The 57671-nt window shown below is 37.0% G+C and carries 55 protein-coding genes, 1 tRNA gene and 1 riboswitch (1 of these 57 cut by a window edge); of the genes, 50 read left to right on the top strand and 6 right to left on the bottom strand.

Annotated elements, in window-relative coordinates; genetic code table 11:
- The 9 genes from HN643_06230 to HN643_06190 all read left to right on the top strand — a co-directional run.
- On the top strand, positions 1 to 310 hold the 3' portion of the coding sequence (locus HN643_06230; GenBank protein MBT7501231.1) for an O-acetyl-ADP-ribose deacetylase. It extends 200 nt beyond the left edge of the window; 310 of the gene's 510 nt are visible here — the last part of the coding sequence; its start codon lies beyond the left edge, outside the window; it ends in the stop codon at positions 308 to 310.
- Between the two features lie 107 nt (positions 311 to 417).
- Positions 418 to 888, top strand: a complete 471-nt coding sequence (locus HN643_06225; protein MBT7501230.1) for an NUDIX hydrolase — start codon at positions 418 to 420, stop codon at positions 886 to 888.
- A 73-nt stretch (positions 889 to 961) separates the two neighbouring features.
- Positions 962 to 1339, top strand: coding sequence for a hypothetical protein (locus HN643_06220; GenBank protein MBT7501229.1), 378 nt, complete (start codon positions 962 to 964; stop codon positions 1337 to 1339).
- A gap of 391 nt (positions 1340 to 1730) precedes the next feature.
- On the top strand, positions 1731 to 2846 hold the full coding sequence (locus HN643_06215) for a radical SAM protein (GenBank protein ID MBT7501228.1): 1116 nt from the start codon (positions 1731 to 1733) through the stop codon (positions 2844 to 2846).
- Positions 2839 to 3414 (top strand): class I SAM-dependent methyltransferase, encoded by a 576-nt coding sequence (locus tag HN643_06210; protein MBT7501227.1) that lies wholly within the window; start codon positions 2839 to 2841, stop codon positions 3412 to 3414. Before HN643_06215 ends, HN643_06210 begins: the two co-directional genes overlap by 8 nt.
- 359 nt (positions 3415 to 3773) lie before the next feature.
- On the top strand, positions 3774 to 4895 hold the full coding sequence (locus tag HN643_06205) for a hypothetical protein (protein ID MBT7501226.1): 1122 nt from the start codon (positions 3774 to 3776) through the stop codon (positions 4893 to 4895).
- A 141-nt stretch (positions 4896 to 5036) separates the two neighbouring features.
- Positions 5037 to 6662 carry a PQQ-like beta-propeller repeat protein gene (locus tag HN643_06200; GenBank protein MBT7501225.1) on the top strand — a complete coding sequence of 542 codons (1626 nt, stop codon included), beginning with the start codon at positions 5037 to 5039 and terminating at the stop codon, positions 6660 to 6662.
- Positions 6663 to 6780: 118 nt separating this feature from the next.
- Complete coding sequence (locus HN643_06195; GenBank protein ID MBT7501224.1) at positions 6781 to 7593, top strand: prohibitin family protein; 813 nt, start codon at positions 6781 to 6783, stop codon at positions 7591 to 7593.
- Positions 7594 to 7608: 15 nt separating this feature from the next.
- Positions 7609 to 7974 (top strand): hypothetical protein, encoded by a 366-nt coding sequence (locus HN643_06190; GenBank protein ID MBT7501223.1) that lies wholly within the window; start codon positions 7609 to 7611, stop codon positions 7972 to 7974.
- A 1251-nt stretch (positions 7975 to 9225) separates the two neighbouring features.
- Here HN643_06190 and HN643_06185 read toward each other — a convergent pair.
- Together HN643_06185 and HN643_06180 are read right to left on the bottom strand one after the other, a co-directional pair.
- On the bottom strand, positions 9226 to 9759 hold the full coding sequence (locus HN643_06185; protein MBT7501222.1) for a hypothetical protein: 534 nt from the start codon (positions 9757 to 9759) through the stop codon (positions 9226 to 9228).
- Complete coding sequence (locus tag HN643_06180) at positions 9719 to 10651, bottom strand: hypothetical protein (protein ID MBT7501221.1); 933 nt, start codon at positions 10649 to 10651, stop codon at positions 9719 to 9721. Before HN643_06180 ends, HN643_06185 begins: the two co-directional genes overlap by 41 nt.
- Before the next feature lie 152 nt (positions 10652 to 10803).
- On the opposite strand from HN643_06180, the gene HN643_06175 reads away from it, so the two are divergent.
- From HN643_06175 to HN643_06125, 11 genes are all read left to right on the top strand, one after another.
- On the top strand, positions 10804 to 12207 hold the full coding sequence (locus HN643_06175) for a transglutaminase family protein (protein ID MBT7501220.1): 1404 nt from the start codon (positions 10804 to 10806) through the stop codon (positions 12205 to 12207).
- A gap of 165 nt (positions 12208 to 12372) precedes the next feature.
- A complete protein-coding gene (locus HN643_06170) occupies positions 12373 to 16914 on the top strand; it encodes a PKD domain-containing protein (protein ID MBT7501219.1) in 4542 nt (1513 codons plus the stop codon).
- A 189-nt stretch (positions 16915 to 17103) separates the two neighbouring features.
- Positions 17104 to 17607 carry a hypothetical protein gene (locus HN643_06165; GenBank protein ID MBT7501218.1) on the top strand — a complete coding sequence of 168 codons (504 nt, stop codon included), beginning with the start codon at positions 17104 to 17106 and terminating at the stop codon, positions 17605 to 17607.
- A gap of 66 nt (positions 17608 to 17673) precedes the next feature.
- Complete coding sequence (locus HN643_06160) at positions 17674 to 19386, top strand: hypothetical protein (GenBank protein ID MBT7501217.1); 1713 nt, start codon at positions 17674 to 17676, stop codon at positions 19384 to 19386.
- A 5-nt stretch (positions 19387 to 19391) separates the two neighbouring features.
- Positions 19392 to 21377: an adenylate/guanylate cyclase domain-containing protein gene (locus HN643_06155; protein ID MBT7501216.1), complete on the top strand. Its 1986-nt coding sequence runs from the start codon at positions 19392 to 19394 to the stop codon at positions 21375 to 21377.
- Between the two features lie 27 nt (positions 21378 to 21404).
- Positions 21405 to 23126: a hypothetical protein gene (locus tag HN643_06150; GenBank protein ID MBT7501215.1), complete on the top strand. Its 1722-nt coding sequence runs from the start codon at positions 21405 to 21407 to the stop codon at positions 23124 to 23126.
- 579 nt (positions 23127 to 23705) lie between these two features.
- A complete protein-coding gene (locus HN643_06145) occupies positions 23706 to 23978 on the top strand; it encodes a hypothetical protein (protein ID MBT7501214.1) in 273 nt (90 codons plus the stop codon).
- Positions 23979 to 24095: 117 nt separating this feature from the next.
- Positions 24096 to 24668, top strand: coding sequence for a LemA family protein (locus HN643_06140; GenBank protein MBT7501213.1), 573 nt, complete (start codon positions 24096 to 24098; stop codon positions 24666 to 24668).
- A 10-nt stretch (positions 24669 to 24678) separates the two neighbouring features.
- On the top strand, positions 24679 to 25605 hold the full coding sequence (locus tag HN643_06135) for a hypothetical protein (GenBank protein ID MBT7501212.1): 927 nt from the start codon (positions 24679 to 24681) through the stop codon (positions 25603 to 25605).
- A gap of 5 nt (positions 25606 to 25610) precedes the next feature.
- Positions 25611 to 26504, top strand: a complete 894-nt coding sequence (locus tag HN643_06130; protein MBT7501211.1) for a M48 family metallopeptidase — start codon at positions 25611 to 25613, stop codon at positions 26502 to 26504.
- 3 nt (positions 26505 to 26507) lie between these two features.
- A complete protein-coding gene (locus HN643_06125; GenBank protein ID MBT7501210.1) occupies positions 26508 to 26948 on the top strand; it encodes a thioredoxin family protein in 441 nt (146 codons plus the stop codon).
- A 34-nt stretch (positions 26949 to 26982) separates the two neighbouring features.
- On the opposite strand, the gene HN643_06120 is transcribed toward HN643_06125, so the two are convergent.
- Positions 26983 to 27570 (bottom strand): hypothetical protein, encoded by a 588-nt coding sequence (locus HN643_06120; GenBank protein ID MBT7501209.1) that lies wholly within the window; start codon positions 27568 to 27570, stop codon positions 26983 to 26985.
- A gap of 35 nt (positions 27571 to 27605) precedes the next feature.
- On the opposite strand from HN643_06120, the gene HN643_06115 reads away from it, so the two are divergent.
- From HN643_06115 to HN643_06105, 3 genes are all read left to right on the top strand, one after another.
- Positions 27606 to 28364: an RNA methyltransferase gene (locus HN643_06115; protein ID MBT7501208.1), complete on the top strand. Its 759-nt coding sequence runs from the start codon at positions 27606 to 27608 to the stop codon at positions 28362 to 28364.
- A 42-nt stretch (positions 28365 to 28406) separates the two neighbouring features.
- Positions 28407 to 28512: riboswitch (SAM riboswitch) on the top strand.
- Between the two features lie 108 nt (positions 28513 to 28620).
- Positions 28621 to 29577 (top strand): methionine adenosyltransferase domain-containing protein, encoded by a 957-nt coding sequence (locus tag HN643_06110; protein MBT7501207.1) that lies wholly within the window; start codon positions 28621 to 28623, stop codon positions 29575 to 29577.
- 109 nt (positions 29578 to 29686) lie between these two features.
- Positions 29687 to 30247 (top strand): hypothetical protein, encoded by a 561-nt coding sequence (locus HN643_06105; GenBank protein MBT7501206.1) that lies wholly within the window; start codon positions 29687 to 29689, stop codon positions 30245 to 30247.
- 42 nt (positions 30248 to 30289) lie between these two features.
- Here HN643_06105 and HN643_06100 read toward each other — a convergent pair whose 3' ends face one another.
- On the bottom strand, positions 30290 to 31252 hold the full coding sequence (locus HN643_06100; protein MBT7501205.1) for a hypothetical protein: 963 nt from the start codon (positions 31250 to 31252) through the stop codon (positions 30290 to 30292).
- Positions 31253 to 32448: 1196 nt separating this feature from the next.
- Between HN643_06100 and HN643_06095 the strand changes: the two genes are divergently transcribed.
- The 12 genes from HN643_06095 to HN643_06040 all read left to right on the top strand — a co-directional run bounded on the left by HN643_06095 (position 32449) and on the right by HN643_06040 (position 42554).
- Positions 32449 to 32817: a J domain-containing protein gene (locus tag HN643_06095; protein MBT7501204.1), complete on the top strand. Its 369-nt coding sequence runs from the start codon at positions 32449 to 32451 to the stop codon at positions 32815 to 32817.
- Between the two features lie 11 nt (positions 32818 to 32828).
- Complete coding sequence (locus HN643_06090) at positions 32829 to 33689, top strand: VWA domain-containing protein (protein MBT7501203.1); 861 nt, start codon at positions 32829 to 32831, stop codon at positions 33687 to 33689.
- Positions 33676 to 33954, top strand: coding sequence for a hypothetical protein (locus tag HN643_06085; protein ID MBT7501202.1), 279 nt, complete (start codon positions 33676 to 33678; stop codon positions 33952 to 33954). Before HN643_06090 ends, HN643_06085 begins: the two co-directional genes overlap by 14 nt.
- Positions 33955 to 33993: 39 nt before the next feature.
- Positions 33994 to 34239, top strand: coding sequence for a hypothetical protein (locus tag HN643_06080; GenBank protein ID MBT7501201.1), 246 nt, complete (start codon positions 33994 to 33996; stop codon positions 34237 to 34239).
- Positions 34240 to 34350: 111 nt separating this feature from the next.
- Positions 34351 to 35466: a hypothetical protein gene (locus HN643_06075; GenBank protein ID MBT7501200.1), complete on the top strand. Its 1116-nt coding sequence runs from the start codon at positions 34351 to 34353 to the stop codon at positions 35464 to 35466.
- Between the two features lie 530 nt (positions 35467 to 35996).
- The gene (locus HN643_06070) at positions 35997 to 36575 is read left to right on the top strand and encodes a protein DA1 (protein ID MBT7501199.1); all 579 of its coding nucleotides are present in this window, start codon (positions 35997 to 35999) and stop codon (positions 36573 to 36575) included.
- 130 nt (positions 36576 to 36705) lie between these two features.
- Positions 36706 to 38163, top strand: coding sequence for a hypothetical protein (locus HN643_06065; GenBank protein ID MBT7501198.1), 1458 nt, complete (start codon positions 36706 to 36708; stop codon positions 38161 to 38163).
- A gap of 27 nt (positions 38164 to 38190) precedes the next feature.
- Positions 38191 to 38445, top strand: coding sequence for a hypothetical protein (locus tag HN643_06060; protein MBT7501197.1), 255 nt, complete (start codon positions 38191 to 38193; stop codon positions 38443 to 38445).
- A 107-nt stretch (positions 38446 to 38552) separates the two neighbouring features.
- Positions 38553 to 39659 (top strand): hypothetical protein, encoded by a 1107-nt coding sequence (locus HN643_06055; GenBank protein ID MBT7501196.1) that lies wholly within the window; start codon positions 38553 to 38555, stop codon positions 39657 to 39659.
- A 128-nt stretch (positions 39660 to 39787) separates the two neighbouring features.
- The gene (locus tag HN643_06050; protein ID MBT7501195.1) at positions 39788 to 40903 is read left to right on the top strand and encodes a hypothetical protein; all 1116 of its coding nucleotides are present in this window, start codon (positions 39788 to 39790) and stop codon (positions 40901 to 40903) included.
- 127 nt (positions 40904 to 41030) lie between these two features.
- Positions 41031 to 42059: a hypothetical protein gene (locus HN643_06045; protein MBT7501194.1), complete on the top strand. Its 1029-nt coding sequence runs from the start codon at positions 41031 to 41033 to the stop codon at positions 42057 to 42059.
- Positions 42060 to 42071: 12 nt separating this feature from the next.
- Positions 42072 to 42554, top strand: coding sequence for a hypothetical protein (locus HN643_06040; protein MBT7501193.1), 483 nt, complete (start codon positions 42072 to 42074; stop codon positions 42552 to 42554).
- Positions 42555 to 42593: 39 nt separating this feature from the next.
- Here the strand turns inward: HN643_06040 and HN643_06035 are convergent, their stop codons facing one another.
- A complete protein-coding gene (locus HN643_06035; GenBank protein MBT7501192.1) occupies positions 42594 to 44255 on the bottom strand; it encodes a hypothetical protein in 1662 nt (553 codons plus the stop codon).
- Positions 44256 to 44711: 456 nt separating this feature from the next.
- Between HN643_06035 and HN643_06030 the strand changes: the two genes are divergently transcribed.
- The 10 genes from HN643_06030 (at position 44712) to HN643_05985 (ending at position 52050) form a co-directional block, all read left to right on the top strand.
- Positions 44712 to 45230 carry a hypothetical protein gene (locus HN643_06030; GenBank protein ID MBT7501191.1) on the top strand — a complete coding sequence of 173 codons (519 nt, stop codon included), beginning with the start codon at positions 44712 to 44714 and terminating at the stop codon, positions 45228 to 45230.
- A 244-nt stretch (positions 45231 to 45474) separates the two neighbouring features.
- Complete coding sequence (locus HN643_06025; GenBank protein ID MBT7501190.1) at positions 45475 to 47325, top strand: hypothetical protein; 1851 nt, start codon at positions 45475 to 45477, stop codon at positions 47323 to 47325.
- 146 nt (positions 47326 to 47471) lie between these two features.
- On the top strand, positions 47472 to 47675 hold the full coding sequence (locus tag HN643_06020) for a hypothetical protein (protein ID MBT7501189.1): 204 nt from the start codon (positions 47472 to 47474) through the stop codon (positions 47673 to 47675).
- Positions 47676 to 47789: 114 nt separating this feature from the next.
- A complete protein-coding gene (locus tag HN643_06015) occupies positions 47790 to 47993 on the top strand; it encodes a hypothetical protein (protein ID MBT7501188.1) in 204 nt (67 codons plus the stop codon).
- A gap of 20 nt (positions 47994 to 48013) precedes the next feature.
- On the top strand, positions 48014 to 48196 hold the full coding sequence (locus HN643_06010; GenBank protein ID MBT7501187.1) for a hypothetical protein: 183 nt from the start codon (positions 48014 to 48016) through the stop codon (positions 48194 to 48196).
- A 411-nt stretch (positions 48197 to 48607) separates the two neighbouring features.
- Positions 48608 to 48868 carry a hypothetical protein gene (locus tag HN643_06005; protein ID MBT7501186.1) on the top strand — a complete coding sequence of 87 codons (261 nt, stop codon included), beginning with the start codon at positions 48608 to 48610 and terminating at the stop codon, positions 48866 to 48868.
- Between the two features lie 343 nt (positions 48869 to 49211).
- A complete protein-coding gene (locus HN643_06000) occupies positions 49212 to 50087 on the top strand; it encodes a protein DA1 (protein MBT7501185.1) in 876 nt (291 codons plus the stop codon).
- A 93-nt stretch (positions 50088 to 50180) separates the two neighbouring features.
- Positions 50181 to 50561 carry a hypothetical protein gene (locus tag HN643_05995; protein MBT7501184.1) on the top strand — a complete coding sequence of 127 codons (381 nt, stop codon included), beginning with the start codon at positions 50181 to 50183 and terminating at the stop codon, positions 50559 to 50561.
- Between the two features lie 131 nt (positions 50562 to 50692).
- On the top strand, positions 50693 to 51097 hold the full coding sequence (locus HN643_05990; protein MBT7501183.1) for a hypothetical protein: 405 nt from the start codon (positions 50693 to 50695) through the stop codon (positions 51095 to 51097).
- A 59-nt stretch (positions 51098 to 51156) separates the two neighbouring features.
- Positions 51157 to 52050 carry a hypothetical protein gene (locus tag HN643_05985; protein ID MBT7501182.1) on the top strand — a complete coding sequence of 298 codons (894 nt, stop codon included), beginning with the start codon at positions 51157 to 51159 and terminating at the stop codon, positions 52048 to 52050.
- Between the two features lie 42 nt (positions 52051 to 52092).
- Here HN643_05985 and HN643_05980 read toward each other — a convergent pair whose 3' ends face one another.
- Positions 52093 to 52794: a rhomboid family intramembrane serine protease gene (locus HN643_05980; protein ID MBT7501181.1), complete on the bottom strand. Its 702-nt coding sequence runs from the start codon at positions 52792 to 52794 to the stop codon at positions 52093 to 52095.
- Between the two features lie 420 nt (positions 52795 to 53214).
- On the opposite strand from HN643_05980, the gene HN643_05975 reads away from it, so the two are divergent.
- From HN643_05975 to HN643_05955, 5 genes are all read left to right on the top strand, one after another.
- Complete coding sequence (locus tag HN643_05975) at positions 53215 to 54510, top strand: TIGR00341 family protein (protein ID MBT7501180.1); 1296 nt, start codon at positions 53215 to 53217, stop codon at positions 54508 to 54510.
- 28 nt (positions 54511 to 54538) lie between these two features.
- Complete coding sequence (locus HN643_05970; GenBank protein MBT7501179.1) at positions 54539 to 55207, top strand: hypothetical protein; 669 nt, start codon at positions 54539 to 54541, stop codon at positions 55205 to 55207.
- Positions 55208 to 55271: 64 nt separating this feature from the next.
- Positions 55272 to 55520: a hypothetical protein gene (locus tag HN643_05965; protein ID MBT7501178.1), complete on the top strand. Its 249-nt coding sequence runs from the start codon at positions 55272 to 55274 to the stop codon at positions 55518 to 55520.
- A 114-nt stretch (positions 55521 to 55634) separates the two neighbouring features.
- The gene (locus HN643_05960) at positions 55635 to 57239 is read left to right on the top strand and encodes a hypothetical protein (GenBank protein ID MBT7501177.1); all 1605 of its coding nucleotides are present in this window, start codon (positions 55635 to 55637) and stop codon (positions 57237 to 57239) included.
- 221 nt (positions 57240 to 57460) lie between these two features.
- Positions 57461 to 57535 (top strand) — tRNA-Asn (locus HN643_05955).
- The last annotated feature ends 136 nt before the right edge of the window (positions 57536 to 57671 follow it).

The following is a 57671-nucleotide window of genomic DNA, read 5'->3' as shown; positions in this document are numbered from 1 at the left end:
TGAGTTACCAGCAAAATATGTTATTCATGCCGTTGGTCCAAGATACGGTCAGCATGGTGGGGAAGAACCGAACCTGCTTCGGGATTGTTATTTGAATAGTTTAAAATTGGCCAAAGAAAATAATTGTCAATCAATCGCTTTTCCGTGTATCTCAACCGGTGTATTCGGTTATCCTAAACGAAAGGCCGCCAAAATCGCCGTTGATACAGTCCAGGATTTTATAAAAGAGGATGATTGTTTTGAAAAGGTTGTTTTTGTTTGCTATGCGCAGGCGGATTATGATGTTTATGAAATGGCGCTGAAGAAATAAATTTCGGGTTGTAATTTTAGCTGAAAGGTTGTAATATAGATATAGAAGAATTATAATTTTCAACTTTATAAACTTTTTAGCTTTCAACTTTTAACTGATATTTACCTATGCTAAAAGCCCGCTCAATAAACGGTAACTACGTAATGCTACCAAAAGAAAAATTTACCAACCGGGTCTCTGCCTACGGGATTATTAAACATGAAGGAAAAATATTGTTAGTTAATACCAAGAGTCCCGGTAAATGGTTTTTGCCGGGCGGGGAAGTGGAAATTGGTGAAGAGATGGAAGATGCTGTTAAGCGGGAGACACACGAAGAATGCGGAATAGATGTTGAAGTTGGAGAATTGCTTGCCCGCAAAAAAACAATGTTCTATTACGATCCGACGGACAACGCTTGGCAGAATTATTGCTTCTTTTTTGAATGTAAACCACTTGGTTTTGAATTGGCGGAAGACTATCAAGTTGAGGATGATGAATCCGAAAAACCGGAATGGGTTGATGTAAGTAAGCTAAAGAAAAAGGATTTGCAATTTCCAGTGGATGAGTTGTTTGAAATGATAAGAGATAACAAAATATAAAGTAGGTCCCTCATCGACATTTTACTAAAAATAAGTTAAATTGATTTGATATTCAATTGCAACGGAGGAAGTCATGGGCATTAGACAATGGCTTTTGAAAAAAAGGATTAGAACGGTTCTAGATGCTGTACCTGTTGGGGAGCTACATGGAATATTAAAAGAGGTTAGAAACTCGGTTGGCGCCCGTCGTTGTTGGGTTCGGATATTTGAAATAAAGTGTCCTGTGTGTGGCAAAGAAGAACTGGTTTGTATGTTGAGCCACGTCGATACATACGGAATGGGAATAAGTTACAGATGTTATCATTTTTGTTTGGCCTGTTTAAGTTACCGGGGAACTTCAAGTCAGTTGTCGGTAATTAAAACTCCTGATACCTGTACATTTTGTAGATATAACTGGAAGAAACAACGATATGCTACACCACGTAATAAGCCTCGGTTGTGGCCAAGATAAGTGTATGTTGAATCCTGCTGTTCATGAATGGTGGGATTTTTAATTAAAATTAGTAAATAATATCAAATATATTTAAACATAAAGCACTAAATTTAGTGCTTTTTTGTTTTCTTGAAAATTTCAGTAGTTTTCATAATTGAAAATCAATATAATCTAAGCAAGATAGTTAACTGTTAGTAACCAAGGCTATTTATATAATTAATTAATTAAATAATCAAAAGTATGAAAAGCTTAAAGAACATGAGCCTTTTGGCAAAAGCTCTGAAAAGAGTAGAAGCAAAAAACGTTTCCGGTGAATTAAAGTCAATGCACGCGCAATGGCTTAGATAGTCAGAATTGAGAGAGTGGGTTTTTTACCTGCTCTCAACTATTTTGATTATTAAGAACACCTATGAAAATAAATGAAAGAGCTTACGACAAAATAATTAGTACAGTTGTTTTCAAAGTTACTGAAGTTTGTAACATGGCTTGCCCGCACTGTTTTATGTTTAGCGGGCCGGACAATAGTTTTAATAAAAAACCACCAATTATTTCTTCTGCCATGATTGAAAAAGTGTGTCAGCGTCTGACGGAGTATGTAAAGGAAAATAAGGTTGAGCAGTTAGAAGTTGTTTTGCACGGTGGTGAACCATTAATTTTGGGACTTGAAAAGTTAGATTATATTTTGACTAACCTGAACAAGATTCCAGGTGTGGGTGTTTCAATGCAAACCAATGGAACCTTGATAAATGATGAATTCATTGAATTATTTAACAAACATAAATTAAAAGTCGGTATAAGTCTGGATGGCGGTCCTGATGTACAAAACAAATCAAAAATGAAGTCCGGTGAAGATTCATATAATAACATTGTCCGCGGTTTGAAACAGTTGCAAGCCAAGGCTGATCCAGCCTGTTTTCGTGGATTACTGTGCGTGATAGATAGCAAGAGTGATCCTTTGGAATTGTATGATCATTTCCTGCAATTGGGTGTGAAAAAAGTTGACTTTTTGTTACCACTTAGAAATCCGCATAACCCTTTTGGTTATAATGAAAATAAAAGTGAATATTTCGATTGGTTAAAACCGATTTTTGAAAAATATTTAGCTATGGACGATCCTGAAGTGTCGATTAGAATTTTTGATAGTATAATTGATTTATTAATTGGTTCTAATGAGCCGATGTGTTCGATTCGACATTCAGGTTTAGATATGTTGACAATTGACACCGATGGAAGTATCCAGCTAGTTGATGATCTGAGAATTTGTGGAGATGGTTTTGTGGAACTTGGTCTGAATGTACAGAAAAATAAATTGGTTGATTTCTTTGATCATTCCAAAGTAAAAGCTCTACACCAATCGGAAGTTAACTTGCCGGAGCAATGTGTGAGTTGTGATTATTTGAATATTTGCGGTTCTGGTGGCCACGCTTTCCGACATACAGGCAAAGATACTTATGACGCACCGTCAATTTATTGTCGGGAAACAATACAGCTAATTGAACACATAAAAGCTAGTATTTATGAGTAATTTTTACGAGACAAGACAAAAACAGTTTTATGAAAAATATTGGCTGGAACAAACGCCTGGATTGATTAATGTAAACGGTTTCAAAGATTATCCAATGGATATTTATAATAGTTTTTTGCAATACCTAGAGGAAGATGGCAATGTTTTGGATCTAGGTTGTGGTAATGGTTTATTGTTGCGCCATTTAACATACTTTTCTAATCTGAATGTTGTTCCGTATGGCGTTGATTTTTTGGAGCAGTCGATCGAGCAGGCCAAAGAAGAGATTTTACCGCAGTTCAATGAAAACTTTTATTGCTGTTCAATCGATTTATTTTCTACGGAAATAAAATTTAAGTATATTATTTTGGAACCATATTTATTATATGAAAAGGACAGAAAAAGCGTAGTTGAAAAGTTGAAAAACTTTTTAGCGCCAGGTGGGTCAATTATTATTTATAACTATCATGATGCATTGAAAAATGAGAAGATCGAAGACCTTTTTCATTATCCTGGCTTAGAGGGTTTTAACTTTGAAAAGTATAATAGATTTGATATAGGATTAGATATTGCATATTTGGTTGTTTAGACGATGTGTGGACAGTATTTCTTTCTAAGACATTGTTTTGATATTAATTTGGGATTTCGTGTCCTTTTATCGCAATGACCAAAAATAGCAGGGCGGGGTCTGGGGCAGAACATTGAGCCGTAATAAGAAAGATATACTAAAAGAGTAAGAAGCGAATTGTGGAGCCCCAGCCTTTTTGCTACTTTTTGGGGTCAAAAAGTAGAGTCTGTCGGTGTGTAAACTGTAGGTTTCAAGTTAATCAATCTAAATAATTTGTTTGAATTGTGTTCTAACACTTGACAAATCATGTCAATAGTGTATAATTTTCAGTCAACAATTACGTTGAATATAATTGTATTTTAACAAAGTGGAGGTATGTCATGAGTTTAGGAATTATGATTTGTAATGAGCACGGTGTGGCACTTGGAGCTGACAGTTTGGTTTCTACGTCACGCACATTCTTTGAGGTCAACTTGTGGTCAGAAATCAAAGAGTTGTTTGATGAAGCACAAAAGGAGGGTGCTGACGAAGTCGACCTTGCTGCTCTGAAAGCAGAAGCTATGAAAAAAATGGTTCAGGCAAAAGACGACGCAGTCATCAAAAGTTTTCGTGCTAAAAAGTTGTTTCCAACTTTCTACAAGGATGGGAAGCCTTTTGGCGGTGTGATGACCGTAGGGGATGCTTTGATTGATAACATGGTGGTCAGTGTAGCTCAGGAAATGCAAAAAGAAGGAGCATCTGAGGATCTGGCTTTTGAGGATTACATGAATTCCATGAAAGTCAGGATGACGGTCGCCATGGAAGAATTGAACGGCTCTTCGCGTTTCGGATCCTTTATTTTTGCTGGATATTGCCCAGTCCAAAAGGATTACATTTGCTATTTTGCGAGAGTCATTTACAAGTCAAAGGTTCATGACAATGAGAAGAAGATAAACTTTGACTTTGTCAAGCTTGGTAGCGGCAAGTTGTTTTATCCGCTTGGCGATACTGGCGTTGTGGACAGAATGATCCTGGGGAGAGATACGCGCTTGCCAGACCTTTTGAAAGACAAAGTCACGGAAATGCTCACGTATCTTTTGGGTTTGTGTGCAGAAGGTGGTACTTTGCCAACCGAGAAGCTTCCAGCGTCCGACCTTAAGAAGATGTTGGAAGATGGCTTGAAAGATATCGATGCGCTTTTTGAAGAAGCGAAGAAGAGAGCTCCGGACGGATCTTTTGACGAGGCTACCGATGAATTTGACTTTGCTGGTGTCAGTATGTCGCTCGGGATGGCAATGTGTGAAGATCTTATGCAAAATATTCGTGAAGGGGCTAGCATTGACCACATGAGTGATATGACCCTGCGGGAGTGTCTGAAGGTTATTAAGTGGTTGATTGATTCAACCTCGGAATTTCATTCGTACATCAAGAATCAAATTCCTACGGTTGGTGGAGATGTGTACATTGCTACTATCACCGCCAGTGAGGGTTTTGTCTACCGTACGTTGAATGACAATTTCTAGAAAACACAATCCCCAGGTCCAATGGACTTGGGGATTTTTTGTCTCAATAATTGACATATTTATTCAAAAATGTTAGAGTGTTTTGTTTGATTGATGGTAGTCAGTCAATAGTTTATTGAAAATTAAACCAAGGAGAAATCAATGAAAAAAATCATCATTTTACTTGTATTGTTTCTTTGCTCATGTGGCGCTTCAACAACAGGGATTCTCTCAGACATAGTAGTTGGGGAGTTGCCTAGCGATTCAAATATTGAGCTTGAACAGGATATCGATTTCCAAGAGTTTATTGTGAATGAAGATTTGAATGTTCACAAAAAAGACAGTGGTCAAATCGATTCGGAAGAGCAATCGGAAATTGAAGTTGAAGATTTGAGTATAGATAACTCTGAAGTTTCTTGTGAATCCAATTGTTCGCCTGATGAACGAAAATGTGTTTCAGGTCAAGAATACCAATATTGCTTCGAGGTGGCGTCGGACTGTTGGCAATGGACTGAGATTCAAGAATGTCATCCGGATAAATATTGCGAAGATGGCATTTGCAAGCTTCATTGTAATATTGAATGTTTGGATGATTTTTGTGATGAAAACTGTGATCTTTGGCAGTTTTGTGATGAGAGTGGTATTTGTCAAGATAAGTCTTGTGACTTGTGGCAAACGGATTTTATCACAATGGAAGCTGATTATTTCAGCGATTTAACACTGACAGCAGATGGTGGTTGTGTTGCTGTAGGCTTTGTTGGACCGGGCGCTACTTTGGAACATGACTTCTTTGTGGCTAAGCTAGATGAATTAGGTGAAGTTCTATGGACCGTGATTACTGGTGATGAAGGTAGTATGGAATGGGCTGAGTCTGTCAAAGAAGTTTTTGGTGGTGGTTATGTTGTTGCAGGCTATGCACAACAACCCGATTCAGTTCTGTTTGATGCTTGGATCCTTCAGCTTGATCCTGACAATGGTTCAATAGTTTGGAGCGAGAAATTTGGTGGCGCCGGTAATGATCGAGTGTATGATGTAGTGCAGACGGATGATGGAAAGTTTACGGCAGTTGGCTATTCCACAACGGATAGCGCAGGCGGAAAAGATTTTTGGGTTTTGCGATTGAGTCAGTTTGGCGAGCTCGAGTGGGAGAAAAAATACGGTGGATCAGCTGAAGATTGGGGTACCTCAATTGATCAGGTCTTTGGTCCCGGACTTGTTTCCGATGGATTTATTTTGTCCGGCTACACTCAGGATATAATTGAAAATATACAAACTGCCAAAGTGTTAAAGTTGGATAATTCTGGCGAATTAGTCTGGGAAAAATCATTTTCCGGGGGAACTAAGAACGAAGTGCACAAGGTTATTCAGTCTTTTGATGGGGGCTTAGTGTTTACTGGAATAATTCAGCTCGACCCTGCTGAGCAGTGGCAAGGCTGGATTTTTAAGCTAAGCTATGAAGGTGATCTGCTTTGGGAACAAGTCCTTGGTGGCAGTGAAATTGATTTGTTTCATTCAATTCAGCAAACTGAAGATACTGGCTATATTGCTGTGGGTGATACTTGGTCCATGGGCGCCGGGATGTCCGACGTCTGGCTGGTAAAACTTTTTAATGATGGTGAAGTTGAATGGCAAAAGACATTTGGCGGAACTGATATGGAAAACGGCATGGCCGTAGCGCAAACTGAGACTCTTGGTTTTGTAGTGGCTGGCAATGTTTATCCTAATAACGGTTTTGCTGACGCGTTTGTTGTTAAACTTGATCACAATGGTGAAGTTTGTGATGAGTAGGTGAGTTAATAAACACTCTTGATCTTATTCAAGGGTGTTTTTTATTTGAAATTTCCCTCAAATGGTGCTAGGATAAAAGTATAATTAACTAATTACTTAATATTTAATCTCTAATTCTATGGAAATCATTGAACCAAAGAAAGTAAAAGAATTAAAACAAGCAGGAAAGTTTGCAGTATATGTATTAATAGGCTTCATTGTCCTGGTCGGAATTTTTGGAAGCTTTGGTACAATTGGTGCTGGACAGAGGGGCGTAGTTTTGCAGTTTGGCGCAGTTCAGGATAAGATTTTTGACGAAGGCCTTTACATCAAGATCCCATTGATCCAACAAGTAGAGGTTATGGATGTTAAAATCCAAAAAGATGAAGTTCCAGCTAGCGCATCTTCCAAAGATTTGCAGGTTGTTACTTCTAAGATTGCTTTGAATTATCATTTAGATCCTGCGGCTGTAAATAAGATTTGGCAGGAAGTCGGAAAAAATTATAATTCTCGTATTATTGCACCTTCAATTCAGGAAGCAGTAAAGGCAGTAACTGCCAAGTTCACAGCGGAAGAACTCATTACTAAACGTGAAACTGTTAAAGATCAGATTAAAGTGAATCTAGCAGAGAGAGTTGTAGCTCGGTCAATTATTATTGATGAATTTAATATTATTGATTTTAGTTTTTCACCAGCTTTTAATGAGGCTATTGAAGCTAAGGTTACTGCTGAGCAGTTGAAATTAAAAGCAGATCGAGATTTGGAAAGAATTGTGATTGAAGCTGAGCAACAAGTGGCCCAAGCAAAAGGAAAGGCTGCAGCTATTGATGTTGAAGCTCAGGCGCTGAGATCTAATCCAAAAGTTGTGGAATTACGTTGGATTGAAAAATGGAATGGTGAAGTTCCAACTTATTGGGGACAGGCCAGCCCGTTCATTGGACTTGAAAAATAAATAGAAATAAAATCTATGGAAAAGAGAAAGCTCCATCTAATTATCATTGGAATAATAATTTCTGTTTTAATTATTTTATATTTCCCGCTTTATAATGAACTTGGTGGCGGAGATATTGTTTCTGGATCGCCGACTTTGCAGTTTGTAACTCTCGGAAAAAATTATTTAGAGCCCTTGTGTGTGCTTGGTGGTGGAGTGATGGATAGACAAGTGAAAGGATGGTCCGATGGTTATGACTATACCTGTATTGTAAAAAGCAAAGCGATCTGCAAAATATTATTTGGTAAATATTATAAAGGAACAGAAGAAGAAAAAAAGGAATTCTTCACTCCGGAGGGTTTGTTCTTTGGTCCGAACTGTACGGACTGTTGTTACCGGTAGCGAATATTTGTTGATATTTGGCTCTTGTATATTTTGAAATAATATGATAGTATTTTACTACAGAATTATTCTGCGATAGCTCCCGCCTACGCTAAAGCTTCGGCGGACACGCAGTTGGTAAAAACATTATTCTGCGATAGCTCAGTTGGTAGAGCAACTGGCTGTGTACACAAAAATATAACGCAGCCCCCTTTGGAAACATTGGGGTGAATAACGAGGTGAATTGTCGGGAAGGCTAAGTCAATTGTGATATGCTAATCCGCAGCCAAGCCCTAACATTAGTTGGGGAAGGTTCAGAGACTATCCTTTTTAGGAGTACACTTTGATTTTTACATCAAGGTGGAAGCGCCTCGCGCCTAAAGCATTTGCTATGGTGATGATATAGTCCACGCCCTGGAGAAATCCTTGGATAAGTGTAACCAGTAGGTCGTCGGTTCGAGTCCGACTCGCAGAGCCATGAACCACTCATCTTTTTACAAGGTGGGTGGTTTTTATTTAGATGATTCTTCGGGTTCATGGCAAGCCAATAAAAACTCTTGTGCGAAGTAGGAGGACTCGAACCAGGGATGGTAAGGGAAGGATTCCCTTACTTTCTGGGGGAGCTGGAGGGGCGGCCGCCTTGACCGACGTCAGTCGAGGCAGGTTATAAAAGTAACTCTCCGAAGGATAAGTTTAGACTCTTAATTAATGTTTTAATCAAAATAAAAAAGACCACCAGTAGATTCACTAGTAGTCTTTATGTTGTTCTAATGGACCGCTCAATTCGACGGATCCCTTTCACTCGAATTCGTTTGTCTTCTTTAGTTTTAAAAACCCTTGTCATATTGCTAGGTGGTGTATCAGAAATCGTCCACCGTTGGGATTTGTCCAGCGTCTAAGACTTCTTTCACTGAAGAAACCTTTACTGGCTGTTTTGGCTTGATTTTTCTAATCCCTCTTGCTCTCAACGCCGTGTTGTTATAGCGTTCGTAACCAAGGGCCCAAAGAATTTCTTCAGGAATATCGTTGTTGCTGGATATCTCGTATTTCCATCTCAGTTCACCAGCGATTTCGATATTCAGTGTCGGTAGATGTTTTGTAAATCTTGCGACAGTGCCAATCTGAATATGTTATTTTATTTCTTTTGGTAGGTCGTTGACGTTTTTTTTATTTGCAATACACCAACACGCGGCGTAAATATTCAGAGTTTCAATTTTAGCTAAGTGCCAGAGAACTTTCGCTCTTCTTACCTTGAATTTGAAATGACGGCTTTCAAAGGCTAAGACGGTAGTTTCTTTGGGAAAAATTTTGTGTATTAATTTTCTTCTTTCTAATACCCCAACAAGTGCTTCGTTTTTTTTTCTTGAGTTGCTCTCGGTAAACAATCGCAAAGTGCGCGCAATATGCTTTGGCATAATTTTCGAGTTTTTTATTGTCGAATTTTTCCCAATTTACATCACCGGTAGTGAGGATTGGAAGTGTAAATTCCTGTTCCTGCCATTTTTCTGGTCTTTCGCTTTCAAGATTAAATAAATCATGCATGAGTTCACATCGAATCAGGCACTTGTACAATTCAGAGAATCTATGATTTCCGTATCCCAAGTCTCCTGAGTCCGCAATGTTGTGTTCTATGATATAAGCTTTGGCAAACGTAAGTAGTTCTTGGTTTGTCCAAAGTTTCCAGGCGATCCGGCTGCCAATCATAGGCAGACGAAATGTTTCTTGGCCAATAGGGAAAGGTCTGAATTTTTGTGGCAAAACCAGATCAAGCACTTTGGCGTCTCTTTTGGTTGCACAGTCCCGCATTTTTGTTTTTCAATTGAGTGCGAGTTTTTATCCCGTATTCGATGCAGTAATCTCGACCAAATTTTTCTAATCTCTTTTTAGTTACCAATTTCCAGTCAATTTGTCGGTTTTTGCGAATTTGGAAAGTATATGTTGTTCCGTTGACTGGATAGGATTTTGTTTTTGGTCGGCTGAAAACTCGATCTAGCAAGGTTCTGTCCATGAGTGCTTTGTACATGCCTGTGTTGCGCTTAGTTTTGTGATTTGACAATGCCCCAGAGCCTTTGATCTTGTGATGTTTGCAATAAGCTTTTGCATATTCAATGATCTCGTCTTCGGACATTTTTTCCCAAGCAACTTTGTCAATTGCACATAGAGGAATAAGAAAGGGTTCTCCACACAACGTTTCAAGCCTTTCTCGGTCGAAGATGTCAGTCATCAGTTTATCGTCAAGTAACCTACTGTGCATTCCGGGGTTCTTGTTAGGACCTTTTTGGAGTTGTGTGGAGTTGGTAATATTAAACTCCTTGCAGTAGGCAATTATATAATCAATTTTTTCCTGACGCGACATGCTTTTCCAGCTGACCCTGCCGCCACCATCCAAAGGTATAATAAAATCATCCTCACCCAGTCTTACAGGTTTAGTTTCATCGACGATGAAAACTTGCCTCATCCATTTGGATTTATAAAGGATGTTGTAAAGCCCGTCGTGTTTGTTCTTTCCATTGGCAAGGTGCCTCTGTCTTTTGATTTCATGATGCTGACAATAAGCTTTTGCATACAAGATGATTTCAGCTTCACTCATTGCTGCCCAATGAATTTGGTTTTTTCTCTTCATTGGTAGGAAAAATTCCTTCGTGCATAATACTTCGTGTCTGAACAACTTTCCATCTATTTTAATGATCTCGAACATTGGGGGCTCCTCATATGTCTCGAGCTTGTCGAGAGGTAAATTAAATTATTAATGATCAATTCAATTCTATTTTAGTTAAAATTGAAGGAGTTGTCAATTGTAAATATTTTAATATTGAGTTATGATTAGTATGAAAATAACAATATTATTTTATGCAAGCAAAACCTAGGACAGCGGAAAAAACTCAGTTAAAAACCTACCAAAAAGTAGCAGTTATAATTATAGTATTGGGGATGTGGGGCATTGCAGCAGCTGGAATTGCTACGAACATGAGAAAACAAAAAGCTGAAAAAAAAGAATTATCAACCAGAGAATCAGTAGTGGACGTGAAAGTTGTAACTAAACCAGAATCTTCATTAATCAATATTTTGGGAGGGGTAAAAAGCTTATCGTCATCTATTGGAAAGAATAAAGGAAAATCGCCAGTTGGTATTTCTTGTGTTAGTAAATTTGATTGTTTAAGTGGAGTATGCGGTTCTTCGGAAGAAATTTTTGAAGAGGTTAATGGTAAAGTCTGTTTACCACCAACTTGTTTTGATAATGTAAAAAATCAGAACGAAACCGGAGCTGATGTGGGTGGTGAATGTGGTAAAGCCAACGGTTCTGTTTGTCAAAAAGGTAAGGACTGCAAATCCGGCTCATGTTATGAAAGTTTATGTGTTGAGATGATAGAACTTTGTAATAATGGTCAGAAAGAAGTTTTTGAAACTGATATAGATTGCGGTGGAAAATGTTTAGAAAAATTCGGTAAAAAATGCGGTATAAATAAAAATTGTCAGGGGGATAATGATTGCAGTTCAGCGTTATGTTTGCCGGCAGAAAAAAGATGTGCTCCACCGGAAATAGAAGAATGGCTTCATAATGATATGCAAACCGATGACGGGAATTCAATAGAGCAGGCAGTGAATCAAATAAAAAATAATGTCCAACTGAATAAACCGATTGCAGTTTTGAAAAAAATTACAAGCTATCTTGAAAAGGAGATTTATGATATTTCTCCAAAAGTATTTGAAATTGACAAAGGAGTGAAAACTGCCGAAAATATGATTTCTAATAGTGATTATATGCAGGGTTGTACGGATTTTGGAATTGGATTTGTGGCCTTAGCTAGAGAACTTGGCTATCCTGCTATTTATGTGGACACCATAGAATTAGATTTATATAATCAATTAGAAAATGGTTGCTCTGCTGTTCCTGCCAACGGGCATGTTTTTGCTAACGTCTATTTTGATGGCGCCTGGCATGTATTTAATCCGACTGATGGCACGCTCATTGAGCCAGACTATGGCTTAATAACTTATTGCCCAGATCATAATCAAGGTGTTTCAGGATGCTTTTCTTATACTTGTGTGGAAAATCCTTCAATTATTGGATTAGAGGGGTGTTATCATTACAATAGACCAGACATAGGTGAAGTAAAAACAGTGGTTATTACTAAAGGTGCAGTGAGAAAAGCTTTGTCTTTGTGGGATATGAATTTAGATAATCGTGATCATGCAAATATTAAATTACATCAAAGCTATGGATTGCCTTATACTCAAGGCTATTGTAAATGATAAGATTATTAGTTGAAAAGGTTTAATTTTAGCCAAAAGTCAAAAGTTGAGAGTATTAATCTCAACTTTTTGTTTAGCTTGATTTTTTTGTTGTAGTGTGATAGTGTACAATGTTAATGAAAGTTCGTTGACAACACAAATTGAAACCTAAAAAAGAGGTGAATCATGAGAAATGCAATTTTTGCTATTGTTTTGTTGTTTTGTTTGGGCTTTGCTAATCAAGCTGAGGCTTGCACAGGTAACGGTGGCTGGTGTGCTACTGGTGGTTCTTGCTGTTCTGGGTATTGTAGTTATTTTAAATGTTTTCATACTTGTGTTGATCGACAATGCAAGAATGGAGATATTTGGTGTATTAATTCTGATAACGAATGGGATCATGTCGATGAAGAGTGTACAGCCTTTGGTGGCTATGACTCTCAGGCCTATTGCGATGGTAATTGGCTTCAGTATGATTCCTATGATTATGAACCGTATTGTAGTAATACTACTTGCAAACAAGAGGCAGTTTATTCAGGTATGCAGGTAATTGATTATTGCGATAATGGTTGCAGTAACGGTGAATGTATTGAATGTGATGATGAATGTTCGTCAGGCAGTGATGGTTGTAATAATTCTGGTAGCAAAGTGTGGGACTGTGATTATAATTCCAATACTGGTTGCTATGAAAAAGACTGGGCTAATTGTGAACTAGGCACAGAATGTGACGATGGTGAGTGTGTGTTGCTCTGTGATGATGAGTGTGATGATTATGGCGACAAGGAATGTATGAGCAGTAATATGCTCAAAACTTGTGGCAATTTTGACAGCGATACTTGTTTGGAATGGCATTATGAATCATGTAATTGTTACAATGATAAATGCCAGTCCTGTCAGAGTAATTGCTCTTCCGCTCAAGTAGGCTGTAACGCTAATAATACTCAAAAGTGGACCTGTGATTTTAACAATACAAACGGTTGTTACGAAAAAGATTATGTTAATTGTGGGGTTGGTAAGGTTTGTAACGCGGGTAATTGTGTTTCAGACTGCTTGCCAGTACAAGCAAATAAATTTTGTGTGGCTGGTAAATTAGTTTGGAAAAATTCTTGCAATGTCCAAACTAGCATAATTGAAGACTGTGATGAACAACCTGATGTTTGTAATGCTGCCGGGAATGTTTTAAGCAACGGTTTTTGCTCTCCGCAAGACAAGGATTGCTATTACGCTGTTGAAACTGATTGTGATTGTGGCTGTCTAAACGGTAGTTGCAAAACTAATTGTTACAACAGTTGTGCAAGTGAAAAATGTCATTTGGGTGGAATCTGGTGCTATGATTCGAATAATTCGCCACACCATCAAATTGATCCTTGTGACGGAACACAGAATGGTTCAAGTTATTCAATCTGCAAATCAGGCGATGAGCATGTTATTCAAAATCAGATGCAGGAGATTTGCCAGAATGGTGCATGTCAGGATGACTGGTCACCTGTGACACTTGAAGTTATAGAGTGTGACTGTGGTTGTCAGAATGATTCCTGTCTTGAGCCTTGTTGCGATGAAATCTGCGAGCTGAATGAGGTTGGTTGTAATAGCCCGTCCCAAAAGTGGACTTGTCTACTCAAGGACGGATGCTTACAAAAGCAAACTTATCAGTGTGGATCAAACAAGGTCTGTAGTGACGGTTATTGTGTTAACGACTGTTTGCCCACCAAGGATTATCAGACTTGCGAAAATGATAATCTAGTTTGGAAAAATGGTTGTGATGTAACGACTGAAATTATTGATGATTGCACTGAATTACCAAATGTATGTTCATCAAATTACAGTTCGGTGTTGAGTAATGGAAAGTGCTCCTCAAATGATTTGGATTGTTACTATTTGGACGCTGATCCTTGCTCATGTGGTTGCCAGGCAGGGGAATGTATTTCTCCTTGTTGTGAAAGCAATTGCGAACCAAACGAAAAAGAGTGTTTTGGTTTTGGTTATCGCGAATGTGAGTGCGATGGACAGTGTTGTGACTGGGGTGATGTGAATCTGTGTCCGGAATTTTACTCTTGTGTGTTTGGTGATTGTGTTTATAATCCATCTCCGTGTGAAATTATAAGCGCGCAGTGGAAACATGAAGACGGCTCTGTCGCTACTGCAGTTTTTGAGGGTGACATTGCCTTACTTGAAATTACATTTTCTGCATTTTGTGCAGAAAATGTTCCGAATTACATTGAGGTTGAAATATTACTCGTAGACGCAGAAGAGGAGTTAAGTCAGGACTTTGTCCTCTTTGAGGGGGATGAATTCGAGTTCAGTTGGCAAGCAATTCATGGTGGAGATTCACTGGAGTTGTTGGTCAAAACGAATATTTTCCTCAATGATAATGATGCTTATGTGATAGACTTGAACGTAATCCCGCAAGAAAAAATCATTGAAATGATGGGGATGATTGATTCTATCGTTAATCTGACGGAATCACCGTGTCTCAGTCCAGAAACGGATACATCAGCTACGTGTTTTGAATGGTGGGACGAGAATGGGCTGTATGTGATGGACGATGTGCTTGATATCGGTCTCTTTGGTCTTGACTGGATGATGGACAACTTTGATGAGATTTTATTGTATGGTTCGTGTTATGGAGCTTCAGTCTTCTTGATTGTTGCAGGAATATTTGAGGTAGCCACTGCTCCAATTGGGATTGCTCTTCTGGGTGTTTGTGGTGAGACCGCAGGTTTTATTCTGCTAGAAGATACGTATCCAAAACTAGCTTATGTTGTGGCAATCTTGGCATTTGTTGACCTTGGTTACAATGCCATCAAGGGACTTGTCTTTCTTGGAAAACATGGATTGCGATACATCAAGTATTTAACAAGTGGAAAAACTGAAAAGTTTGTGGTCTTTGCTAGAAGTGGAAAAATTCACGTAAAGAAAATCAAAGACCCACTTGTTCTGGAAAGTGTTAGAGGTGATGCTGTTGCTCTAGTTAAAAAATATCCATTCTATAATTACAAATCTCTTTTTTCCATGAAATTTTCAGAAGTTGATAGATTGGTGATGCGTGAAGTGATTAGTAGTGGAAATCTTAAAAAGGCACTAGAGGCAATTGATGGTCAAGCCCCAAGCGTTAAAGGGTTTGAAGCTCTTGCAGTTACTGCTGATCCCTTGGCTAGTCTAGGTGAGTATAATTGGTTCAAAAAAAGCGAGGAGCTTTTCAATGGAATAGATGAAGCTATTCCAGCTGCTTATAATGTAGACGAGTTCCATGAAATGATTATTTTCACAGTACATGAAGGACGATTGAAGGAGTTGTTATACGGCTCTGCAGATTCAGCAGTTCCTATAGCTACTTATCTGGCTGATGTGAAAGCAGTTTTAACTTCTATTGTTATGCATGAGTATATGCATGCAAAGTCTAAAGCTATTTTAGTTTATGAGCTGGGCATTCCTATTGCCAAAGAGGGTGCACAAGCTGCAATCTTGGAGGTGCTAGCAGATCTTTGGGGTGGCGGTCATCCAACTCAAAATATGTTTGGAGTTCAGGGCTGGAAAACAAAATATCGAGATTCAGTGAAATTAGTAGTCAGAGACTCTTTTGATGATTTAGCTGATATTAATACACAGGGTCTTGCTCAGGCCATGATTTCCAAGGATACAGCATTACTTAATGAGATCAAAAGTTCTTTGGGAACGTCTGCCTTCAATGCAAAAACGGCAGAAGCAAACTTGTTGATCAAAGATGCAAAATTAGTTCTTCAAAAAATGCTCGACAAGGTAAAAGACGAAGACTTAATGAAGATGTTGGGTAAACATGGGCTTTTGCCGGCAGGATTAATTGAGTACTGCCTGGAAATGGACTGCTCCGTTGTGTTCGAACTTGGTTGTTTTGAGAATGATGTTTGGTGGATAAGTGAAGATGGGGAAAAGGTGGCCATCAAACAACCCTGTGCTCAGAATGAGTTTTGTCAAGACGGAGAATGCGTTGAAGGTGAAGTTCCGACAGGTGACCCCGTTGTCAAGGGACAGAATTACTATGTGGTGAATATGGGATTCTGTGATGTTAAGTCGGAATGGCTTATCTACAATGCGGTTCCAAGTCAGGTTGTCAGTTGCTATGTGAACTTTGGACTTGAGGGTTTTGAACAAGTTGCTTGTTCAGCTGGTCTTATAGGTAATGGGGCTTTGCAATTGAAAGCAACTCATATTTATGATCAGCCGGGAACTTATCAAGTGACAATGAATATAAACATCGACAATATTACTACTAGCACGACAAAACAAGTTATAATCACTTCTTGTGGTAATAAGCCTAAAGCAGAGGGTGATTTAGCCATAGAAAATTTGTCGATTAATAACGCTCAAGAAGCTACTCATATGGTCATAAGCTTTGATCTGTATGGGTCTGATAATGTTCCAGAGAGTGAACAGTTCTCCTATATCTTTGGTTCTTTATCTGTCGATACAGATATCAACAGTAATTTTATGTGGGTGGATGATCATTATCACGTTGAAGCTTATGTTTTCCTTGAGTGTGGTAGCACTGGGAAACATGAAGTTAAAATTACGGTGAAAAATAATGACCAGACAGTTACTGCCAAGAAAGAGTTTTCTGTCAGTAGCGATAGAAACTGGTGTTCAAGTTCAGACGGATGTTCTACATCTCAGAACGGACAAGCAACAGGAATTGTCCTGTTTCTACTTTTAGGAGGTATCTTGCTTGGTCTGAGGAATAGACAGCGCGTTTAAGAAAGACAGGACCCTTGTCGATACAAGGGTCCTTTTTTATTTTAAAAAATTGTTATCTTAATATTGACGACTTTCATCGTCAAAAAAACACCGCTGTATAGAAGAGAAGTTTTTGTTTTAATAGGATTTGACGAGTGGGGATAACATTTTGCTATAGGTTTCTTAAATTAATTGTCACAATGTTAATATATGTACAATGGTCCAGAACGAAAATTAAACCGTTGTCGGGCGTTTGATTATTCATTGCCCGGTTTTTATTATTTAACGATTTGTACGAAGAATAGAATAAATTGGTTTGGTGATGTTGTTGATGAAAAAATGATTTTGAATGTTTGTGGTGATGTGGTAAATGAATTTTGGAAATTAATTCCACGGTATTATGAAAATGTTTCATTGGATAAATATATTGTAATGCCGAATCATATGCACGGTATAATATATATAAAAAACGTAGGGAACGGGCATTGCCCGATCCCTACACGAAATAATTATGGATTAATTTCCAAAATCATAAATTCCTTCAAAAATGTTTGTACCAAACAAATTCGATATGGTCTAAATTGTTTTGATTTTAATTGGCAAAAATCATTTTACGACCGCGTGTTACGAGACCAATCCGAACTGGAACATGCTCGTTGTTATATTTGTAACAACCCAAAAGCTTGGTTTTGTGATCGAAATAATGAAGTTTAGGTTGAATTCACGGCCAAAATTTGCTAAGCTGTTACTAGGAGGTTTAAAAATTAATGATCTAAATTTATGAAAAAAATAAAAACTTTTGGTTTAATTGTTTTAGCGGTTGTCATTGTAATAGTAATATTTTGGTTTAACGGTGCAATGGGGAGAACAGACTTGGTAGAACCAGAAATCGCTTTAATTGTAGAAAAGGGAGATGTTTGGCACAATGGAAGTACTGATAATGATTTTCAGAAAGTTGAAAAATTTAAAATTGTTTCCGAAGGTGACATTATAAAAACCAATGGTAATTCAGTAGCGCGAATTAGTTTTTTTGATACTCAGGAAGTTATGGTCGCTGAAGATTCACAAGTTGTTATTACCAAGGGATATATTAATTCCAACTCACCTTTGTTGACCAAGGTCAGAGTTAAATTGCAAAAAGGACAGGTTTGGTCAAGATTAATGAATCTATTGCATCCTTCTGCTGCTTTTGAAGTTGAAGCGGGTACAGTTGTGGCAACAGTTCGTGGTACTGCCTTTAATGTAACTTTAACGGATATTACAGTTGAAGTTTTTGTTTATGAAAATGATGTTGACGTAAGTCTTGTTGGAGAGGCAGCAATTCTAGCAAATATGTCAGCCGGTGATAAATTGACTTATGATTTGGTAAAGAAAACTTATGAGCAGGAAACAGTTGGTACAGATGAATTAAAGTTACAACAAAAAGAAGAGCCATGGATTTACAATAATATAATGATGAATAGAAATTTTGAAAATTATTTAGAGACAAAAAGGCAAGCAATTATTAGCGACGTTGGGCTACTACCTGACCATCCTTTGTATGGGATTAAAACCGGGTTTGAAAAGATCCGTTTGCTTTTGTCTGGAACAGAGTCTAGTTATAAACAAAAGCTAGAAACCAAAAGAGGAATTGAAATTCAGGGCTTAATTGATAGTACAAAAGTAACCAAGGCAATTGAACAGTTGAAAATAGCAGAATTTAATAAACAGACTTTAGCAACATTACAGAGACTGCAGTCTTTTGATAAAGAATTTACAAATAAGTTGTCACGATATGATGGTTTACGAAAAGTATTTTTAGGCAAGATTTTTGACCAATCAGTTGCTGCATTTATCGCTAATAAAATTCAAGGTTTAGATTCAGAGGAAGTACAAAGTGTTGACTCAGGTGAATTAAAGCTAGAAGTTGAACAAGATTTAGCTAAGCCTAAAATTGAACCAGTCGTTATTGAAGTACAGGAATCAGAGCCAACCTATGGAACCGCAGATGACCAGGTGCCGAGTTCTGAATCGACAGAACAAGAAACAACCGTTGAATCTATTGCGACTGATGAACCAGCTACTACTGGTGAATCCGCAACATTAGAAGATCCCGTCACAACTGATACACCAGCTGTTACCGAAGAACAGCCTGCAATCACTGACAGTGGTTCAACTGATCAGCCTGAGGAGCTGGTGGTGCCTGTGGCTCAAAGTTTAGTAGTCACTGCTAATCCAGCAAGCTTAATTCCTGATGCGAGTTCAAAGCTTAGCGCCAATTTGATTTATAGTGATGGTAGTAAATTAGATGTCACTGAACAAATAAATTGGTCAGCCAGTGGAGATTCAATCAGTGGTAATGACGTCGGTAGTTTGAAGGGAAATATTTTTACAGCCAATCGCAATGGTGGTGCTACTACAATTTCTGGTACGTATCGACCAGATGATAATAGTTCGTTTACAGGCCAAACAACAATTACAGTTCTATTGGTTTCAACTAAACTGAGAAATTAACTGCTATGTTAAAAAAACAAACTAAAATTCTGAGCGCAATTTTAACAGCTGTAGTTTGTGTTGGCTTGATGTACGGTCTATTGCATTTTAAGGTTTTTAATTTATTTGATGAACAGTTAAAAGATAAATTATTTGTTCAAGAGGAAATTTCTAATCAAATTGTTCTGATCGGAATTGATGATAAATCAATTCAGTCTTTTGGTGAGTGGCCTTGGTCAAGAAGTTTGCATACTCAAATGATTGATAAATTGAGTAAGTCTGGAGTGAAAGCTATTGGTTATGATATGACTTTTAGTGAGTCGAGCGGTGGAGATAATGAATTGTTGTCAGTTTTGCAGGAGGGGAACAAAGTAGTTTTTCCAATGGAGGGTGAGTTAAAATTGACTTTAGGTGCTGATCCTCAGTTCACTGAAACTTTGTGGCCAATATCAGAGATTCAAGAACGGTCCTCTGTTGGGCATGTCTCTTTGATAACAGATCAGGATGGGCAGATTCGACGTACACCTAATTTTGTTAAATATCAAGATGAAATGGTGACGCCGTTTTTTGTTGGTGTTCTACAAAAAGCTGGCTTGTGGAATGAAGTTGATAGTTTATATCCTGAAAAATTTGATTTTGATCAGTTCGGATTATTTCGCATTAAATTCTTTGGTCCGGAAAATACTTTTCAAAAATATTCTTTCATAGATGTTTACAATCAGGATTTTGATAGTCAAGTTTTGCAAGGCAAGATTGTTTTAGTCGGTGCTACTGCAGACAATTTACATGATCAATATTTCACGGCTTCGACTAAGTTTGAGGCTATGTCTGGGGTGGAAATTCAGGCTAACTTGATTGAGTCATATTTACAGTCGGCATATGTTCAGCAAGTTGATAATCAAATTTTGTATTTAGGTCTATTTATACTTTTAGGAATAATTAGTGCTTTTGTAGCTTTTGCTTGGCGTTGGTATTACTCATTGTTGGGCATGGTATTGTTAATCGTTTTATATTTACTGGGTGTAGTTGTAGCCTTTGTCTTCAGTTGGTTATTTTCGATTTTATATCCTTGTTTGTTAATAATTTTAATTTTTGCTACTGCTTTTGTGATTCGATATTTATTAGAATCGCAAGAAAAACAAAAAATTCGTGCTGGTTTTTCCCAATATGTAGCTAAGGAAGTTGTTGACGAGCTAATTGCTAAACCAGAAAAATTGAATCTCGGCGGAGAAAGGCGAGAATTAACTATTTTGTTTTCTGATATTCGTGGGTTTACTTCATTGTCAGAAAAAATGAAGCCCGAGGAGCTTGTACATTACTTAAACGATTATTTAACCGAAATGACAACTGTGATTATGGATAATAACGGGGTTGTGGATAAGTTTATTGGTGATGCGGTTATGGCTTTTTGGAATTCACCTTTGCATAATGAAAATCATCGCCAAGATGGGTTAACTTCAGCATTATTAATGCAAAGTGAATTAGTAAAATTTAATAAAAAAATGAAAATCCGAGGGATGCCTGAGATAAAGATTGGAATTGGGTTAAATACGGGCGAAGTGGTGGTTGGAAATTTGGGATCACATCAGCGTTTTGATTACACGGCCATTGGTGATGATGTGAACTTAGCATCTCGCCTGGAAAGTTTAACTAAATATTATGGAGTTGGTATTTTGGCCAGTGAAAAAACAAAAGCTGAATTGAATAACAAATTTGTGTTTAGATATTTAGATACCGTTGCTGTAAAAGGGAAGCAAACAGGCATTAAAATTTATCAAGTTTTGGGTGAATTAGCGGACAAAAAAAAGTACGCTGAATTATTAGAAAAATTTGGACTAGCAACACAGCAATATTTAAATCAAGAATGGCCGGAAGCTTTGAAGTTATTTTCGTCGTTGGCAGAAGCCTACCCAGAAGATCGGCCAATCGAAATTTATGTTGAACGCTTAAAAGAATATCTTGTTAATCCGCCGGAAAATTTTGATGGAGTGTTTCGAGCCAATTTTAAATAATTTTCGAAGTTTTGTGTTTGCAAATTTATGAGAAAAGAATCACCAGTAAATAATCAAAAGCTTAGAAATTTTGTTCAGGAAAAAAATCCCGAGGAAAAATTAGAAGTGGAGGCGCAACAAGCTGCGCTGGAAGCTCAGTTTTCTGAACGCCAAGCAGATATCAATGAAAAAACAGTACGATTACAGGAGAAAATTAAACAAAAACAATTGGAGTTTAAGGAAGTAATCGATAGGTTGAAAGAATTGGAGAGTGAATTAGAGTCAAAACAGCAAAGAACACTTGCTAAATTATTTAATTTATTTGAGATTAGGGCTTTGCAGAATGAGATCCAAGGGGATAGGAGAAAAGTTGAAGATTTACAAAGAGAGTTTGAGGGGTTGTGGCAAATGTATAAAGATTTGCAAAAAGAGGCTGACAGTAAAGTCGAACTTGAAAAAGCTGAAAGTTTGATAAGTGAATTTTATAAAGATCAAGCTGAGGCTCTGGAGACTTGGGAAGGTGAGAAAAAGTCCAAGGATGTTATGGAGGTATGTAAAGAACATAATGCTGTATTAAATCACAGTTTTTTGAGCATGACTACTCCGGGACAGGTTTCTGTTATGAAGCGTGGGGTTAGATGGCAGGATATGTTTCATGCAACATTGGCAATGGAGCCTAATTTGTCAACTGCAAGTGTACGGCTTGATAAGCAAAAGAATGAAGTCAAGGATCAATCCTTTTTTTCTTTTGGTGTTTTATTGAAAGGGGGTGAGATTGGGGCAGCAATGGCGAGAGATAGTGTTTCACAAGTATCTGAAGGTGAACGAAGTAATGTATTTAATACTGAAAATCCTAAAGAAGAAATCTCTCAAGCTATTAATAAATCGGAGTCTGGACATAATGAAATTTTAGTAAAAAAACCACAAATTGCAGCTTTGTTTTTTGATTCAGATATTGATGTTAAAATAGCGGAGAATTCAGCCTTAACTGAGCATGGTAATAAAAATTTGATGGATGAAATATTGAAAGAAGGCAAAACCCTGGGCATGCCAGTATATATAAGAGATGCTCAGACAGGTGAATATTTTTTGGTTGAGGAAGTTGTGACTGAAAAAATTGTGAATGAAGAACTTGAAGAAGTTGATAGGAAAAGAGTAAAGTACAATAAGAAACCAATGAAAATAGAGGATATTGTCAATAATGATTTTGAATTAAGTGAAAGTCAGAAAAATGAATTAATAAAAGATGTGTTAGAAGGTGATATATATAATCTGGATTTACCTGAACGAAATAATTTTGATTCTTGGTCATATGCTCAGCAAATATATCAATCTTTATCTTCAAAAGATAAAAAACACACTTTTCGTTTAGCCTCTGATGAGGGTCATTGGGAATCACAAATGGGATATAGTGATGCAAATTCATACATTGTTGCGTTAGAAGAAATAATAGCATTGAAACAAAATGAAATTGAGGTCATTCAAGCAAAAATTGACCGTGGTGAGGTGAAAAATGAATGGGGTGTGGATCTTGCTGGATTGCAAGATAATTTCCAAAAAACACTGAATAAAATAGGTTGGCATCTATGGGGAGTTACCGAGGCTGCTAATAATGAAAATGATGCAGAAATAGGAGAAAAGGCCAAGACGATTGCTCAGTCGTTAGTTAATGAGGATCAGAAAGATGAAATACTAGCAAAGAGGCTAGCTAAAGATGGTAAATTTATGATTAAGAAGGAAGACTTAAAATATATGAAAAGTGTTGGTTAGAATTTGAACTGTATAAAAGAAACAACTTTAATAGTTGTTTTTTTTTGTTTGCAAAAAAAATAGCGCGCCCCGTAATGATGCACAAGGCGCGCTTTTAGGTTAAGAAATGCTTGACGCACCCCCCGGAATAAGGGACTAGACCTGGATATTTCTCAAATATGAATTTTCTCGCCAGTTTCATATTTGTCCAATATCCATTCGGAACCAAATTGTGCGCATTCAATTTGGCGGAGGTATTTCCTAGTCTGTAGACGGTCGCGGTTGGTAGCAGGGCTAGTCGTAGAATGGACTTGACTGCTATTCATTTACCAACACCGCTGTCAAGGGCCATGATGAGGGCGAGCTAACCCACTCCGGTATTACCAGCAATCTAAATCGGTTTGTCGGGAACCAATTTAGGTTACCCCTCCGCGTGGCGGAGGTTTCACTTCTTAACCTAGGTTAAAGTATAGCTTATTGGTTGTATATTGTCAATAGAACAGTAGTTATAATATTTGCTTAAAATCATTGAACTTGATAAACTAGTGCATATACGCTTTAGTGCTCGTTCTTTGAATCTTTGTCATAAGGGAGGTTATTATGACTAATCCATATGATTTACCAAATTTACCTACAAAAGTCTTGTTGAATTATTTAGAAAAAGCTAGGTCAAAACGACACAAGGGCCATACGCCGATACCAGGTGGTCGAATGTTGTCAGTTGTAGAGATTAAGACTGAATTAACCAAACGTGAGCATGTGCCAAACAAGGTTGAAGCTAGAGCTCTTCGACAGGAAAAAGCTAAGGAATCCTATCGAGAGCAAGCTAGAAAAAATCGACGCAAGAAATTAAAGAAAAGAAGGGGTTGGTAGTCAATCAAAGCAAGCCATCACTGGCTTGCTCTTTTTTTATAATAAAAACAAAATAAAGTTGATTTTTCTGCTATAATAGACTATAATTTAGTTGATTTTATAAATAATAAACAATTTATGTCAGCAACAATTATTTATGTAATTTTGGCAGTTGTAGCAGTAATTATCGTTTGGTTAATCGCAGTCTACAACGGACTAATTCGTTTACGTAATCGTGTGGACGAGGCTTCTTCAGATATTGATGTTCAGTTAAAACGACGTTATGATTTGATTCCAAATCTAATGGAGACCGTTAAAGGTTACATGACGCACGAACAAGAAACTTTACAAAAAGTAACTGAAGCTCGAACAGCTGCCATGGGATCACATGATAACAAGGATGCTAGTCCAGAAGACCAAGCTAAGGCCGAAAACATGCTGTCAGGAGCGTTAAAAACCTTGTTCGCAGTAGCTGAGAGTTATCCTGACCTGAAGGCTTCTGCTAATTTTGCGAAGTTGCAAGATGAGTTGAGTGATATTGAAAATAAGATCCAAGCTGCTCGAAGATTTTACAATGGTAATGTTCGTGACTTCAATACCAAAATTCAAGTTTTCCCAACAAATATGATTGCTAATGCTATTGGATTTAAAAAGTATGATTTTTTTGAAGCCGATGAGAAAGAAAAAGAAAACGTAAAAGTTAAATTTTAGTAGTTTAAGTATGAAATTCGAAAACCAAAATTTACCAGTCTCCGTAGCTGAACATGTTGCAGACGAATTATATTCCCAGAAAAATAGGGCGAGAGTTTTTAATACTTATCTCAATAAACTTTGGGAAAGTTTAGGGGAATTGAATAGGGAACGGCAGAAGGAGCTTTTTGTTGATTTTTCACCAGAAAGAGCTCAAGAAATTCAGCAGATGCTTAAGTCTGGGAAATTTAATGTTCACAACGTAACACCCAGTGAAAACTGTATTCTTTTAGATTTTATGGTACCTGAACTTAAGCAAGAGGTGTATAGTGATACTTCTCTCCCCCAAAAAACAGAAGAATTTTATAAAAGAAAAAAACGAGAAATGATTGGTTTTTCGAAAATAATTGATACTATTTCTGGTGATGAGATTATTGACATTGCTGGTGGCGCTGGTGATATGGCTCGTGTTTTATCTGAAAAGACCGGTAAACCAGCTAAGGTTTTGGACATTAATCCACATCAGCTTCGTTATGTAGAAGAGTTAAATAAAATTTTGGATCAAAGTGTTGAACCTGTTCAATTTGATATTAGAAAAGATAAAATTCCTGATGGCACCTGGGTAGCCAAACATCCTTGTGGTGATTTAGCTGATCATATTATTGATAGTTGGTCGAAATCTGAAGGCAGTCCGGAATTGTATTTAATGACCTGTTGTCAGGGAATGGCCAAGAATCATGCCAATCCATATGGTATTGACAAAGAAGAGTGGAAACAACTTTGTCGTCAGTCAGATTTAACTAATAGTAATGACTTGGAAAAACGAAAAAAAGGACAAGAGGCAATGGAAAAGCTGGATTCAGCCAGGATAAAATATTTGCAGGACAAGGGATTCAAAGCGGAATTGCGTAAGGTTCCTGATACAATTAAGGGAAATGTTATTGTTGTTAAAAAATAAAATATATGTACAACCAGATAGACTCCAACAAAAGAAATTCAATGTTCTTGATTGTGATTTTTTTCGCAGTTCTGCTTGGTGTTGGCTATGCTTATGATTATATATATGGTGGCCAAGGCCAAGTTCCGTACCTTGGAATGATTATAGCTGTTGGGTTTTCATTATTAATGACCAGTGTTTCATATTTCAAAGGAGACAAGATAGCCTTGTCAGCTTCTGGCGCAAAAGAAATTCAAAAAACGGACAATCCATATGTTTATCGAATGGTAGAAAATCTTTGTATTACAGCTGGCCTGCCAGCACCAAAAGTTTATTTGATCGATGATCCGTCAATTAATGCTTTTGCTACGGGACGAAAACCAGAATTAGCTTCAATCGCAGTTACCAAGGGAGCAATTGAAAAGTTGGAAAATGAAGAGTTAGAAGGGGTAATTGCTCATGAGTTATCTCACGTTGGTAATTATGATATTCGTTTTATGATGTTAGTAACGGTTTTGGTTGGTGCAATCGCAATCTTGGCAGATTGGTTTATGCGGATAAGTATTTGGGGTGGTCGTGGTCGTTCACGTAGCAATAAGGGTGGTCATCCGGCTTTAATAATCATTGGCTTAGTTTTTATAGTCCTTTCTCCAATAATTGCCCAGCTTATAAAGTTTGCTATTTCTCGGAAAAGAGAATATTTAGCTGACGCTTCAGCCTCACTTTTGACTAGGTATCCAGAAGGGTTAGCTAGCGCGTTAGAAAAGATTGCTTATGAAAATAAGCCTTTAGCTCGAGCTTCGAAAGCAACTGCACATCTCTACATTGCAAATCCTTTTTCCGGAACAAAAGTTAAAAAACTATTTTCAACCCATCCACCAATTGAAGAAAGAATAAAAAAACTGAGAAAGATGGCTTAATCTATGAAAAAAAATTTCTTACTTACAATATTAATTTTGATCATGTTGTTTTCTATAACCGGTTGTGGTCAAAAAACCGTTAAACTCAAAACCAACTCTGGTGAAACCAAAGAATTAGTTATTACAGATAAAACAGTTAAGTATCTGGATTATTCTCCAACAGTTTTAGGGAGAGAGGTAGATTTAGGCAAAAAAGTAGTTTTGTTTTTTTATGCTCCTTGGGATCCGTATTCAGTGACTGCTGATACCAAGTTTGATTTACAACAATCAGACATCCCAGACAAGGCTGTGGTCTTAAAAGTGGATTATGCAAAGGAAGAAAATCTAAAACAAAAATACTCAGTTGAACATACTTCAACATTTATTCAAATAGACAAAGATCAAAATGAAATAAACCGTTGGGTGGTTGGCGATGTTGAAACTTTGAATGAAAAGCTTAAATAAAAAAAGGCCCTAAAGCCTTTTTGAAATATATTGCTTATAATTTTATTTGTATTCGATCATTTCTAATAATAATCTGTAAATCCTTCAAACTAGAATCTGAGTACAGCAAGTTTAATGAAGGTTCGAGCTGTTTTGATAATAAACGGTTGGCCAATCTTTTTGGAAAGTACAATTTTTTGAAACGAACTTTAGTGACTTCTGGTGATAATTTACCCAAGCTATAGACGGGCTTAACAATAGCACTTATGCTCCCTCTAAATGGAGACAGTAAATATCCAGATATTTCTACTTCACCCTCCAATAAGTCTATTTTTAGATCCTGAATCGGTGGATTTTTTAAAGTAGCTAAACTTTTCTTGACCATGTAATTTAGTTCAGACTCGGAGAGAGTTAGGTTTTGTGGATTAGTGGTAACTAGATTAAGATTGGTTTTATTGAACGCTTTTTCCCAGTTTGAATATTTTTCATTGGCATTTAATATTTCTACTGGATTTAATTCTGCAATTGGTTCGACGATAACTGGCTTTTGCCAGAAAAGCATGCTTTTCCAGGAAAAAGCAAAAGTGACAAAGGGAATTGCTAGAATTATTAATAATACTGGAATTAATTTTTTACTTTTCATAATGTTTATATTTATTATATTATAACACTATTTATATGGCTATTACCAGCAAGGACAATGAAAAAATTAAACTATTACGTAAACTTAAGCTCAAGAAATATAGAGAACAGTTGGCGTTGTTCAAGGTAGAAAACTTAAAAATAATTAGTGAAGCTATTGCAGGAAAAATAAAACCGGAGCAAGTTATAGTCACCCAAGACTTTTTAGATAAATACAATAAAGAATTTACTGAGCTCAAGTTGGACTATTATTTAGTTGACAAAAAGGTTTACAAAAGTTTTTCAGAACTTGAAACCCCACAGGGCATTTGCGCAGTTTTTGCTAAAGTTGAAACTAAAACTAATCTTAAAGACCCGGTGATTTATTTAAATGCAATTAATGATCCTGGTAACCTGGGAGCAATCCTTCGTAGTGCTGTTGCCTTTGGTTACAAGAATATTATTGTGGATGAACTTTGCGCTGATATTTACAATAGTAAAACCATTCAGGCTAGCAAAGGTGCTATATTTAAATTAAATATCGAGCAAGATGAAGGATCAAAACTCCTTGATTTACTCAAAATGAAAAAGCTCAAAGTATTAGCGTCTTTATTGAATCAAAAAGCTCATAATCTTGAAGAAATAAAGGTGAAAAATAATTACTGCTTAGTCTTGGGAAATGAATCACGTGGCATTGATGATGAAATAAAGAGTCGCACAGACGAATTTATTAAAATAAAAATCAGCTCAAATATGGAATCGCTTAATGTTGCCAGTGCCGCAGCGATTATTATGCATCATTTAAAAAATTTGTAATAAAATTAATTTTAGTGTAATATTATATATATACAATTTAACCATTTATCAAGAGTACAGTGAGGGATATAGCCCGATGACCTGTCGACAACCCTTGAAGGTAATTCAAGAAGGTGTCAATTCTAGCCCAGCACGGGAAAGATAAATAATTATTCAATTATTATACTTTTTCGTGATGAAAGAGTATTTTTTATTTAAGTATTAAGCTGCAACAAAACCAAAAACTATTTCTGGTTACATCGCGGCCAAAGAATTTATGTTACGTACAGCAGAGTCAGTTTCACCAATGCACCCAGACAAAATTTGTGATCGTGTTTCCGATGCTATTTTAGATATTTGTTTATCGCAAGACCCACATTCACGGGTTGCAGTAGAGACAATGGGGGGGCATGGAGTTATTACAATTACCGGAGAGATTACTTCCGGTGCGGTTTTTGATGCGGAAAAAATTGCTAAACGAATTGCTGGAGATCAATATCAAGTTAGTGTCAATTTAGTTCAGCAATCTCCAGATATTGCCCGAGGAGTTGATCCGGGTGGTGCTGGTGACCAGGGAATCATGGTTGGATATGCTTGCAGTGAAACTCCGGAATTAATTCCTTTGGAGGTAAAGCTTTCACGTGATTTGTGTCGAGTATTATTTTCTAAATACAAAACTGATGGCAAAACTCAAATTACATTAGAAAACAATTTAATTTCAACTGTCGTGGCCAGCTTTCAGCATGCTCGAGCAGAAGAAATGAAGGGGCTGGTTGAAGAATGGTTAAAAGACAAAAATGTAAGTGAAAACCTTAAAATTTATGTTAATCCAGCTGGTGATTGGTCACAAGGAGGATTTGAGGCAGATGCTGGTGTAACTGGTCGGAAATTGATTGTGGATAACTATGGTCCACGAATTCCTATCGGAGGTGGTGCATTTTCAGGCAAGGATCCGTCCAAAGTCGATCGTTCCGCTGCTTACATGGCCAGAAAAATTGCTGTTGATTATTTACAAAAAAATAATGCCAAAGAAGTTATTTGCCATTTAGCTTATTCAATTGGAGTAGCTGAACCGGTAATGGCGACTGTGGAAATTGATGGTCGCAAAGAGAATGTACAAGGTTATGATTTAACTCCTAAAGGGATTATTACTTTATTAGAGTTGAAAAAGCCTCAATTTGAACAAACTGCTGAGTTTGGCCATTTCGGGAATAATTTTTGTTGGGATAAGTAGTTAGAAGAGTAAAGTTTTAAGATTAAAGAAAACTCCTATTGACACTGGGGTTTTCTTTTGTTAAGTTTAAATATTCGTGAAAATCGCGAATCCAAACGAGGAGGATGTCATGGGAAACGATTTTGTTGGAGTTCTTGTTCAGATGAACCGAGCAGATTCTGATCGAGCCACCGAGTTGGCTTTGTCAATTGATAAAAGAAAGTACAATTTTAAGCATTTAATGGAATTGCTATTATCTTTTGAACCAGCCTATGAAAAGGATGAATCTGAAGGGCTTGAAGACAGAGCAATTATAAGAGAAATTCTTGCAGATAAGTTTGGTGTTGAACTATCAGCAGAAGTTCTTATTAGTTATTTAGATGCGTTCAAAACATCTGATAATATAGGTTGGGCTCTGCAGATTTTAAGAAGTGTATACTCAAGTATGCTTGATATTGATCAGGCTGCATCATTAATTAGGATGGGACCTTCTGAGGTACGGGAATTTGGAAAAGAAGTGATTCTAGGCATAATTGAAGCAAATGCGATAACTTGTGAGAACGTTTTTTCATTTTATCCAAATATTGTGGATCCAAGCGATAAAGCTGCCATTCATATTTTTACAGCGTTAATGGAACGGGATGATGAATCCGCTTTGGAAAAATCTTTTCGCAAGAAGTTTTCTGTGTAATAAAAAATCCCACTATTCGTGAATAGTGGGATTTGTGTTTGTCTACGTCTCTTCGCCGTTGCTAGACACCAGCTTGAGATGTGGTGGCTTGCCAACGACTGGATTCAGTCTGGCGTGTTCACCAGCTTCGATACGTGTGCGCATGAATTCCGTAGGGGACTGCTGGTTGAATTCATCCAACGCTGTTTGTGCATCTTCCATAGTAACAGCATTACCAGCTGGGTCGTGGTACAGTAGATCGTTTGGATCAATTCCTAGAATTAGATGATCAAGCGATAGGAACCAGAACAAATACTCGAACGGGTCAATGCCGTCCAGAATATATGGTGGTGATGTCCCAAGTGTTTGGTAAACCGGTGGTGCGTAACACTCGAAGTTCGCTTGATTGGAAAAGTCCCTTTCGTAAAAAGACTTTGCCTTGACCTTTAGATTGGGAACAATCCCAACGGTCTGATATCCAGCCTCAATTCTTGTTCCGTAGAGCTGATTGAAGTTGGAAACCAGAGCGACTTGGCAGTCGCCAAACCTGAGAAGCCCAGCGTGCGCGTATTCGGGTAGGCACAGTTTGATTTTCTGTACAAACTGTTCATGGCCGTCAAGCGTTGGCAATTGCATCTGACCGTGCGTATGAATACTGATTCGGCAAGCACCGTCATCAATGCAAATATGCACATTGTATGTGATGCTCAGAGGCGCATTGAACTGCGTGAGGATGACTCGAAGTTGTAGAGGGTTATCATTTTGATCTTCTGCCTGGCCAATCAGGTTGAACAATTGTGACAACTGAACACCTTCGCTGTTTTTTGGAAATGGTATATCTGCACCATTAACCCTAAACAGAATAACCTTGTTCACGCTCAAAAGAGGAAAGATTCCTAGTACGTGACGCATTGCGGAATAGAGCTGATAACCCAGCTTACTATTTCCAGAAAGATTTCTGAACCATTGTCCGGCAGTTTTCTTGGGCCAGGGGATCAACTGAGAAAATTCAGCCTGAAAAAACATGTTTCCTCCTTGGGTTATAGTTTTCAAAATTCAATTAATCATTGCTGATTAGACCAACAACCTTAACATAAATTTAATTTAATGTCAATAGAAATGAGTATTATTGATTATATGTTTGGATGATTTTGCTAAATTTACGCATTGTTCTCTTTCGTAAGTTTTTCAGTATATTTCATAGTTATTTAGACGTATAATTTGAATAGATGGAGATAATTGATAATTTTAACAAAGGAGAAAACATGGGATATTTACTATTGTGTAAGAATTGTCACTATCTGAAAACTCTTTGCACGTGTTTGGGTGTTAAGGAGAAAAAAGAGAGTTCAAAGAGGTTTTGTCACCGGTGTAAGCGTGAAATGACCCCGTTCCTCTATCCTGAAGGTAGAAACGGTGAATGCAAGCATTGCAACAGTATTGATGATGGTTTCTTTATGGGATTTCGGTAAGAAACTACGAGGACAGTTTCAAATGCTGTCCTCCCTTTTCTAACGAATCAAAAAATTTGGTTTGTTTTGAGGGTTGACAAATTAGTCAGAAGTAGTATGGTTAAATTGAATATACTGTCAATTGTTCATTTAAAATATATGCTCGTGGAGGCCTAAATGTTATATAAAATTTTGCTATTTTTAGGCGTTATTTTACTAGTTTGGATAGGGATCAGAATTATTGTTCGTAGCCATCCTACTGTTTTTGACAAGAGTGGCATTCGGGCGATGAAGAATGGAAGTGGTGCGAGACCAATTATACATGGTCGAGATGGCTGGCAGTCAGCGATATTGTTTGGCATTTTCTCTTTGTTACCACAACTTATCCCGGCAATTGCAAAGAAGGAGCAATCAAAAATTTTAAAGAAAGAGCTTGGTCAATTTCGAGCAAGAAAAAAAAGAATCAAAGAACCCTTCAAGCATCTTCTGCCGTTGGAAGCTGTTATTGATGAAACGGCTGAAGATTTCTTGGATCAGGTAAGGGAGCAAGGTTTTGACTTTATTCCTTTACGACTCAAAATTCAGAAAACGAGAAAAAAGTTCCCTGAATTTGCTGAGCTTTACAAAAAGACCGATGATTTGTTGGCAACTTGCTTCGAGTTACTTATTCAGGCAGGAGAAAGAGCAGAAACTGACGATGATTTGGTGACCTTGTCTGAGATTGAAGCCGACTTTAATGATTACAAAGCATCACGCTTTGATTTTGGTGATATGACTTCTTTGCTTGAGCTTTATGATAAGTTGTTGGAAGAAGAAGTTACTTTGCGAGATTATTTGGCGGGGAGTTCTTCTGGTGGTAGTTCAAACAGTGGGACTTCATCCAAAGGCCCAAGAAAGAATTATTACGATATTTTGGGAATTCAGCCATCTGCGACCTCCAATGAAATCAAATCAGCATATCGGAAAATGGCAAAAAAATATCATCCCGACGTGAAGACTGCAGAGATGAATAAAGTCAGTGATCCTGATGTTAGAGCTCAGATCGAGAAAGCTTTCGATGAAAAATTTCAAAATGTTAATGAAGCTTATCAAATATTGAAAGATGCTCAACAACGTGCTGATTACGACAAAACATTATAAAGGAGGAGACAATGGCAAATATTATTAAACGTCCAACTTCAGGAGCTGGTGGTTTAACCAAACTTGGCGAAAGACGAGGCTTGGCCAAAACCAGAGAATCAAAGCGATTTGGTTCTACTGGTAAAACGCCTGGAAAGGGAATTTTGGAGGTTGCTTTTGCCTTTGATACTACTGCTAGTATGTGGGGTTACTTTGACCGAGGAAAAAAGGCAATTGCTCGGATCGTGAAAGAAGTGAGTGAAACAAATCCTAAGGCTCGTTTCTGCTACATTGCTTACAAGAATCATGGCGATGAAGAAAGGCATTTTGATGGAGTTCGTGCTTTCTCGGCTACCGATTTTTTGAGCGATCCGCAAGATATTCAGACTGAAATAGAAAAAGTTCGGCCTGGTGGCGGTGGTGATGGTCTTTCTGCCCTGGAATGTGTTCTTCATCATTTAGCACATGATGTTGAGTGGACCCCTGGTTCAATCAGGATGGTAGTGTTGATTGGAGATATGCCTCCGCATGGCGTTGTTGACCCAGTTTCTAACTGTCGGAATGAATTCAATTACAAGGACGAGATCGATAAGCTTGTTGAGCTTGGAGTAACGGTTTATTCCATGTTCTGTTTTGAAGAAGGGGCCTTAGCGTACAAGAAACTCTACAAAACGCAAGGCTTTTACAAGGAAATTGCAAAAGAGACGAAGGGACAATACCTTGAAATGTGTGATTCTGATCTTGATGATTTGGTTCAGATTTTGATCGGAGTTTGCGCTCACAAGACTGGCGACTTGGAAGAATACGTAAAAACACAGAAAAAACGAAATCTGTTATCGGCTTCCGCGGAAAGTAAGCTTTTACTTTTAGGAGGCGGTGGTGAAAAAAAATAAAACAGAAGAAAAAGATGCCAAAATTAAGTTGTCCGGTGAGCAGGAAGAAGTTGTAGAAGAGGCTGTGGAAGTTGCCTTTGATCTAGGCAAAGAAATGCTTATGAATGGTCTGGGAAGCTTTTTTGCTTTTTCAGATAGAAAGGCAGAAATAAAAAAACAAAAAGCGGAGACTGCGGCCAAGGAAATGCGTAAACTTACCAGGCGAGGCGTTGATTCGCTTTACAAAAGATGTCGAGATGCGATTTTCGGAAAGGATGATGATTGATGGTCAACTAGTAAGTCACACATAACAAATGGAGGTGGTGTGATGTTGAACTTTGTTGGTATTTTGTTTGTTTTAGTGATCGTTGCATTGCTTGTTGGCGGGGTGCTGTTGATCAAGGGATCATGGCAGCCTTTCAAGGATGAGGAGGGAAACCCCATTCCCTTCACTGAAAAGGAAAAGTGGAGCGTTGGTGCCTTTGTGGCCGCTGCGGTCATTGGTGTCTGTACCCTTTTCCTGGCCACGGATCATCCGTGGGTAAAGAAAATGAAGGGGCGAAGAGTATAAATCACAGGGCAAGGTGCTTGCACCTTGCCCTCAATTTTCAATAACAATACTTATTTTTAAAAAATTTAAAAGTAAATATTGTTCATTGAAACCAACGCTGTGGAGGATGACATGAAGAGAAAAGCAGGAATAATTTTTGGAGTCATTTTTATCAGCTTGGCAATCCTAATGATTGTCAGTTTACTGAAATACGCAACTATTTTTGGTTTTTTGCTTATTTATCCCTACGTAGTTACAAAGATTACAGGTTTTGGGATGAATTCATATTTGGCGCAAGGAATCGGTATTGTTGTAGCCATTCCAATTTGGTATGCAGTTTTCCGACTTTTGTTTAGTTGGAAAAAGGATCGCAGAATGGCTGGCATGATTACAATTGTAGCTTTTTTCGCTTTGCATTCATTCTCTATGTTTTTATTGCAAGGTGATTCCTTGGTTCATCCATTTGATGGTCCCGCAATGGCGAAATTTTGTACTGTGAATCCTTTGACAGGTGAAATTCAAACATTTGAACAGTCTATCTATGATCAGTTTGGTAATAAAGCGGAAAGGTGCTCACCGGAATTGATTGAAAAGTACGAGAGAGAAAAAACTTTTACTGATGGAACAAGCAAGGAAGTTTCTTTTTCTAGGGTGCAGGATGGTTTCATAAGTCCGGCAACTGGAAAACCATTGTTCTTCTATTGTTTTGACTCTGAGAAAAAAGCACACTTTTTTTCTTCTGAAGGATATTGTCCTTGGGGAGGTCAACTTTTGCCTGTCAGTTCTGTTCTTGTGGCAAAAATAGCCAATAAAGAAATTTTGGTGCATCAAGAGTCAGTTTATGTCCCATTTGAACTGGAGTTTCCAACGTTCGAGGGAACAACACAGGAAGTTGAAGTTGTCCCTGCTGAATCTGAAATGCAAATAAGTTATACTGCGTGGTTTTGGGAATTTAGAAATCACAAAAAAACAAATATTATTGCGGGGATTTTCTTCGTTCTGTCAGTAATTATTTCTATTATTACGTTATGTGTTGGACTGTCAGACGGGAATGGGCCAACTATGGTTGGTGCGTTTATTGTGCTTCCTTTTTTAGCAGTAATAAGTGTATTGACTGCTGATATATTGTCCCTGCTCATTTGGGCACAATTGCATATAGTTGTCATGGTTGTTCTTTCGATCCCAATTTACGTACTATTGACTATTGGCGTTTTTCATTTAGGTATAAAGATTTTTGATGAATTTTAATAACCAACGGGGTAGGCTTAGCTTGCCTGCCCCAACTTTTTTCAATCAATAATATTTGTTTTTAATAATTTGAAAATAAATATTGTTCATTGACTAAAATTTAGAGGAGACGAAAATGCTAAATTCACTTATTAGTCTTGGCGTTGTTGCTGGTGGTGATTCGGGTGGTGGAGGAATTCTGCTGATTATCATCATTATCGCTATCATCTTTTTTATCACCAAGGATTAAAATGAGGTGCGATTGCGGTAGATCCGCGAGACAAATTTTTACATTGAATAATGTAACGTATTGTGATTTTTGCGTGAATTCACGTGCGCCAAAGTGTTCGGTCTGTAGTCAGCCATTAATTGGGAATAATACTGTTGAATGTGATGGTTCTTTATACCATTCACAATGTTATGACTCAATTGCTTTGAAATGTTGCCTTTGTAGGAATAAAATAAACGGACGATATTTCAACACTGACCAGGGTGCTGTTTGCAAAGGGTGCCATGATCCACGTTTTCAGTGTTTTACTTGTCACTCTCAAATGGCTCCTAATGATGTAATGCACTTAGCCGATTACCGGGTAATTTGCCCGACTTGTTCAATTGATGCCGTTTTTCAAATTGATCAAAGTATAATAAATGGTGTTAGTCGGATATTGCACCTGCATTCATGGTTTCCAAGGAAACCCATTGAATATAGAGTCGTCGATCTGAATACCCTTGGGATTATAACTAAAAGAAATAGGAATCGAGGTAGTACAACCTTGGGGAATTGTTTAACTAAATATATCCAACCTTTTCTGGGAAAAACAGAAGTTACGAATCACTTGATTAGCATTCTTTTTGGGTTACCACTTGATGTGCACAGAGCCATCTTGGTGCATGAACTTTTTCACGCTTGGTTACATGAGTTTGTTAGCCAGGACGAAGTATCAGGTGACGATGCAGAGTGGTTATGTGATAATATGGCCTTGCATTATCTGATTCAGATAAAAGCAAATCCAAAATGGATTGAACAAACAAAATATTCAAGAGATAGATATCAGTCAAGTAGGTGGCTTAGAAAAAAATGCGCTAATATTTCTCCCCGAGAAGTTATCATTTATTTGAGGGATCTTTGAAACTAAAATAATGCTAGGGGCGAAGTGAACAACTTTGCTTTCGCCCCTAATTTTTTTCAAAAAACGATATTTGATTTTAATGATTTAAGATTAAATATTGTTCGTTGAAAATAACCATTGGAGGTGTGTTATGAAGAGGACAGCTAAACTGTTTCTCGGGTTGTTTTTTGTGGCATTGGCAATTCTGATTTTGATCAGTCTTGTTAAATATGCTTCGATTTTTGGTTTTTTGATGGTTTATCCGTACGTGGTCAGCAAGATTTCCGGATTCGGAATGAATCCTTATCTGGCCCAGGCAATTGGAATAGTTGTTGCGGTACCTCTGTGGTACGCAATTTTCCGGCTTTTCTTTAGCTGGAAGAAAGATCGACGGCTTGCGGGGATGATCACCATTGCAGCATTTTTTGCATTGCATTCCTTGGCAATGTTCCTGATTCAAGGGGACTCCTTGGTTCATCCTATTGATGGACCGGCTATGGCTAAGTTTTGCACAGTCAATCCTTTGACTGGTGAAATTCAGGTTTTTGAACAGGCTCTTTATGATAAGTTTGGTCAGCAGGCACAGCGTTGTTCCCCCGAGCTCATTGAAAAATATGAGAAGGGTAAGCAGTTTGCTACTACCAAGAATTACGAAGTCACACTTGAGAGAGTAGAGTCTGGATTTGTTAGTCCAGCCACGGGAAAGGCACTTTTTTTCTACTGTACTGATCCTGAAGGAACGGTTCATTTTTACGCATCCTCTGGGTATTGTCCCTGGGGAGGCGAGCTTCAGGTCATTACTGGTGAAATTGTAAGGAAAGAAAGAGAGAAGTTGCAAAAAAAAAATGAACAAATCAGGTTAGAGAAAGAAAAAAAGCAAAACCTGAAATTAAAGATTGAAAAAGAGCGACGTGAAAGATTGGTTGCAGAGAAAAAAGCAAAAGAAGAAGCACGAAAAAGGGTTTCAGCAGAAAAAAGTCTAGAGGCCGAAAGAAATAAATTTGCCCGACAGGAAAAACGAAGGGTACATCTAGAAAACAGAAAAGCTGAAGATGCTAAGGCTGAATTACGAAAAGAAAGGGTTGCTAAAAAAAGAGCAGAAAAAAAAGCCAAAGAGAAGGCTAAAAAAGCAGCCCAACTAGAAAAAGATAGAAAGCATTACGAAATTGTTACAGCTGGCTGGAATAAAAATAATCCAGCTGCCAGTAAAACTAGAAATGTTGTGGCATACCCTGTTTTTCGAAATATTGAGTGGAATTGGCCCGGTTTTCTGTCTTCAAATTGCCGGCTTTATTTCAGAGGTGAGGAAAAGCACGGTGTCTCAGTTACATACACTGATGCAACAATGAATGCCTGGGTGTTGAAAAGCAAAGGAGAGTCCCCAGCTCAATATAAGCAAAGGACTCCTATTGTTTTCTCTTGGAAATTGGCACCAGAAGTGTACCTTGAAGCAAATTTGAAGCATCATACTCAAAATGCACGATTTATGATCGATTTGACATCATATTACAAGGGATTGAAGGGAGGTAATTCTAACCTTCGTTGGATTGAAGTGACAATCAGTGGCAAGGATGCTAATGATCATTATATGGAATACACTTTTCAGTAAAGAGGACCACTAAACAGGAGGGATGCCATGTGGTTAAAAATTATCTTGATTGCGATTGTTGTGCTTATCATCTTTTTCTTCCTTCTTGGAATTGCCTTTATTAAAGGCTGGATCATGGGAGAAGATGCTGAGGAAAACCCCGAAGGTCGTGAAGTTAACAAAAAGGAGGCTTGGTTTGTTACGGGAATTCTCCTGAGTATCGCCATCGGATTGTTCAGCATTTTCTTGAGTTCTGGGCATCCGTGGGTTAAGAAGTTGAAGGAAAAACGTAAAAAGAAGTAGTCCAAAGGGCAAGGTGCTTGCGCCTTGCCCTTATTTATTTTCAAGTTTAATCCTTGTTCTAAAATATTTAGAATAAAGATTGATCTTTAAAATTTCGGAGGTTTGTCATGTTAAAGTGGACAAAGCGAACTTTGGGTATTTTTTTTGTTGGTTTGGCAGTATTTCTTTTCCTTGGTCTTGTGATGTACGCGGATTTCATTGGTTTTTTAATGGTTTACCCATATATCGTGGTGAAAGTTTCTGGTTACGGCCTTAATATTTATTTGGCTCAAGTGATCGGTTTAATTATCGGCATCGGGCTATGGGTAACTATTTTTAAGTTCTTTTTGAGCTGGAATAAAAAAAGACGCTACATCGGTTTTGGGTTGATCGTTTTAATTTTTGTCAGTCATTCACTAGTAATGTACGCAGTTAATTACAACACGATTGTTCATCCAATTACTGGAGATCGAAAGTTTTGCATTGACGATAAATTGAGTGGGCGCGTAAAGGTCTATGAAGGGCACAGTTATGACGAATTTGGTGACCAGTCTATTAGATGTAATGATAGCCAACTCAGACGCTTTGAAATTAATAAAAGATATGCAATGGACAATAATCAAGAAATTGATTTTTATCAGGTTGCAAATGGTTTTATAAGTCAGAAAACGGGAAAAGCAATATTTTTCTATTGCAATGACACTGAAGCCAGAGTTCATTTTTTTAATATGCGTGGTCATTGTCCTTGGGGCGGTGAACTTTCAGATGTAACTGCAGATATTATTAAACAAACGAAGGAAAACAACAATTACCGACCAATAGCACGTGAAATAAGTGAGCCGCAGGTTAAGCCTGCTTCAAAAATTAATTTCTTTGCCTTTGAAAAAAATAAGGAAGCGACTCTATTGTTTGCATTTTGCTTTCTTGTTATTTTGATTGTATTGATGATTTTTTTTCTTGCTGGGATAGGTATTCGTTCGTTGAAATTTTGTTCTTTGTGTGTGTTCTCAATATTCCCAATGACCTTTATAGGGATATTAATAGCGGATTTGGCAGTTTGGATGTCTCATCTGAAGGTTCCCAATTTTTTTATGGCTATTTTTGGTATACCAATATTCGTTTTAGTGACACTTGGATATTACCTGATAGTTATTTGGATTTCTAAAAATACTTCTTTGGAACGAGATTTTTGTGACGCAAGATACGTTATCAAAAACATGTTCAAAGATAAATAGATTCAAGATGTAAACTACAAAACCTGGGCGAAGTCAAGCACTTTGCTTCGCCCTAATTTTTTCAAGCTTAATCCTTGTTCTAAATAATTTAGAATAAAGATTGATCTTTAAAATTACGGAGGTTTGTCATGTCAAAGTGGACAAAGTTGTCTATTGGTGTGTTTTTTATTGGTTTGGCAGTATTTTTGCTGGTTGGAATAGCAATGTACGCTGAGTTTTTTGGTTTTTTAATGTTTTATCCGTATGTGGTAGCACAGATTTCTGGCTACGGCCTTAATATTTATCTGGCTCAAGTGATTGCCCTAATAGCCGGTGTCGGTTTATGGGTAGTTATCTTTAAGTTTTTTCTTAGTTGGAATAAAAAGCGACGCTACATTGGATTTGCAATAATTGGATTAATCTTCATTAGTCATTCCCTGGTGATGTACGCAGTTAATTACAATACGATTGTACATCCGATTACTGGAGAGCGAAAATTTTGTATTGATGATCGTTTGACCGGTCGGGTTAAGGTTTATGAGGCTCAGCTTTACGATGAGTTTGGTGATCTTGCTTATCGTTGTGAAGATGATCAAGTTGAAAGATTTGAAATTGAAAAAAAATATGAGCCTGATGAAAATCAGGAAATTGATTTTGTTCAGATAAAAAAGGGCTTTATTAGTCCAACAACTGGCAAGTCAATATTTTATTACTGCTATGACATAGACGGAATTGTTCGCTTCTTTAATATGGTTGGCCATTGTCCTTGGGGTGGCAATGTAAGGCAAGTAACACCAGCTATAGTCAAACGGACGTCAACGAAAGGTAATTATCTCGAATGGGAAAATAGTAATGAAGACGTTGAAGAGATTGAATCCGACGAGTCAGATTTTAATTTCAACTTATTTGCTTTTATGGATTATCAAACTACTGGTGGCTTGGCATTTCTTTTGTTCATTTTTTGTCTTGTTGGTGGTGTTTTGTTTATGTTGGCTGGAGCGGATAGTGGTTATTGGCAGTTTTCTGTGTTGGTAGTGTTTTCAGCGTTGCCAATTTCTATTATTATAATTTTGGTTGCTGATTTGGCAACTATTATTGTATATTATAATGCTCCAGCAGTACTTGTTTTCATTTTTGGAATTCCGGTTGGCGCGTTATTGATTTTTGGGTATTGTGTGTTATTGTATTTTATTGTTGAAGATAGTTCATTAGATATAGATTTTTCAATGATTCGTAGATCATTCCATAACTTACTTCACCCATAACGGTGTTTGTTTTGAAAGTCTAACATGGGCGAAGTCAAGCACTTTGCTTCGCCCTAATTTTTTAAAGGCTGACAACTGTTTTATTGAAAAATAAAACAGTTGTTGTTCTTTAAGAATGGAGGATAAAATGAGTCAGAAGAAAAAGAATCATTTTGCAAAAGGGCCAGACACGAGTCCTGGTATTTCAATTACTTCTATTCATGAATTGTTAGAAAGAGAAAAAATTAGAAAAAAGAAATTGCAACTAGGAATATTTTTACTAGTCGTGGCAATTTTGCTTCTGATTGGCACCTGGCGCTATGCATCAGTTTTTGGTTTTTTAATGGTTTATCCTTACGCCCTGGAGCAACTCCTCGGGCTTGGGTTGAATCAATATTTAGCCAAGGCAATTGCAGTCGGTGTTGGAGCAATTCTGTGGTACGCAATATTTAAACTGTTTTTCAGTTTAAATAGAAAGAAAATGGAACGAGGTTTTATTTTGCTGGCTTTTATCTTTGTTGCCCACTCTCTGGCAATGTATTTTATTACCAGCTCAAGAATTTATGACCCCCAAACAGGCCAAGTGATTAAATATTGTACTTATGACAAAATCACAAATGAACTACAGGTGTTTGATCAACCAATCTATGATGAATTTGGCCAAAAGGCTAGAAAGTGTAATAAGAGTCAGGCCTTGGAATTTGTGCAAAAAAAGCGTGGAATAAAAACTGACACTGGAATGGAAAAGATCAGAGAACAGTCATTTGCCAAAGCTGAACAAAATCAAGCACGTTGGCGAAATGAGGGGCCCAAGAAAAAAACAAGTACGCAATTTCATCAACCTACAGAAACACATTCCAGTTCGCTAAAAAAAGAAATATCAAATCCAATGGACTCAATTGTAACTTTTACTATAATAATAACACTTCTTTTCACATTAGTAATATCTGGCTTTATATTTATGTATTTAGATCATTCTGAATATGACAGTAAAGAAAGAAATGAGCTCACTCTGAAGGTCTTGATTGTGACTTTGACGGTAGGTGGACTTATGGGGGGAGTTGGGTATTGCTTGGTGTATGCTACTAGATTGGCAATTCTAGGGTATATGACTGTAATAATTAGTCTTATTGTACATTCATTTTTTGTCTGGGTGTTTAAAGATGATCTTGAATAAGGGAGGTTTAAGATGAATAATAACAAAAGGCTACTGTTGGGCATTTCCCTTCTAGTGATGGGAATTTTGCTGTTAGTTGGGATGTTCCGATATGCCAGTTTTCTCGGCTTCCTGATGATATATCCATACGCCCTAAGCCAGGTTTTAGGGTTAGGTCTGAATGTTTATTTAGCCAACGTCATCGCAGTTGTTGTTGGCTTTGTACTGTGGTTTGCAATTTTTAGGTTATTCCTTCGTTGGAATAAAAAAAAGAGAAACCTAGGTTTTGCTCTTTTGTTGGGAATGTTTGCCTTGCATTCCTTGGCCATGTTTTTTATCAGTGGTGATCAACTTGTTGACCGCTGGACCGGTCAGAGAAAGTATTGTACAACGGATTCATTGGATGGGTCAGTACATGTTTTTGAAAGACCCTTTTATGATGAATTGGGTCAGCAGGCAAAAGAATGTACAAACGAACAGATTAAAAAGTACGTGCAGAAAAAACGTGGTGAGTAGAATCCAAAAGACAATAGGGAAAATCAACAATGATTTACCCTATTTTTTTTGAAAATAAAATATATGGTTTGACCCCTTGTCTGTAGTATAATAATTATCGGACATGAATTTAGATTGAGGAATGAGTTTCTCAGAGTTAGACCAATAGTCGTTCAAAACAAAATACGCTTGATCGACGTTTGCTTGGCTCATGGCTTGGTCAATAAAATCACGATCAACTTTTTCGAAAACTAATTTTTTATAATATTGATAAAGATTGTTATCATTGCCATTAGGAATTGAGTAGTAAAAATCTTGGTTATAATAATGAGCAAAACCAAATTCTCTAATTGCCGCTGCCGCTAGCATTTGGTTGCCAAGAACAATATAATCACCCTCAGTTTTTTGGTCAATTAATTGCACGGCCTCAACGTCGCCCTTGGTAACATTATATTCTTGTGAGTCTTTGTAATCATCTTTAACCGGATAAGAAAAATATAGTGAAGTGCTCGTTATTAAGGTGAGCAAAAGGAGTACGAAAAGCTTTCCTGCGAAGTTGCCCTGTTTGTCAAAATTAAATTGAATTAAATTATAGAATAAATAAATTACAATTGGTAGTAAGAAATATAAACTTAATTCAGAGATTCTGCTCATAAATTGAGCTTGGTTTTGATTCGTAGCGAATTCAAAATTCAGAAAGACTTTGGTCAGTAAAAAATTAACAAAAATTACTATGCCTGCTCCAAAATGAACTTTGTATTTTGCAAATTCTTTTTTGAATAACATTAAAAGTAATCCACAGCCAGCAAGGATTAGAAATATGATCTTAATGTTGAATCCATAAACATAAATTAGATCGTAAATGAATCTGAACTTGTGTTCACTGTGAAATAAAGTAAAGTCGAACAATTGAGAAAGATTAAATTTAAGTAAACTGACTTTTAAATTGTTTAACCAAGAGTTAAGAATGAAAAGAATTGGAAATACGAATAAACTACCTAAAATTAAAACTGTTTGTGTGGCTTTTTTAACTTTTGCGTTTATAATGTTTTGGCTGAATAAATAAATTACAAAGACCAAAATCGGAGCGCCAAAAAGCGGATGAATAGTTAGAGTGATAATGCTTAGAAATAATAAAAACTTAAGCATTGATTTATGTTTAATAAAGCTTAAAAAGATAATGATTAAACACAATAAATTTGTTAAACCTTGAGGTGTTGTGTGGATAAAGTAGGTGATTGGTAAAATTAAACTCCCCAAGCAGGCAGTTAGAGAATAGTTTTTGTTTAACTTTAGTCCAGTTGTTAGGCCATAATAAATGGAGGTCGGCAAAAGAATCGCCATGCTAAGCGGTAGAAATAGTTTGTTGATGAATTCCAATGGAAGCTGAGTGATATTGTGTAAAAATATAACAACTGAGTATTCTCCAATGTAATAAAACGTTTTTGGGATTAGGGTGCTGGTGGCCATTATTTGTTTCATGGCGGCCAAGTGTAAGAATGGGTCATAACCGTAACCGATTTTATAAATAATCAGAGCTACACTGGAAAAAAGCGCTGTGTAAATTATTAACAAAATTTTTGAAACTAAAATATTTTGATTTTTGATCAAAATAATAACCAGTAGAATTGTTAGCACAATAAAAAACACAAAGAAATCTTTGCTTACGATGTTCCATGGTGAAGTTATGGCTTGGTCAGTTCGAAATTTGAATAGCAACATAAAATTCACCAGAACGAAAATTAAAAAACCGAAAATTAAAAATTTTGGCTTTAGTTTAACTATATAATCACTGAAAAATTGTTTTAAGTTAAATTTCGGTCTAATAAATTTCGGTGTGAAGTATTCAAGTGGAATGGTGGTAATGATTAGGGCTCGAATAACAGTCAATGGTTCCAGGTTGTATAAATAAAAGCTGATCCATAGTATAATGGAATTAATCCCGACGAAGGCTAAGCTTCCATAAAGAGTTTGGAAAAATCTATCAGATGTCGCAAATATTTTGTGGCCGAGACGCTGTCCATAAAAGAAAATTAATATTCCGGCCACAACCACTCCCAAGTAAGGGTTTTTAATTACAAAAATATTTGCTAAGATGAGAGCAATGAAAGAGAAGGGTCTGAAAAAATAAATTAATCTGAGTTTGAGCTTCATAGTTTAAGTTTAACATTTTTTCGCATGAAAATCAATCTGAACAAGTTGTTGCAAATCACAAAAATAGTCGTCACAGCCGGTCTGTTGATTTTGTTTTTGTTTTTGATTTATCAGAAGCTTGTGCCGAATAATAGTTTGACTTACAATTATAACTTTTCAGGTCAAGAGCGGTTTATCCAAGGATTTTATCCAGAAGGCCGAGTGGCTCAATATGATGATTTACAAAGAATTATTTTTGAGCCAGTTTATCTAGATGTTTATTCACCTCGAACGTTTAAAAAAGCCAAAGTCATATTACGTTATTACAGACCATATGATGTTCAAGCAAAGTTTGGACTTAAACTTGTGCAGAATGATTGGGCATTTTATTTTGAAGAATTACCGGAAACTCCTGATGGTTATATTGATTATGAAATGGAATTCGATTTAACCAACGCTGAAAGGATTAAAAACAAATACAAATTTATTTTAGCCTTTCAAGAACTCGGTATCACCAACGAGAAAGTGCTGGTTGATAGCATAAAAATTACTTTAGAAAAATAATATGAATCTATCTTTAATTGAATTTTTTCATAAGTTAATAAATTTTCTATTTTTGAATTTCTTTATATTTTCTGTAATTTTAGCAGTTTGTGAGCTTGCGATGCCTGGGTTTGTGATTTACTATTTTAATCTGAATTGGATCTTATTGATTACATTTGGTTTATTTTTGGCCAAAACAGGTAACTATATTGACAAAATGTAGTATTTGTGCTAAAATTAAAGTATTATTAAATAACATTAAACTATGTCGCAAGACAGACCATTTAATTCAAAGACTCTAAAAGAACGTTTTCCCGAAGTCTATAAAAAATTCTACGCGGAAAATGATATTGTTGTTTCTGGCGCTTTTAATTTTTCTTTGTCTCCTGGTATAATCTGGCGCGCCGGTGCGCCGCTTGTTCGTTTGAAGTTACCTTTAAAATGCTATGTTGGAATCAAAGTAAATAATGGTAAATCAACAGTAAGTAATGGGTCATATCTAGTTTATAATACGAGTAAAGACAAATTTAATACTAATGATTGTAGTTTGGATGGTTGGTGCGAACATATTGATTATTTGCAGGAGTTAGTAAGGAAGAAATGGTCAAATGATTTTAATGGTATCACTTTAAATTATCTTTTCGAATCTAGTGACTCAAGAGGCATTGATTCGAGCTTTGAAACGGTTGCAATGTCAGCAATATATTTGTATTTAAACCGGATTTCTATTGAGGAGTTCAAGCAATTTCCGTCAACAAGTTCGGCTGAAATTCTCAAAGGTGAAACTAAGCTTGCTAAAGATTTCAGAGATATTCATCGCCAAACCTTGAAAATGATATCCAAGGGAATGAATGGTGGAGCCGCTGGTAACAGTTCTTACTCCAGTCTCTTGGACTCCAAGTTGCCAATGGTTTATTTTACTGAGGAAAGAGCGGGTAGTGAGAAAAAACCATACAAAGACAAGAGACCATTCATATTAGATGATATGGAAAAAGCTGAGAAGCTTGAGGTTTGGGGGTTTCGTTTAGATGAATTAGCAGATGTTACAGGATATTTTCCTTTGGACGTTGTTGGTATTTATCCAGGGGCCTCAAAAGAGCCTGGCCTTGCCGCAGAGTACGTGCATAAAAGTTTGATGCCAAGTTTTGATATAATTAGAGATAAAACAAAAAAATTGTTTTCAAAAGCTATAGACCTTGACTCTGATAGGTTGCCACCATTTTTGAAAGAATTGGATGTTGATGGTAAGTATTGGCATGATTATGCTGTAGGACAAAGCTATCAGTTAGTAAATTATGTTTTTGAATTGATTGAATTGTATCAAAATAAACTATCTGGCTCTGTAGTAACGAAATTTTTGGAACATCAAAGTATTTTACGAAATATTAACGGTGTTTTTGAAGATTTTCCGTCAAAAAATTTACAAACAATTTTAGATAAAATTAAAAGAAGGGCGTCTGAAGTCGATGAAAAAGTTGGGTTAAGACCATTGTATTGGGGAAAAATGGATGGAAATATTTTTGCGTTCAGTCCACTTCATAGATTTAGAGAGCAAAGCTTCAAACTTGTCGAGGAAATAAGACGAGATCATAATGAAAATGTTCAAATTGATTTTTGTTCATGGCGAGATGGCTGGGGGAGTGATGGTGTGAGACTTGAGCAATATATTAAGAAAGATATATATTCAGAATTTTTAGATAAGAATTCTTTAAAGCTGGAGGTTTGGGACAATAAAGACGAAGTAAATAGTATTGTCAGTATGAACGAACTTGATAAAGCAGATTTTGATTTATTGCTTGATAAAATTGATGGTAAATTATACATCAAGGGAAAAAATTATTCTTCAAAAGAATTACCTTCACAAAAAGCAACAATTGAGTTAGTTGAGTTTTTACTGCAGAATGTCGGTCAACCAGTAACTAATAAGCAGTTGTCTGAATCTGGTTATTCAAAATATCGTAATGAACTTCAAGGTAAGATCGTTACCCCATTATCAAAGCTTTTGAAGGAGAAAACAGGTAAAGATTTAGGATTAAAAGTTACGGGTAAACTTATGAATTTCTTTATAGAATTTAATCCAAAGAACTTAAAGATAGGAATTATTGATAAAATTTAATAAGCTATTGAAAATACATTTCAAAAAGGCTCTAATTTTAGAGCTTTTTTGTTTTCTCAAAAATTTCAGTATTCTTCATAAATTTTAGCAGATATAATACAAGCGAACATAGTTATTTAACAACGTTCAACTCAAAGGAGGTCAAAATGTCAAGTGGAAACTGTCCACACTGTAGTGGTTCTGGAAAAGAGTGGCAAATGAATGTGCGTCTTCCTGGTGGTGGCGATTACGGAGATTGTTCGGCTTGCAACGGCACTGGCAACTGTGGTCGTTGTAATGGAACTGGTGAAGCCGGGGACAAAAATTCTGGTGGCTGTTGGCGCTGTGCTGAGAATAAGTCCTCCTGGTAAGTTTGAAAACAGAATTGAGGACAGACAGTAAAGTCTGTTTGTCCTCTCTAATTTTGTTAATTATTTATACAGTAATTAGTGGAATTGGAGATAGTTAATAAACAGGAGGTAAAAATGTCAAGTGGAAATTGTAGAAGTTGTGGTGGTTCTGGTAAGGATTGGGCAATTCATCTTCGTCATCCCAGTGGTGGTCGCTATGAAGATTGCTCATCCTGCAATGGAACAGGTAATTGTGGCCGATGTAACGGAACTGGCGAAGCCGGTGATGAAAATTATGGTGGTTGTTGGTACTGTTCAGAAAACAAGGACAAGGCTTAAATGACAAAGGGGGGTGCTTTATGGGGATATCACGTTATGATTGCTCACGAAGAAAGATAAAGGTCTGGGTGAGTTGTGGTTGTTCTGGCGGAAAAAAGAAGAGCTGGCTTACGGGCGAATGGAAAAAATGCGGAAGTTGTAAGGGCCGGGGTGGTCATTACAAGGAAGAATATGCAGATGATCCGGTTGATACCCGTGGTTAATTAGCTTTATTGTAAACACAGGATTGAGGACAAACAGCCATGTCTGTTTGTCCTCACCTTTATGGCGAATCTAAACAATGGTGTTTGGGTTTGGCTAGAGGTTTAACTCTAGAATGGAGAAGGTTATGAGTCAAGGACACCACCCCGACAGGATGACGAACGTACCAGGCGACGTGATGGATTGGGACACCCACCAGGCAGTTCATGAGGGTGAACGGGAGGCCTTGGGAGACTTGGGTATCCGCCAGGACGCTTTCAATACCGGTTTCGGTAATGAAATCAACCCTGACAACTTGCCGCCTCGGCGGACGTATGGCAACGACTAGTTTCGTATAAGCCAAAGTGGGAACAAACAACAATGTTTGTTTGTTCCCACTCTTTTTAACTGCAATGTTCTCATGGAGGAGTGTTATGGATATTGATCAACACAGGTTTCGGGATGCAGTTATTCATCGTATGCAGCATAGTCCGACATCAAGAATTATTGATCAGTGGAATGCTCGAAGCGGACCAGATTACGCTCTTCAGCGTGCTCAAAGGCTTCAAGAAGAAATGAGAACGTATGTTCCACCGGCTGCAAAATTGCCTCTTGATTTGCTTGAAAGTACAAAAGAGGTTAGGCCTATTGATCTTCGTGAAAATCCATTCAAGTGGAAACCAATGGACTTGTAATTTAAGTTGTGGGTTGTAAAATTAGCACTCAAGTTACTGAGGGCAGATGTTAGAAAACGTTTGTCCTCATTTTTACGCATTAAATCAAAAATAAAATATGAATAGTGATGAGGTTGGTTATAAAATATTTAAATTATATAGATTTAATTCTTTTGGTAAGTTAATTTTAAAAATAGATTATGTCATTTATGGGAATAAAATAATCTATCAGAATGTTTTTGTTAGAAAGTAGTTCAAAAAATAAGACCTGTCAGATGTGACAGGTCTTTTGAATATTGACAAAACTAATTTTATGTAATAAGCTTAATTGTTATTTATTGTTCATTAAAACAAGAGGTTGAGCATGAAATGTGACTGTGGAAAGCAGGTTGCTAAGTGCGACCGCTATAATGGAGTATTGTTTTGTGATTATTGCAAACATGATCGTCGACCTGTCTGTCCACTTTGCGCCAGGTCAATATTGGATAGATATTTTGTTATTGTTGATGGTGATAACGCCTATCATGTTGATTGCTATAAACAAAACACAAGTCAGTGTTCAATTTGTCGGCAGGTTATTGATGGCGGACATTGGGTCGGTGACCATGGATTAATTTGTGAGTCCTGTTTCAATCCTAGTAAACAGTGTTTTGCTTGTGCTAAACAATTGAGTGACAAAACTCTTCTGCGTTTACCAGACCATCGGAAGTTATGTTCTGGTTGCGCGACAACGGCAGTACACAGTATCGGAAAAAATGATATCACTCAAATGGAAATAATTTTCAAGAACCTTGGTTGTAAAATCCAAAGACCAACAAGTTTTGCTGTTGTTGATTATTCTAAACTACAAAAAACTTTTGTTAAACCAGATTCAACGTGTTTAGGGCATTGCGTTTTTCATTATGCTGAAATTGGAAAAATAAAAATTCTGAAACATCACAGCATTGAAATTTTGTATGGGCTCCCACACTCCATGTTTCTGGGTGTCCTTGCACATGAAATGTTTCACGCCTGGTTAATTGAGCTTTTTTGGCAACGCGAGATTTTGTCGATTGATGATCAGGATTGGTTGGCTGAAAGTATTGCTTGTAGCGTGTTGAAGGATAGGGTAGGAGCAGAGTTCTGGTATAATCGTGCTAGGCATTCACGTGATTGTCTTCAAGCTCAGCCAAGATTGGTTGAATCACTTCGTGATAAGTCAGGTTCGGAAATAGTTAGTTTCATGCGAACCTTTAAGTAAGCTATAATCGCCCATACTGGGCGATTTTTATTTTTTTACAAATAATAATATTTTTGTGTTATAATATAATTAATAATTCATAAGTAAATCCTTATGTTCACTTCAATTTTATTAGCCAAAGTATTTGGCTTATTCTTTGTGGTCATGGCTCTGTTTATGGCCCTACGTAAAAAGTTTTTCAATGAAGTTTTAAAAGAAATTAAACATGATGAAGGTTGGGTTTTTTTATTTGGAACATTCACTTTGGTTATTGGTCTTTTAATGATTTTCGGACACAATGTCTGGGTTGATGCTTGGCGAATTGTAATCACAGTTATTGGTTGGCTTACTTTAATTAAGGGACTGTTCATGTTATTTTTTCCCAAAGAAACAATGCATTTAGCTAAGTACTTCATGAAAAATAATTGGCTTTGGGCACTTGATATTGTTATTGCGTTGATTTTGGGGATATATTTATTAATACAAGTAATGTAAATATTAAAAAGAGGCTTGTCTTATGAGACAGGCCTTTTTTGTTTAAATAATGTTTCAGTGTTGACACAGTAAAGAAAGTAATCTAAGCTTAATTGATGTTAAGATCATTAAAAATCTCATAGGAGATCACAATGGGGAATACAATTAATCTTGATGAGCTTAGTAGTAGTATTCTTGTATCAGAAGAGGGGATGAAAAGAAGTAGTGCCCTTTTTTTAAAACTGTTAATTGCTCACGTTGTGGATTTAGGTTTGAATTCAGTTACTTTGATGGCAAAGGCTGGTGAGTTGGAAGTCTATCATTGCCTGCACGGTCACGTCCGACAGTCTATTACAACTTCGGGAGATAATAAACAGTACTTGTTTGCTGAGATCCGTAAAAGGTCAGGATTCCAAGTAGAGAAGGGTAGGCCAGGTGACAAAAGAGAATTTGAAATTAAACTTATCGGAGGAGTTAAAATACTAGTTCAGGTAATAGTTTTAAGTGAACAGGCAGGTCAAGAAGGGTTCGAACTTCAGTTGTCACGATTAATCTAAAATCAGCCCTGAAGTACATTCTTCCGATGGTCGAAAGACTTCGGGGCAAGGAGGATTCAATGAGTAAGTTTAGTTTAAAGGAGCTGATGGACAAAGCGGTTGCAAATGGTTTAGTAGATCCGGAAGATGCTAAAGAATTACTAGAAACTGGAGATGAAGCCAAGCAAGCGGCCAAAGGTGCTTTTGCTCTCACTCGATACTTTCTGACCAATTCACGAAGCTTGATGGTCCGTAGTTTTCCTGAGATGAAACTTAAGAAGGTTGTTCCGTCAGCTGAGGCTTTGGAAGTTTTCACCAAAGATGAAGCATTTCGTAGTTTGGTTTTTGCTTTTGATCGAAAGGGCGACGAAGTTCATGTGGCTGTGACCGAAGATTCCGGGATGTTGTTCGCTGTTGCTAGAGCGGTCAAGTTGAACGTGACGTTCAAGTATTATAGAGCAACAAGCAAGGAGATTCGGGCGGCTATTGAGAAGTATCTTAAGGTGCAAGAGCAACCTGGGGTCGAGGAGACGGTTGCTGAAGAAGTCAAAAAAGATGACAAGACTTCGGAGCCAGAGGCTGAGGTTAGCCATTCTTTGAAGGTTGAGGAAAGTACAGCAGGTTGGATGTTATTGGCAATCCTTGAGCGAGCCAAAGAAAGTGGAGCCAAGAAGGTTCACCTTGAACCAGGCAATAAGGTAAAGGGGCAGAATTATCGTGCGCTGAATATTTCTGTTCATGATGACAAGAAGGAGCTCTGTCGACCCAAATCACCGCCACTGAGTCTTTTGCCGTTGATGTGTTCAGCTCTGAAAACTTGGGCTAAGCTGGACAGTGATAAGTTCGGGGAATTGCAAACTGGCAGTTTCCGCAAGAATAAACTGACCAAAGGTTTTCTTGGACAGTTTGACGTCGTAATTTCACCAGTTGAAGATGATCAGGTGAAAGAACAAGTAGTGATTTTTATCAAGTAAACAAAAAAGGTGTAGTTACAATGTTAACTACACCTTTTATATTTAATCGCTTAATAGTTTTTCTAAATCAATTTCACCAGTTGCCGGGTTAATTGGGGCGGGTGAAGGTTCAGTTGCAAATTCATCACTGGGTTGTTTAGCTAAACGTCTAGCTTGTATTTTGTGTTGTAGTTTGATATACAAACTTGCCATAAAGGCCCCACAACCACCGCCCACTAAGTGACTAAAGTGAGCAATGTTATCATCATTGAACATACCCACAACTTCCACACTGAGAAAGATTAGAATTGCTAATAGAAAACCAAATGGAATTTTATTGACTTTTGCTCCAGCATAAGATGCCAAGATGATAAACATGAAGGTTATTCCACTTGCCCCCCGAACCGTATGATCAAATAACAGGGTGTTGAAAAGCGCAGTGATTATACTGGTAGTGATAATCATTAGAATTAACCACCAAGAACCATACTTTTCTTCAAGCAAAGGACCAATCAGCACAATTAACATAAAGTTAGCAGCGTAATGCTCCCAGCCAGAATGACCAAAAATGTGAGTGAACAAGCCAAGCCAAAATAATACTTTGTCCGTGGCAAATTCAGCTGGTGATTCAACAAAGACATGTAGTCCAGAAAAGATCGAGGTTAGCGCCAGGATTAGCATGCAAATTATTGCATAAGTGTAAATTACAGGTGCATTATAACTGATGCGTGAGCGAATCTTTGTGACTATTGCTGTTTTCTCCATTTAAGCCTCCGATTGAATATTTATAATGAGCAATTTTGATTAACAATACATATTAAAACATATTAGTGGAAATGTCAAGTGAGTTGTAATGGTTCAATACCTTGGCAATATTAATGAGTTAAATTTTACTTACTTAGCCACCTGGGGTTGAAAACCCCAGGCTATTATATTCTAAACCCCCATAAATGGGGCTAAGTCTCTTCAGGCTACTTTAGTAGCCTTTACAAAACCTAGCCTGGCCCTTTCAGGGCCAGGTGGCTAAATACAATAATTATGAACATTTACATCCTAGAATTAATTACATTTAACACCACTGTAGGTGTTGCCAAGCTATTGACTTTAATTCGGTGAGTTGTTATTTATTATTTTCTTTAATTGTCATAATTTGCTATACTATAAATATTAAAATAGGATCAATTTATGCAAAAAGTAAAAAAACAGGAAGCGCAGGTTTTAAAGCGTAGATTTTTTAAAAGTTTTTTCATTGCTGGCAAGCGACAAATAAAAGTTTTCGAGCAAATCAATGAAAATGCAAAAGGTGATTTTGATTTCTATGTAATGACACTTTTCGCCGGGATAATTATTGCATTGGGAATCGTTATTGATTCGGCTGCTGTTGTAATCGGTGGAATGTTGTTGGCTCCTTTGGTTTGGCCGATTTTAGGAATGGCCTTGGGGGTTACAATGGGACGTTCACATATATTGAGAACTTCGTTAATGACAATTCTTAAATCGACTTTGGTAATTGTTATTTTCTCAATATTGGTTGGCCTGATTGCCCCGGAAGTTGTTATTGAAAGCAAGGAATTCTTATCCAGAACGCAACCAACATTATTAGAGCTTTTAATTGCTTTAGCTGCCGGTTTCGTGGGCGCCTTTATCATTGCTTATCCGAAAATGGGGAGCGCAATTTCCGGTGTTGTTGTTGCGGCTGCGATTGTGCCGCCAGTTGCTACGGTTGGATTGTCATTAGCTAGAGGTGAATTTGATGCAGCTGCTGGAGCATTCTTATTGTATTTATCCAATCTGATAGCAATTACTTTTGCGGCTACAATTTTGTTTTTAATTTCCAACTTTTCTACTAGTTCAGCTCAAGCTGAAGAAAAAAGAAAATCTGGCTTTCGGTGGAGCTTACTTTTGTTAATTGTTATTATTGTGCCACTTGTATTAATTACGAAACAAACCGCACTGACAGTGAAACAATCAAAGGCAGTAAAAGATGTTGTAGTTTCTAGTTTGCAAAATGTAGCAGTATCCAGCTTGAAGATTGATCAAAAAAATGATATTTTAGTTGCTAATTTAACAGTACAGGCAAAAGAAGGGATTACTGAGGATGAGGTCGAGGCAATGGAGAATATTTTAACCAAAAGATTGAAAGAAACGGTAATTCTAAATGTGACAGTGGTGCCAACCTTAGAAGTCGGAAGAAAGTTGTCTGATCTTTGGAAGGATGACGAGACTCCCTTGGTACAAGAACCAGTTGAAAATCTCAATGAATTAATCAAATGTCCAATATCTATTGGGAACAAAAAAGTGATACGTTCTTATTCTAAATTAGTTGGCTGTCCTATTTGTCCTAAAATTATTATTTGTGAAAATGGTGTCGAGTTTGCTGGCCAACAATATAATGAAGAAACGGGCCTTTGTGAAGATCTATTATTTGCCGGAGGAACACCATGCTTTGATGAAAGTTCTCCTGATGAACTTCAGCAGTAACTTTATAAACTTTATTAATTTGTCACTTATGAATGGTATAACAATCCCCTTAATCATCGGCTCAGCTGTAATCGATTCGATTAATCCTTGTGCATTTGCAGTTTTAGTATTTCTTATTTTGTATTTAATGGCCGTGAAAAACAAGAAACGAATGTTGACAATCGGATTGGTTTACATTTCTGTAGTTTTTCTTGTTTATTTCATTTCAGGTCTAGGTTTGTTAAGTTTTGTTCAAAGTATTCACGTTACAAAGTGGTTTTATTATTTCACGGCTGCTTTGGCTATAATTCTTGGTTTAATTAATCTAAAAGAAGTTTTCTGGTCAGGTAAAGGATTCACCTTGGCAATTCCAGATTCTAAAAAACCGTTATTACAAAAGTACATTAAAAAAGCAACTTTGCCAGCTGCGATTGTTCTCGGCTTATTAGTTGCTCTGTTTGAACTACCTTGTACTGGTGGAGTTTATTTGGCGATTTTATCACTTTTAGCTGCTAAGAATACCTGGTGGCAAGCATTTGCTTATTTATTACTTTATAATTTGATTTTTGTTCTTCCTTTGTTAGTGATTTTATTTTCTGTATATTATGGCTTACCGCCTGAAAAAATAGATAAATGGCGCAAAGAAAATAAAAGATGGATGCGTTTAGCAATCGGGTTAATGCTGATTGCGTTGGGGATTATAATGTTAATTATTTAATAATGATCAACGCGTAATTACCAATTACCAATTACAAATTACTGATTACTAATTGCTAATATATATGGCCGAAAAATTAATCGGTAAAGTGGCAAACTACTTTGAGAACATTGGTGTTGCCGTATTGAAATTGGATAAGCCTTTGAAGGTTGGTGAAACGATCAAAATTCAGGGTGGAGAAGTGGAATTTGAACAAGTTGTTGACTCAATGCAAATTGAACGAGAGTCAATTAAAAAGGCTAAAAAGGGTGATGATGTAGGCCTCAAAGTAAGTGAAAAAGTACGGTCAGGTTACCGAGTGTACAAAGTGTAAAATTAATTGGCAAATTTAGCCAAGGCTGTTGTTTTTTTAGTTTAATTTTGCTATAGTGTAGCCAGTTAACTGATTAATGATTTAAGTTAAAGTTTCCTTTATTACTTATATTTTATGTCAAAAGTCTTAAGTAAGTTGATTAAAAACTTGCAAAATAAAAAAGCTAAGCTTGGGTCTGGGGAAATGCTCAAGGTCAGCGCAGTCATTGGTAAAGCTTCGTTAGTTTACGAGAAGGTCCGCAATGCCGTTGATTATCAGGAAGAACATCTTGTCCGCAAGAATGGGATTTTTAGAATTTTAAAAAGAAAGTTATTATATGAAAAGGTGATCATGGAGAACTACTTGTTAGATAATTATCACCAAGAAAATCTAGCTAAGCATTTATTAAAGGAAATTATTCGTGGTGGTTACATAAAAAGCCAAGTACCACTTGAAATGGTAGATGAAGTAGATGAAATAATTCAGAAATATAATTCATTGCTAACCAGAATAAAAGAGATAGACGGACGAGTGGATAAAAAAACTTACCGATACTTTTTGGAGATGGCAGCTGTTGAGATTGAAGCAGCCCTAATTCCTCCAAGTAAAGAAAAGGCTTTAGTTACAGCAATGTTCTCAGTTTATAATCCCAGAATTCAATTGAAGGACAATGGCGTAGATGAGAAAGAAAAGGAATTACAAGTCTATATTGCTTGTTACCGAGCTTTATTCAAATGGGACGCGGCTATGATGCGGACCATGTTGTTGAATTTATATTATCCAAATTGGAAAAATGCAGACGAGAAAGTGATTCAAACAATTGCTAATAATATTGACAAGGTAAAAATGGAATTGGAGAAACAGCTGCATCACCCTTGGGTTAAACCATTTAATAAGATTTTACAAAAGAAAGCTATAATATTTTGGATTATTCGAGATGTTATTGAATCAAATCATGGCAAAACCGATCAGCTTATGGCTGACCGCGAAACATTGGAGGCAGAGGTAAAGAAAGCTATCAACAAGCGTTACAAAGGAGTGAATGTTAAACTTCGTCGTGGTGTAGTTCGAAGTATTATTTATGTTTTTTTTACAAAAATGATTTTAGCCTTATCGCTGGAATTACCAATGGATTTTTATTTAGCGGGGGCAATTGATTATACTGCAGGCGCAATTAATGTTTTCTTCCCACCAGTTCTGATGTTTTTTGTGGCTATTATGATCCGCATGCCGAAAAAAGAAAACACCAAAAAGATTATAACCGAAATCGACCAGATTGTATTTGATGAGGGCAAGGGAAAAACTTATGAGCTTAAACATCCGAGACGCAGAGGCAAAGTTACGAATTTTATGTTCCACTTTATTTACTCCTTGAGCTTTGTTTTTTCATTGATGGTAATTTTCTGGGGATTGAATAAATTGGAGTTCAACTTTTTTAGCAGTTTAATATTTGTTCTGTTTTTAACTTTAGTTAGTTTCTTTGGAATTAGAATCCGTCGACCGGTCAAGGAGCTTTTGGTTGTTGATCGGCGTGACAATTTACTTACTGCCTTGATAGACTTTTTTGCCTTGCCGTTTGTGAGTATGGGCCGCTGGATGTCAGGAAAATTTTCCAAGATAAATGTTTTAGCAATGTTTCTAGATGTTATAATTGATGCACCATTTAAATTGTTAATGGAGGTCTTTGAAGGGTTGTTTGGGTTTTTCCGAGAGAAGAAAGATGAAGTGATGGACGAGTAGGGGCTTGACAGAAGTTAGATAATTTGCTATATTACAAATGTATGAAATACACAGCAACCACAACCAATAATAATAATAACCTGCAAAACGTTGGTTGAGTTTATTTTGTGTAAAATAGTACATATTCAACCAGCGAGAAGCTGGTTTTTTTGATTATGAATATTTGGATTTTGTTTTTTTAATTTATTTAGTATTTGTTAAATTAATGAATTGATAATTATTTCGGGATGGTATAATTGGTAACACACCGCGCTGTTAACGCGAAGTTCCAGGTTCGAATCCTGGTCCCGGAGCCATGAAGTACATGCGAAACCAAGCTAGTTTGGGATCATAAGTTTGGCATGACTTCATGGTAAACCATGTTTTATGAGTGGATGGTTCATGCAGTGAACTTGAGGAACGAATAGTTCACTGCAGATATGTTATAATGTT

The organism is Candidatus Falkowbacteria bacterium (assembly GCA_018674305.1).
Taxonomy (GTDB): Bacteria; Patescibacteriota; Patescibacteriia; order UBA11705; family JABHMO01; genus JABMRF01.
The sequence above is the reverse complement of the archived record's forward strand: the minus strand, read 5'-3'. Positions and strand labels throughout refer to the sequence as shown.

Bases quoted from the DNA above. Each gene is read 5' to 3' on its own strand.
- HN643_06225 (MBT7501230.1), top strand. From the start codon at position 418: ATGCTAAAAGCCCGCTCAATAAACGGTAACTACGTAATGCTACCAAAA.
- HN643_06220 (MBT7501229.1), top strand. From the start codon at position 962: ATGGGCATTAGACAATGGCTTTTGAAAAAAAGGATTAGAACGGTTCTA.
- HN643_06215 (MBT7501228.1), top strand. From the start codon at position 1,731: ATGAAAATAAATGAAAGAGCTTACGACAAAATAATTAGTACAGTTGTT.
- HN643_06210 (MBT7501227.1), top strand. From the start codon at position 2,839: ATGAGTAATTTTTACGAGACAAGACAAAAACAGTTTTATGAAAAATAT.
- HN643_06205 (MBT7501226.1), top strand. From the start codon at position 3,774: ATGAGTTTAGGAATTATGATTTGTAATGAGCACGGTGTGGCACTTGGA.
- HN643_06200 (MBT7501225.1), top strand. From the start codon at position 5,037: ATGAAAAAAATCATCATTTTACTTGTATTGTTTCTTTGCTCATGTGGC.
- HN643_06195 (MBT7501224.1), top strand. From the start codon at position 6,781: ATGGAAATCATTGAACCAAAGAAAGTAAAAGAATTAAAACAAGCAGGA.
- HN643_06190 (MBT7501223.1), top strand. From the start codon at position 7,609: ATGGAAAAGAGAAAGCTCCATCTAATTATCATTGGAATAATAATTTCT.
- HN643_06185 (MBT7501222.1), bottom strand. From the start codon at position 9,759: ATGCGGGACTGTGCAACCAAAAGAGACGCCAAAGTGCTTGATCTGGTT.
- HN643_06180 (MBT7501221.1), bottom strand. From the start codon at position 10,651: ATGTTCGAGATCATTAAAATAGATGGAAAGTTGTTCAGACACGAAGTA.
- HN643_06175 (MBT7501220.1), top strand. From the start codon at position 10,804: ATGCAAGCAAAACCTAGGACAGCGGAAAAAACTCAGTTAAAAACCTAC.
- HN643_06170 (MBT7501219.1), top strand. From the start codon at position 12,373: ATGAGAAATGCAATTTTTGCTATTGTTTTGTTGTTTTGTTTGGGCTTT.
- HN643_06165 (MBT7501218.1), top strand. From the start codon at position 17,104: ATGTACAATGGTCCAGAACGAAAATTAAACCGTTGTCGGGCGTTTGAT.
- HN643_06160 (MBT7501217.1), top strand. From the start codon at position 17,674: ATGAAAAAAATAAAAACTTTTGGTTTAATTGTTTTAGCGGTTGTCATT.
- HN643_06155 (MBT7501216.1), top strand. From the start codon at position 19,392: ATGTTAAAAAAACAAACTAAAATTCTGAGCGCAATTTTAACAGCTGTA.
- HN643_06150 (MBT7501215.1), top strand. From the start codon at position 21,405: ATGAGAAAAGAATCACCAGTAAATAATCAAAAGCTTAGAAATTTTGTT.
- HN643_06145 (MBT7501214.1), top strand. From the start codon at position 23,706: ATGACTAATCCATATGATTTACCAAATTTACCTACAAAAGTCTTGTTG.
- HN643_06140 (MBT7501213.1), top strand. From the start codon at position 24,096: ATGTCAGCAACAATTATTTATGTAATTTTGGCAGTTGTAGCAGTAATT.
- HN643_06135 (MBT7501212.1), top strand. From the start codon at position 24,679: ATGAAATTCGAAAACCAAAATTTACCAGTCTCCGTAGCTGAACATGTT.
- HN643_06130 (MBT7501211.1), top strand. From the start codon at position 25,611: ATGTACAACCAGATAGACTCCAACAAAAGAAATTCAATGTTCTTGATT.
- HN643_06125 (MBT7501210.1), top strand. From the start codon at position 26,508: ATGAAAAAAAATTTCTTACTTACAATATTAATTTTGATCATGTTGTTT.
- HN643_06120 (MBT7501209.1), bottom strand. From the start codon at position 27,570: ATGAAAAGTAAAAAATTAATTCCAGTATTATTAATAATTCTAGCAATT.
- HN643_06115 (MBT7501208.1), top strand. From the start codon at position 27,606: ATGGCTATTACCAGCAAGGACAATGAAAAAATTAAACTATTACGTAAA.
- HN643_06110 (MBT7501207.1), top strand. From the start codon at position 28,621: ATGTTACGTACAGCAGAGTCAGTTTCACCAATGCACCCAGACAAAATT.
- HN643_06105 (MBT7501206.1), top strand. From the start codon at position 29,687: ATGGGAAACGATTTTGTTGGAGTTCTTGTTCAGATGAACCGAGCAGAT.
- HN643_06100 (MBT7501205.1), bottom strand. From the start codon at position 31,252: ATGTTTTTTCAGGCTGAATTTTCTCAGTTGATCCCCTGGCCCAAGAAA.
- HN643_06095 (MBT7501204.1), top strand. From the start codon at position 32,449: ATGACTTCTTTGCTTGAGCTTTATGATAAGTTGTTGGAAGAAGAAGTT.
- HN643_06090 (MBT7501203.1), top strand. From the start codon at position 32,829: ATGGCAAATATTATTAAACGTCCAACTTCAGGAGCTGGTGGTTTAACC.
- HN643_06075 (MBT7501200.1), top strand. From the start codon at position 34,351: ATGAAGAGAAAAGCAGGAATAATTTTTGGAGTCATTTTTATCAGCTTG.
- HN643_06070 (MBT7501199.1), top strand. From the start codon at position 35,997: ATGGCTCCTAATGATGTAATGCACTTAGCCGATTACCGGGTAATTTGC.
- HN643_06065 (MBT7501198.1), top strand. From the start codon at position 36,706: ATGAAGAGGACAGCTAAACTGTTTCTCGGGTTGTTTTTTGTGGCATTG.
- HN643_06060 (MBT7501197.1), top strand. From the start codon at position 38,191: ATGTGGTTAAAAATTATCTTGATTGCGATTGTTGTGCTTATCATCTTT.
- HN643_06055 (MBT7501196.1), top strand. From the start codon at position 38,553: ATGTTAAAGTGGACAAAGCGAACTTTGGGTATTTTTTTTGTTGGTTTG.
- HN643_06050 (MBT7501195.1), top strand. From the start codon at position 39,788: ATGTCAAAGTGGACAAAGTTGTCTATTGGTGTGTTTTTTATTGGTTTG.
- HN643_06045 (MBT7501194.1), top strand. From the start codon at position 41,031: ATGAGTCAGAAGAAAAAGAATCATTTTGCAAAAGGGCCAGACACGAGT.
- HN643_06040 (MBT7501193.1), top strand. From the start codon at position 42,072: ATGAATAATAACAAAAGGCTACTGTTGGGCATTTCCCTTCTAGTGATG.
- HN643_06035 (MBT7501192.1), bottom strand. From the start codon at position 44,255: ATGTTGCTATTCAAATTTCGAACTGACCAAGCCATAACTTCACCATGG.
- HN643_06030 (MBT7501191.1), top strand. From the start codon at position 44,712: ATGAAAATCAATCTGAACAAGTTGTTGCAAATCACAAAAATAGTCGTC.
- HN643_06025 (MBT7501190.1), top strand. From the start codon at position 45,475: ATGTCGCAAGACAGACCATTTAATTCAAAGACTCTAAAAGAACGTTTT.
- HN643_06020 (MBT7501189.1), top strand. From the start codon at position 47,472: ATGTCAAGTGGAAACTGTCCACACTGTAGTGGTTCTGGAAAAGAGTGG.
- HN643_06015 (MBT7501188.1), top strand. From the start codon at position 47,790: ATGTCAAGTGGAAATTGTAGAAGTTGTGGTGGTTCTGGTAAGGATTGG.
- HN643_06010 (MBT7501187.1), top strand. From the start codon at position 48,014: ATGGGGATATCACGTTATGATTGCTCACGAAGAAAGATAAAGGTCTGG.
- HN643_06005 (MBT7501186.1), top strand. From the start codon at position 48,608: ATGGATATTGATCAACACAGGTTTCGGGATGCAGTTATTCATCGTATG.
- HN643_06000 (MBT7501185.1), top strand. From the start codon at position 49,212: ATGAAATGTGACTGTGGAAAGCAGGTTGCTAAGTGCGACCGCTATAAT.
- HN643_05995 (MBT7501184.1), top strand. From the start codon at position 50,181: ATGTTCACTTCAATTTTATTAGCCAAAGTATTTGGCTTATTCTTTGTG.
- HN643_05990 (MBT7501183.1), top strand. From the start codon at position 50,693: ATGGGGAATACAATTAATCTTGATGAGCTTAGTAGTAGTATTCTTGTA.
- HN643_05985 (MBT7501182.1), top strand. From the start codon at position 51,157: ATGAGTAAGTTTAGTTTAAAGGAGCTGATGGACAAAGCGGTTGCAAAT.
- HN643_05980 (MBT7501181.1), bottom strand. From the start codon at position 52,794: ATGGAGAAAACAGCAATAGTCACAAAGATTCGCTCACGCATCAGTTAT.
- HN643_05975 (MBT7501180.1), top strand. From the start codon at position 53,215: ATGCAAAAAGTAAAAAAACAGGAAGCGCAGGTTTTAAAGCGTAGATTT.
- HN643_05970 (MBT7501179.1), top strand. From the start codon at position 54,539: ATGAATGGTATAACAATCCCCTTAATCATCGGCTCAGCTGTAATCGAT.
- HN643_05965 (MBT7501178.1), top strand. From the start codon at position 55,272: ATGGCCGAAAAATTAATCGGTAAAGTGGCAAACTACTTTGAGAACATT.
- HN643_05960 (MBT7501177.1), top strand. From the start codon at position 55,635: ATGTCAAAAGTCTTAAGTAAGTTGATTAAAAACTTGCAAAATAAAAAA.